The sequence below is a fragment of the Paenibacillus alginolyticus DSM 5050 = NBRC 15375 genome (assembly GCF_000422905.1).
GTDB classification, from domain to species: domain Bacteria; phylum Bacillota; class Bacilli; order Paenibacillales; family NBRC-103111; genus Paenibacillus_E; species Paenibacillus_E alginolyticus.
Genome location: NZ_AUGY01000068.1, coordinates 1 through 46,933, shown reverse-complemented (window position 1 = coordinate 46,933; position 46,933 = coordinate 1). Strand labels below are relative to the sequence as shown.

At 44.9% G+C, this 46,933-nt stretch carries 42 protein-coding genes and 2 pseudogenes; 4 read left to right on the top strand and 40 right to left on the bottom strand.

The window, feature by feature from the left end:
* Positions 1–540, top strand: a pseudogene (locus tag G519_RS44625) (transposase); the annotation flags it as partial.
* A gap of 495 nt (positions 541–1,035) precedes the next feature.
* On the opposite strand, the gene G519_RS0126415 reads toward G519_RS44625, so the two are convergent.
* The 21 genes and pseudogenes from G519_RS0126415 to tdh all read right to left on the bottom strand — a co-directional run bounded on the left by G519_RS0126415 (position 1,036) and on the right by tdh (position 26,838).
* On the bottom strand, positions 1,036–1,974 hold the full coding sequence (locus G519_RS0126415; protein WP_029197258.1) for an ROK family protein: 939 nt from the start codon (positions 1,972–1,974) through the stop codon (positions 1,036–1,038).
* A 3-nt stretch (positions 1,975–1,977) separates the two neighbouring features.
* Positions 1,978–2,658 (bottom strand): N-acetylmannosamine-6-phosphate 2-epimerase, encoded by a 681-nt coding sequence (locus G519_RS0126410; protein ID WP_036633782.1) that lies wholly within the window; start codon positions 2,656–2,658, stop codon positions 1,978–1,980.
* A gap of 20 nt (positions 2,659–2,678) precedes the next feature.
* Complete coding sequence (locus G519_RS0126405) at positions 2,679–4,544, bottom strand: hypothetical protein (protein ID WP_029197256.1); 1,866 nt, start codon at positions 4,542–4,544, stop codon at positions 2,679–2,681.
* Between the two features lie 69 nt (positions 4,545–4,613).
* On the bottom strand, positions 4,614–6,188 hold the full coding sequence (locus tag G519_RS0126400) for an FAD-dependent oxidoreductase (protein ID WP_029197255.1): 1,575 nt from the start codon (positions 6,186–6,188) through the stop codon (positions 4,614–4,616).
* Positions 6,185–7,723: a glycoside hydrolase family 3 protein gene (locus G519_RS44620; RefSeq protein ID WP_051253705.1), complete on the bottom strand. Its 1,539-nt coding sequence runs from the start codon at positions 7,721–7,723 to the stop codon at positions 6,185–6,187. Before G519_RS44620 ends, G519_RS0126400 begins: the two co-directional genes overlap by 4 nt.
* A 48-nt stretch (positions 7,724–7,771) precedes the next feature.
* A complete protein-coding gene (locus tag G519_RS44615) occupies positions 7,772–10,840 on the bottom strand; it encodes an FIMAH domain-containing protein (RefSeq protein ID WP_051253704.1) in 3,069 nt (1,022 codons plus the stop codon).
* A 43-nt stretch (positions 10,841–10,883) separates the two neighbouring features.
* Complete coding sequence (locus G519_RS44610) at positions 10,884–11,897, bottom strand: hydroxyacid dehydrogenase (protein ID WP_051253703.1); 1,014 nt, start codon at positions 11,895–11,897, stop codon at positions 10,884–10,886.
* A gap of 43 nt (positions 11,898–11,940) precedes the next feature.
* Positions 11,941–12,873 carry an AraC family transcriptional regulator gene (locus G519_RS0126380; RefSeq protein WP_029197254.1) on the bottom strand — a complete coding sequence of 311 codons (933 nt, stop codon included), beginning with the start codon at positions 12,871–12,873 and terminating at the stop codon, positions 11,941–11,943.
* A gap of 248 nt (positions 12,874–13,121) precedes the next feature.
* Entirely contained in the window at positions 13,122–14,624 is a 1,503-nt protein-coding gene (locus G519_RS0126375; RefSeq protein WP_029197253.1) for an extracellular solute-binding protein, read from the bottom strand.
* Between the two features lie 104 nt (positions 14,625–14,728).
* Positions 14,729–16,537, bottom strand: coding sequence for a cache domain-containing sensor histidine kinase (locus G519_RS0126370; protein WP_029197252.1), 1,809 nt, complete (start codon positions 16,535–16,537; stop codon positions 14,729–14,731).
* Positions 16,534–18,087, bottom strand: a complete 1,554-nt coding sequence (locus G519_RS0126365; protein ID WP_029197251.1) for a response regulator — start codon at positions 18,085–18,087, stop codon at positions 16,534–16,536. Before G519_RS0126365 ends, G519_RS0126370 begins: the two co-directional genes overlap by 4 nt.
* Positions 18,088–18,218: 131 nt before the next feature.
* Complete coding sequence (locus tag G519_RS0126360; RefSeq protein WP_036633780.1) at positions 18,219–19,115, bottom strand: carbohydrate ABC transporter permease; 897 nt, start codon at positions 19,113–19,115, stop codon at positions 18,219–18,221.
* Positions 19,115–20,068 carry an ABC transporter permease gene (locus G519_RS0126355; protein ID WP_036633778.1) on the bottom strand — a complete coding sequence of 318 codons (954 nt, stop codon included), beginning with the start codon at positions 20,066–20,068 and terminating at the stop codon, positions 19,115–19,117. The genes G519_RS0126360 and G519_RS0126355 overlap by 1 nt, the downstream gene beginning before the upstream one ends.
* A gap of 267 nt (positions 20,069–20,335) precedes the next feature.
* The gene (locus tag G519_RS44605; RefSeq protein ID WP_036633777.1) at positions 20,336–21,766 is read right to left on the bottom strand and encodes a serine hydrolase domain-containing protein; all 1,431 of its coding nucleotides are present in this window, start codon (positions 21,764–21,766) and stop codon (positions 20,336–20,338) included.
* Positions 21,767–21,962: 196 nt separating this feature from the next.
* Positions 21,963–22,262 (bottom strand): GH36 C-terminal domain-containing protein, encoded by a 300-nt coding sequence (locus G519_RS53705; RefSeq protein WP_369073740.1) that lies wholly within the window; start codon positions 22,260–22,262, stop codon positions 21,963–21,965.
* Positions 22,258–22,389, bottom strand: a pseudogene (locus G519_RS53700) (alpha-galactosidase); the annotation flags it as partial. The pseudogene G519_RS53700 and the gene G519_RS53705, both read right to left, overlap by 5 nt.
* Positions 22,390–22,460: 71 nt before the next feature.
* A complete protein-coding gene (gene wrbA / locus G519_RS0126340; RefSeq protein ID WP_064743536.1) occupies positions 22,461–23,129 on the bottom strand; it encodes an NAD(P)H:quinone oxidoreductase in 669 nt (222 codons plus the stop codon).
* A gap of 57 nt (positions 23,130–23,186) precedes the next feature.
* On the bottom strand, positions 23,187–23,606 hold the full coding sequence (locus tag G519_RS0126335; protein ID WP_029197246.1) for a DoxX family protein: 420 nt from the start codon (positions 23,604–23,606) through the stop codon (positions 23,187–23,189).
* Positions 23,607–24,212: 606 nt separating this feature from the next.
* A complete protein-coding gene (locus G519_RS51345) occupies positions 24,213–24,386 on the bottom strand; it encodes a hypothetical protein (protein ID WP_164826767.1) in 174 nt (57 codons plus the stop codon).
* A gap of 145 nt (positions 24,387–24,531) precedes the next feature.
* Complete coding sequence (locus G519_RS0126320) at positions 24,532–25,707, bottom strand: glycine C-acetyltransferase (protein WP_029197245.1); 1,176 nt, start codon at positions 25,705–25,707, stop codon at positions 24,532–24,534.
* Positions 25,708–25,797: 90 nt separating this feature from the next.
* Positions 25,798–26,838, bottom strand: a complete 1,041-nt coding sequence (gene tdh, locus G519_RS0126315; protein ID WP_029197244.1) for an L-threonine 3-dehydrogenase — start codon at positions 26,836–26,838, stop codon at positions 25,798–25,800.
* 136 nt (positions 26,839–26,974) lie between these two features.
* On the opposite strand from tdh, the gene G519_RS0126310 reads away from it, so the two are divergent.
* On the top strand, positions 26,975–27,535 hold the full coding sequence (locus G519_RS0126310; RefSeq protein ID WP_029197243.1) for a helix-turn-helix domain-containing protein: 561 nt from the start codon (positions 26,975–26,977) through the stop codon (positions 27,533–27,535).
* Between the two features lie 74 nt (positions 27,536–27,609).
* Here G519_RS0126310 and G519_RS0126305 read toward each other — a convergent pair whose 3' ends face one another.
* From G519_RS0126305 to G519_RS0126255, 11 genes are all read right to left on the bottom strand, one after another.
* Positions 27,610–28,872, bottom strand: coding sequence for a Gfo/Idh/MocA family protein (locus G519_RS0126305; protein ID WP_029197242.1), 1,263 nt, complete (start codon positions 28,870–28,872; stop codon positions 27,610–27,612).
* A gap of 27 nt (positions 28,873–28,899) precedes the next feature.
* Positions 28,900–29,739: a carbohydrate ABC transporter permease gene (locus G519_RS0126300; protein WP_029197241.1), complete on the bottom strand. Its 840-nt coding sequence runs from the start codon at positions 29,737–29,739 to the stop codon at positions 28,900–28,902.
* A 13-nt stretch (positions 29,740–29,752) separates the two neighbouring features.
* Positions 29,753–30,637, bottom strand: a complete 885-nt coding sequence (locus G519_RS0126295; RefSeq protein WP_029197240.1) for a carbohydrate ABC transporter permease — start codon at positions 30,635–30,637, stop codon at positions 29,753–29,755.
* A gap of 81 nt (positions 30,638–30,718) precedes the next feature.
* A complete protein-coding gene (locus G519_RS0126290) occupies positions 30,719–32,032 on the bottom strand; it encodes an ABC transporter substrate-binding protein (protein WP_051253700.1) in 1,314 nt (437 codons plus the stop codon).
* A 142-nt stretch (positions 32,033–32,174) separates the two neighbouring features.
* The gene (locus G519_RS0126285) at positions 32,175–33,221 is read right to left on the bottom strand and encodes a LacI family DNA-binding transcriptional regulator (protein ID WP_029197238.1); all 1,047 of its coding nucleotides are present in this window, start codon (positions 33,219–33,221) and stop codon (positions 32,175–32,177) included.
* A 191-nt stretch (positions 33,222–33,412) separates the two neighbouring features.
* Positions 33,413–34,318, bottom strand: a complete 906-nt coding sequence (locus G519_RS0126280; protein ID WP_029197237.1) for an S-layer homology domain-containing protein — start codon at positions 34,316–34,318, stop codon at positions 33,413–33,415.
* A gap of 145 nt (positions 34,319–34,463) precedes the next feature.
* Positions 34,464–34,763, bottom strand: coding sequence for a spore coat protein (locus tag G519_RS0126275; protein ID WP_029197236.1), 300 nt, complete (start codon positions 34,761–34,763; stop codon positions 34,464–34,466).
* Positions 34,764–34,774: 11 nt separating this feature from the next.
* Positions 34,775–34,969 (bottom strand): hypothetical protein, encoded by a 195-nt coding sequence (locus tag G519_RS0126270; RefSeq protein WP_029197235.1) that lies wholly within the window; start codon positions 34,967–34,969, stop codon positions 34,775–34,777.
* Between the two features lie 32 nt (positions 34,970–35,001).
* Positions 35,002–36,138, bottom strand: coding sequence for a zinc-dependent alcohol dehydrogenase (locus G519_RS0126265; RefSeq protein ID WP_029197234.1), 1,137 nt, complete (start codon positions 36,136–36,138; stop codon positions 35,002–35,004).
* A gap of 21 nt (positions 36,139–36,159) precedes the next feature.
* On the bottom strand, positions 36,160–36,531 hold the full coding sequence (locus G519_RS0126260; RefSeq protein WP_029197233.1) for a spore coat protein: 372 nt from the start codon (positions 36,529–36,531) through the stop codon (positions 36,160–36,162).
* A 12-nt stretch (positions 36,532–36,543) separates the two neighbouring features.
* Positions 36,544–36,789, bottom strand: coding sequence for a hypothetical protein (locus G519_RS0126255; RefSeq protein WP_029197232.1), 246 nt, complete (start codon positions 36,787–36,789; stop codon positions 36,544–36,546).
* Positions 36,790–37,082: 293 nt separating this feature from the next.
* Between G519_RS0126255 and G519_RS47825 the strand changes: the two genes are divergently transcribed.
* Positions 37,083–37,823 carry a C40 family peptidase gene (locus tag G519_RS47825; protein ID WP_051253699.1) on the top strand — a complete coding sequence of 247 codons (741 nt, stop codon included), beginning with the start codon at positions 37,083–37,085 and terminating at the stop codon, positions 37,821–37,823.
* A 987-nt stretch (positions 37,824–38,810) separates the two neighbouring features.
* Here the strand turns inward: G519_RS47825 and G519_RS0126245 are convergent.
* The 8 genes from G519_RS0126245 to G519_RS44595 form a co-directional block, all read right to left on the bottom strand.
* Positions 38,811–40,109, bottom strand: a complete 1,299-nt coding sequence (locus G519_RS0126245) for a peptidase G2 autoproteolytic cleavage domain-containing protein (RefSeq protein WP_036633776.1) — start codon at positions 40,107–40,109, stop codon at positions 38,811–38,813.
* A gap of 160 nt (positions 40,110–40,269) precedes the next feature.
* Positions 40,270–40,800, bottom strand: a complete 531-nt coding sequence (locus tag G519_RS0126235; protein ID WP_029197230.1) for a hypothetical protein — start codon at positions 40,798–40,800, stop codon at positions 40,270–40,272.
* Positions 40,801–40,836: 36 nt separating this feature from the next.
* Entirely contained in the window at positions 40,837–42,387 is a 1,551-nt protein-coding gene (locus G519_RS0126230; RefSeq protein ID WP_029197229.1) for a class I SAM-dependent methyltransferase, read from the bottom strand.
* 136 nt (positions 42,388–42,523) lie between these two features.
* Positions 42,524–43,201, bottom strand: coding sequence for a hypothetical protein (locus G519_RS0126225; RefSeq protein WP_029197228.1), 678 nt, complete (start codon positions 43,199–43,201; stop codon positions 42,524–42,526).
* Positions 43,202–43,229: 28 nt separating this feature from the next.
* A complete protein-coding gene (locus G519_RS0126220; protein WP_029197227.1) occupies positions 43,230–44,573 on the bottom strand; it encodes an arsenic transporter in 1,344 nt (447 codons plus the stop codon).
* 57 nt (positions 44,574–44,630) lie between these two features.
* Positions 44,631–44,786 (bottom strand): hypothetical protein, encoded by a 156-nt coding sequence (locus tag G519_RS50510; RefSeq protein WP_154669615.1) that lies wholly within the window; start codon positions 44,784–44,786, stop codon positions 44,631–44,633.
* A 185-nt stretch (positions 44,787–44,971) separates the two neighbouring features.
* Positions 44,972–46,024: a CotH kinase family protein gene (locus G519_RS0126210; RefSeq protein WP_036633775.1), complete on the bottom strand. Its 1,053-nt coding sequence runs from the start codon at positions 46,022–46,024 to the stop codon at positions 44,972–44,974.
* Between the two features lie 67 nt (positions 46,025–46,091).
* Positions 46,092–46,448: a hypothetical protein gene (locus G519_RS44595; protein ID WP_208860913.1), complete on the bottom strand. Its 357-nt coding sequence runs from the start codon at positions 46,446–46,448 to the stop codon at positions 46,092–46,094.
* A gap of 309 nt (positions 46,449–46,757) precedes the next feature.
* Between G519_RS44595 and G519_RS53695 the strand changes: the two genes are divergently transcribed.
* On the top strand, positions 46,758–46,933 hold a 176-nt coding region (locus G519_RS53695; protein ID WP_409372025.1), incomplete at its 3' end, for a DUF6431 domain-containing protein.

Genomic DNA, 46,933 nt, shown 5'->3' with positions numbered 1-46,933 from the left:
GCATCACGCCATGACGCCGTTAGCTTTGTCGTCAGTTCGGTAGAATTTGCGCAACGTTTCACCTTGGGCATGGTCGATAAGATGTTGCTTGATGCTGCCCATGACGCTGGAGCTATTTACGACTTGCTCAAGCACCAGGGCGTAAAACCATTCATCGATTTAAACAAACGGGCAACCAAGTACCTCGACACGGACAGCGACATGAAAATTTCTCCAACTGGGATTCCCATCTGTCCGGCAGGTAAAGAAATGAAGACTTATGGATACGACAACACGCGAGACCGCCAGAAATGGATATGTCTTATGATGAAAGACCGAACCACCAACACGTGCCCCACTCCATGCTCCGTTGCCAAGTATGGACGAATCTACCATACGTGTAGCAAGGACAATTCTCGCTTATTTTCTGGTGTCGTCAGAGGCTCTGAAGAGTGGAAGCTTGTTTACAAACGCCGAACCACCGTTGAACGTTCCAACAAACGCGAGAAGATTGACTACAAGCTAGAGGCCGGTCGCCATCGCTCTACAATGATGTGGTAAATGCGCATTTACGGCATTACGATGTGCCAGCACATTGATGCTTGGTACTCGGAGAATCGCCAAACCCTTGAGGCCATGAGGGATGATATTTTGCCTCAAACCGCTTAATTTTTTTGACGACCTCTTAAAAGGTCTCTTTGTCGTTCACATTTTTGGAAACAGGATGAAAATACCCTCATGGTTATTTTTCAATCCAAATTTCCAGTTATTTCACCGCGGTTCCGCCCATTCCCCCCTCTGAATTCCGAGAGTCTATTTTCTTGAGCCTAACAGCAAACAGCTTACTTGCCAATTCATAAACCAATGTAAAACCGTGCTGTGTAAAATTAACATAAAAGCGCTTTCATTCATCGTAAACAAAGCGTTTTCAGATGCCTTTTATTTTTCATAGGCATTCACCCCTATTTTCAAAAAAGACTTATACATCGCGGGTTTGCACCGTGTGGAAAATCATAATACTGTAGAAAATGATAAGATTCGCCTTCATTCCATTATTTACTTCCAACTCCCGCTTATCCTTGCTATTCCATCCATCGCAAGTTTGGCAGCTCCGATTAATCCGGCCCGATTACCCAACTGGGCCACCTCCAGCATCGTCTGCTGCCCCGATAGGGCATCCAGTTTTGACCTCAGATAGCCCCACCAAACATCATGGGAATCGACCAGCCCACCCCCAATAATAAACTTGTGGGGATCCAGCATATTGCGAATACTAATGATACCGGCAGCTAGATCAGCAGCAAAGCCTTCAACTGCTCGGACTGCCCGTGGTTCTCCTTCCGTACACTGCTTTAGAAGAATGTGGCTATTCCATTCGGGTTCGATATTCCTTGCTATCCGGTTGAGAGCTGTTCCGGAACCATACTGCTCTAGACAGCCATTCTGACCGCAATTGCAAGGATGTCCTCCAGGAACCAGTAGGATATGGCCGACCTCGCCCGCTCCTCCGTTTGCTCCATGAATAATTCCCCCCTTATGAACGATAGCACCGCCGACACCGGTCCCAAGGGAAATAAACATAATGGAGCTTGTAAAGACAGTGTCTCTCAAACCCATCCAAGTCTCTCCTATTGCTGCAGCATTCACATCATTATCGACAAAAGCAGGGAGTCCAAAGCGTCCTTCTACCAATTCGCTCAAGGGGGTTCCCGTCCATCCTGGCAGATTGTCTGTCGCATATAGAACGGTTCCTGTCACTGGATCAATTCTACCTGCAGAACCGATCCCAATAGCCCTCACATGGTCGTCGACAGAGATTTCCAACAGCTCTTCGATTAGTGTAAACAGTTCTCGAAGAATGCCTTCCCTGCCTTCCTCCACCGGCGTGCGTTTGACGAGTTCGGATTTCACTGTTCCGTCTAAGGACAACAGACCTCCCTTTAGAGAGGTCCCCCCCAAATCAACACCTATAAAATGAGATGAATGCTCCGTCATACGTCAACTGCCTTCCTGCATCGCGGAAAAATATTGCGCAGTAATCCACTGAGGACGTGTAATGGCTGACCCTACAACTACGAAATAGGCACCATTATCCAGCGCTGATTTGGCTTCTTGCGGTGTCGATATCCCCCCCTCAGCCACTGTAGGGACATCCAGCGTCTGCGTCAATCGTTTCACTAAATCTAAATTCGGAAGAGCGGTCTTACTGTAAGGGGTATAGCCTGAAAGAGTCGTTGACACGTAATCCGCTCCCCATTTGGCTGCATTCACTCCTTCTTCATAGGTAGAAATATCCGCCATAACAGGGATTCCCAACTGCTTCAGCTCTTGGATCACTTGGGACAGTTCAAGTCCATCTGGTCTGGGACGGGAGGTCGCGTCCAAGGCTACAATATTTGCACCTGCCTGATAGACGGCGACAGCATCGGCAACAGTCGGTGTAATGTAGATGTCGAAGCCTTCGTAATCTTTCTTCCAAAGTCCGATGATAGGCAGGTCTACAGCCTGACGGATTGCTCGTATATCTTCAGGACTGTTGGCTCGGATTCCCTGAGCTCCTCCTTCAAGAGCAGCCTTCGCCATAACCGCCATATGCTGAGAACCATAAAGCGGTTCGTGCTGTAAGGCTTGGCAGGAAACCACAAGTCCGCCTTTTGTAATCATACTGGTCATATTCATTCTCTTCTCTCCCTTAGTCATCAATCAAAGAGTGATTCATTCAAAAGTCCTAGTAGTAATCCACACGAGGTGATAGCCTGGGTCCAGCCGCTTTCCATACAATAGGGTCCCCAACCCGTATCTCCATTGTTGCCGAAGTATTCCTCGGTTTTAAAATCATATGCGCGCATCCACCCTCCATGATAACGGGCGTCCGCACTGTTGATTTGGATGCGGCATATATAAGCAGACAAATCGTCATATAGAGTCTTATATCGGGTATGCCCAGTCGCCTTCCATGCCTCCCAAATGTTCATCAAGAGAAAATTATTCGTGTACAGCTGGTCGGCAATACCTTCTCCATTATGAATGAATACGCCGGCATCTTCCTTCCCGAATCTGTCCGGATCCGGGTTGTCTGCTTCTTCGATCCCTCCGAGGCTGCTCTGATGAGAAAGTAGATATTCAACGATCCGCTCCAGTGTGGAAAGAGTCTCCCCGCTCTCATCGAATTGTCCTAGAAACCCTAGAGGCAGCACAAACCGGCTGTATCCCGAGGTTCGGCTGTACATGAAAGAGAGATCATCGATTCGAGAGGCCAGGTACAAGCTTCCTTTTAACGCTGTATCTACGTATTCCTGTTTTCCGGTCACCAAGTAAGCTTGGATGAAAGCAGCATGTGCGATGCTCTCAAAATGAGGATTTAAGCTGGGAGGCAGTTCCCCGGCTCCTGCTAGACCCAGCTTCTCGAGTTGGCTGCGGAATAATACGATAGGCCTGACTCCATTCCCGTTCTGAGTGGAAAGAAGCGCTTCAGCAAGAGGCAGCCCCCGCTCCAGATACTCAGACCGTCCGGTTTTTCTATATAAATAGAGAAGGACCAAGCAAACCCAGGCGTTGTCGTCTGTGAACATTTGATCCGGGTAACGGCCTGGATAATCGTACCACTTAAACAAACCATAGGAAGGTGAATCCTTCTCCATATCCTGAAACCCGTTTTCAAACAAAAACGTCAATAGCTGATGAGACTTATCCTGATAGCGGGGATCCTTCCTCCATGTACCATACAAATAGAAGAGCAGAGCCGTATGCGCCGTACAGTCAGGCCTGTGATCCGAAGAAAGGGCGCCGGTGACGGAATGAATGTTCTCGAATACACCAGCGCTTCCGTCCATGGCTGGGAGAATGCCGGAAGCTTCAAACCAACGGATACAAGCTTCCACAGCTTCTTCCGGAGAAGTTCCATTCGAAGTCTTTATAACTTCTGGCCAAACGATCAAAGGAAGCTTAGTTTCTGCCGCTAATGTCTCTATGGCCCTTTTCCAACGGGAATAAGGCCTAAACGCTTCTTTCATTTCGCTAGAATAGAGGGAAAAGGAGCAGTGCACCACCAGGCCTGCACCCAAACGTCTTATTGATAAACCGGGATGTACAGGAGATGACGTTAGTTCTTCCGCAAAGTGAGTCCCGTGAAACGTGCTAAATTCCAGCCAGGATTTGTTCGGTTCGTCTGGCATAGGGAAGCCCAAAGCATAGGCTCCACTCCACTCCATTAGCGCACCTTGTTCGAGCCCGGACTCCTCGTTTGCTCGTACTACCCTTAATTTTTCAAGAGTTCTGCGAGTCTTGGGGAAATCTTGCTTCCAACCAAACAGTCTGGAACTAGAAAAATCAAAAGCTTCTAAAAGCTCCGCGTAGAGCAAACCTCCTGCCTCCACAAACCACCATAAACGGGACACCATGGATGCGGGAATAATCGCAGGCTCGTCTATGCGGGATGATCCGATAAGCATTAGGGCACCGTATTCCTTGAAGTTTATGGTTTCTAGTTCCGTCCACGGGAACCATTCAGAACCTTGACACGGGATATGATCGAGAGGATGTTTGGAACAAATTGCTATTTTCATGTTAAGCCTCCATCCATTTGAAATAAATTACTATATGCCCTCCAAGACGGTAATTTGAACCTGACTAGATCACACAGCATGGATGGAAGGCCAAGCCAACTCTACTCCCGCTTTCTTCAGCATCTCTTGGAAAGCGGCCAGTTCATTCTCTTGGCTGCGAACTTGATGAGGTTCTAGACCCCGGTCTAAAGCATACGCCGCCAACCACCCTGCGGCCTCTCCGATATTCCATTCTACGGGATGCAGTCTGTAGCAGCCATTCGTTATATGAGTCGTCCCTATATTTTTGCCGGCCGCCAGCAGGTTTCGCATACGAATCGGCAGCAGAGCTCCCAACGGAATTTGGAAAGGATAGCTGGAAACATCGATATAAGAGCGCAGACCCGTACTCGGATGAAGATCGATTCGGTAACAGCCAACTCCGACAGAATCCTTGTAGATCTCCGCTCCCCCTGTTCCTCTGAAAGCTGGGCTAAGATGTTGCTCTAGAACAGTCGTCACAGCTCGAACCCGTCTGGATTCTCTGATATATGGGGCTTTGGCCAAACCATCCTCAGTTCCCACCACATCTTTACGAAGTCTAAGCCCAGGATATCCCTGCCCGCCGTCCGGGCGCGGAGCCTCCGTCTGCATCCAATAGAGTAAAGAAAGGCTGAGCTGCTTGGCGCCGTGAAGATGCTTCGCCCGTTCCTCTTCAGAAACATCAATGATCGAACCTAGCCAATAGTCATTCTGCGGCCAATTGACCAACGTCACATCACTATCGAAAGTGCCTTTGGCGAAGTTTCGTTTGTCGATGATTCTTCTATACTTCCATAATGAGAACGACTTTCCATCGGGAAAGAAGCTGTATGGGACAGGCTCCAAGGTATGAGGCACGAGCCCCATCCAGCTTAACTGGCGATCCGGCCAGAAATCAGCTTGATAGCCTCGCCAAAAGTCGTACTGCTCTGGCTTGGCAATGGTAAAGTCCTGACCTTCTATATGGTCAACTGCATAGCAATAAGTGAAAGCTTGCATATCCATAGGATCAGGTGCCCCTAATAAAGCATGTGGCTCTCCCGTCTGGTCAACGGATTCAGCCCCTGTTATATATTCTGTTCCACTTAAGGGCAGGAGCTCTCCAGTTTCTGTCGCGTCCAAGAAATAAGGAGCTTGAAGCACAATCTCTCCACCTTTGATCAGCTCCTTCACATGGATCGCTATAATTCTGTCTCCTTCCGTTTCCACATGAATCGGGACATAACCCATGAGAATTTCCAGCCGCCCACTATGCACATAAGGGGCCAACATATCCCTAAGAACTGCCAATGCTGCTCTAGGTTCATGAGCGATGGTGCTGACTATAGCATTCCCTGGATTGAAGAGCACTGCTGAGGACGAACCCGCTGCCAAAGGGAAATTGCGCTTATAATAATCACGGATTCGGTTCCTAAACTCCCTATAAGTTGCCGTACTGCCAAATTGTTCCACCCACGGATGCTCATCCGGAGGCACTGCCTGATTCGTCAGTTGACCGCCTATCCAGTCCGTCTCCTCCGTCATAATGACCTTCCTGCCGGCACGTGCTGCCGCAAGTGCCGCTGCGCAGCCACCCGTTCCCCCACCAATAATGACAATGTCTGCCTTAAGTTCATTCCTCATATCCCTAGCTCCTTACCCATTAAGTAGTCAACTGCAGCTTGCTGTAAAGAAGGCGCTCGATCGTACATCAAGAGCGCAGGTACATCTGGAAGGTGCCGCAGGTCATAGTTAGAACCGAAGTGAACGAGAATCACGTTCTTCCTCTCTCTAGCCATTCGATTGACCTCGGATAACACCTCAGGATTCATTAATTTATTGTAAGTGAGGGAGATAAGTAATGGTGCCGAGCCACAGGAATTCATCGCTTCCACGACTTCCTTGTAGCTCTCCAATCTCTTTTCCTTAGCAAAGCCCGCATCCATACACAGTTGGTTACGAAAAAGTTCAGTCTGCCGATCCCACAATAAACACCACTCCTTCGTATGGTCTCTATCGACAGTGAAGATAGGTTTCATTCCGTGAATAGGTGTAACCGCCTTCTTGGCCAACTTAAGACTGACTTCTTCATGGTGGGGATTCGCCTCATAACGCCCACGATCTGTTAGCAGCTTTGACTCCATCTTCTCTCTATTCAGGCCATATTTCTGTTTGGCTTCCAAAATGCGGGTAACGGATTCCTCGATTCTCTCTATCGAGATGCGCCCTGTTTTAACAGCTTTAATCACGGCTTCCACCATAGCGTCCTCCTCTTCAGGGGTCTTCCCTGTCGCGAGCAGAATATCAGCTCCCGCTTCAAGAGCAAGGATACAGGCATCTGGCAAGGAATAGCGGGCCGTTACCCCTTTCATCGAAAGGCCGTCCGTTACGATTAGTCCCGGGAAACCTAGCTTATTTCGCAACCACCCCGTTGTAATCTCCTTCGACAGAGATGCAGGACGGAGGGAGGAATCCCAAGCAGGAACAGCGATATGGCCGACCATGACGGCTTCTACTCCAGCGCTAATGGCCTTCCGGAAGGGAGCAAGCTCGAAGTTTTCCAGTCTTTCCGACTGGAAAGAAAGCACCGGCAACGCCAAGTGCGAGTCTACGTTCGTGTCTCCATGCCCTGGGAAATGCTTGGCCGTCGCAATCAAACCGTGGTCTTGGTACCCACTTATAACAGAACAAGCCAGTTCAGCAACAAGCTCCGGATCTTCCCCGAAGGAGTGGGTCCCGATGACCGGGTTATCCGGATTGATATTGATGTCCACTACCGGACTATAGTTGAAGTTGACTCCCATAGCTAATGATTCCTCGGCCGTTATTCGCCCTGATTCATAAGCCAGATTTACATCTCCCGACACCCCAAGCGCTTTATTTTTGGGAAAATGAACGGCTCCGCCTTGAAGCTTGCAGCCTGCTCCTGCTACATAATCCGCGGAGATGAAGAGGGGAATTCCCCTCCCTGCCCCTATAGCCGCTTGTTGAAGCTCATCTGTCAGGGTTCGAACCTGTTCAGGATCAACCAAGCTGTCCATATCCAGAAAAATTCCCCCAACCTTGCGTTCCACAACCAATCGCCTTGTCCGCTCAGAAAGCTCAGTCCCTCGGTTGGTCAGTGTGAACAACTGTCCTACCTTCTCCTCCAAGCTCATTGCTGCCAGTATTCCTAACATCTTTGTTTCCCTCCACATTCCCTCGGTATCCTTCTGTTCTTACTTGTTTTACATACTTATCATATGGCTAATTAACCACGCTATATCCGTTTTTAAATTCTCGTAAATCCCCGTTTCTATCGCACCATCTTTCACTCGTACATGCTCCAAATGCTTGAGCATATCCTGCAAATGCTTGATAGACTTGGATGCATCTCCTTTATCCCGCTGATGTTCAGCTTGCGCTAAAGCATTTGACAGCTGCATGAAAACAGAGGTCATAATGTTGCCTTCTGCTTTACCTTCCTCCAGAAGCCCTCTTACGGATTCCATGCTGCTTACTACTCGGATCGTTACCGGTACCGTCTTGAGGGTTACCCCATGAAAACTGACAGTTGCTTGCACTTCTGCTATTCCCGGATTTTTCCCAATTAAAGCTCCATCTCGGACATCTGCCACCGCTGGATCCGTTACTGTGATTTGAACCTCACTTTCCGATAAGCGAGCTTCATGACCATTAGCTAGAACACCCTTTACCGTAATCAGTGAGTCCTCGCCGCGCGTAAACTCGTTACTTCCAACCTCAAGCGTTACCTCCTTGAGCGGAACCGGAAGCCTGTACAGCTTCGCACCTAACGTATAATAGACACTTCCGTCACCGCCTAGTGCTAGCAGATTTACCGTGCCCTCTATGAGTTGCTTCGTCTGAAGCGTTGCAGGATCCACTACCGTCAACTTACGACCTAGCGTTGTGTACAGCAATCCATCCTGTCCCCATTTCAGGTAGAACGGTCGATATTTGCTGCTGTTATAAATCGTAGGATAGACGACCTTGCTTTTCACGATTTCATAAGTATCCGGATTCATCGCGAATATGGTTCCATCCACCGCACCCCAAAGTAAACCGTCTGGCCCGAAGGTCAGTTCCCCGATCAGCTTTGGTGGCCCATCCAAGCCGGGAATGACCGGTGTGAACTCGGCAATCTTTTCCCGTCTGGCGACATCGAATACGAACATCTTCGCTACCGTCTCAGTCGGTGTAATGCCCAGTCCCCCAACCGGGGAGGTTCCTCCGTACACCTTACCGTCCTTGTATGCCAATCCGAATATGCTTTGATTTGGCACAATATCCCGGTATACGTCATACACGGTGCTTGTCACCGTTCCGTCGTCTCCTGACACCTTCTCCATAATCGTCAGGGCACCTCCAAGCTTGCCATAGGAAGGGAACGTCCCGATGAACAGCTTGCCCTCACCCTCCGTCATGGTAAAAGGCCGGTCCTGATCTTCTTCAATATCCAGCACCAAACCCGGATTGCCAGCTCCATACTCGCTGTAATCCAGCGGCTGCCCGGGGTCGTAGGCGTACATTTTGGCACCGCTATAAGTGCCGAATATCACTTTGCCTCCATAGCTTCCAATCCCCTCGGATTGATGAAACCCTTTATTCGTGTACGTATATTGTTGGGTTTTCAAGTCAAAAATGCTTAGCCCCCGCTGATAACCGCCTAAGAAGAGCTGGTCCCCGTAGGCTTCCATCGCGTTAACCGCTACCCCTTGGGATTCCACCTTTGGATAGATCAAACGATACCAATTATCTGTTGGGTCGAAAAAGAAGGAATCGGTGAAAGCGGCCATTCCAACTAGGACCGTTCTACCTACCTTCTCACCCTGGGTGAGCGTCATCCAAGCATGATTTTTAACCGCCGTATCCCCTGGCAGCGGTGGAGCGCCTTCCACTTTATCCGTCTCGTTGGTGTCCATGTTATAGGTATATAAGGTGTCAGCTAGCTTATAATAAATCAGATTGGGCTGATACGGAGAAGGCTCCGAAATCTTGCTCTGATACGTGATCGTATTCAATAGCTGCTCCGTCGCCACATCGATAACATAGAGCTTGCTGCCTGCATTGACAAACAGCTTTCCTCTATATACTTGAATTTCTGAGATCGTTCCGCTCTCTCCTTGAGTCGGAATCGCGATATCCTTCTTCTCTCCCGTTCTTCTGTCATAACGAACGACATAAGCTTTGGTCCCTATTCCCACATACACATAATCGTCAGTGACTCCCAACCCTCTGGCATACTGTTGGCCCGGCTTCATGGATCCAAGATCTTTGAAGACTGCGGTCGCAATGTCGTATTCGAATACCTTGCTGTTTGGATAAGTCGCTCCATAGATTTTGCCATCGTAGCTAGCTTTCAAGTCCCATACGAATTTGTCTGAAGGATTCACGCCCAGACTTTCCAGCCTGCGTTCATCAGGCAGATAACGATATAAGATGCCGTTAGTCGTTCCGCTAACATAGACATTGCCGTCGGATCCGATTGTCATGGCCCATACGACATCAGAGCCTGGAAGCTGCTGCTTGAACCGCTGTTCGCCAGTTTCCGCGTTAACCGCGTAAAAGACAGCAGGCGATCCAACTACAGCTATGTACTGCTCGTTTTCTCCCGAGGCGTTCTTTCCATAAACCGCAGATTGGGACAGCGGAATTTTCACAGCATCCCCCAAATCAATGGGCTCTCCGAAGGAAACGGGCAGCTCGGGTTCCGGCTCCAAAGTCTTCAAAGATAAACTCACATCATCTATATATGATTTGCTCATCCCCGAAGCTCCCATATAGAACCAAATTTCAGCTTTCGTTGCTGTGGCGGGTACACTACCCTCTACTTCCAGCAAGCTCCATTGATTCAAGGTATTGGCCAAGGCCGTTGCATTAGGCAGCTGTTCCTTGCCCGCATCATTAAAAAATTTAATGTAAGCTCTCACACTTGATTGCGCCACTAAGATTTCGGCGGTCAGTCGGTATGTCTCCCCAGCAACCACCGGTATTGGATTACTGATTAGTCCCAGTGGTAAAGTCGTGCTTCCATCTGTCATCATTGCGCTTTGGCTGCCACTCTTGTGGAGTGTATCTGTAGCGACAACTGAAGTGCCCTTTGCAGCATCCGCTGAAAACGTCCTCCAACCAGGAATGGAGCTGCTGCCTGCTGATTCTTCAAAGCCTGAATTTTGAACCTCCATAGGAATATAACGGGCATCTCCTGCGGATGTCGCGACCGTCCCTAACGGAAAAATACCCACCGCAACTAGCACTGCCAACACAAGCATGAACCATTTTCGACGAATAACCATTCTTCAGCCTCCTATCAATTAGTAGTGCCGTAGTGCCGCATCTTCATGCCAAAAAGGAGAGCTTCACCGGATCGATGCGACCTTCCATCGGGACACCTTGAACCCATCTTTCCCATTCGTCTGTTATGAATTTACCGATCTGCAGCAAGCCATTATTGACCGCACCTGCAATATGACCGGTTAGCACCACATTTGGCAGCGTGCGAAAAGGGTGATCTGAAGCCGGCGGCTCAGGTTCCGTCACATCCAGGCAAGCAAAGAAACGGCCCAGCTTCAGATGTCGGATAAGTGCTTCCTCGTGAATGATGGAGCCCCTCGCTGGATTGATCAGAATGGCATCATCCTTCATTAAACCGAGTCTGTCCTCATTAAGTAGCTGATAGGTCTCCGGTATCTCGGGTGCCATGACCGCTACCACATCTGCTGCGGCTAGCAGCTCCTCCAATGGAACTAGCTTAGCCCCCAGCTCCGCTGCTTGAACTTCCGTATAGGTAGGATCACTTAGGTGAATCTTCACATCGAAGCCTTGCAGAAGCTTGATATAATGCCGTCCTGCATGACCAGCTCCTATTACGCCTATCGTTATCCCGTACATTTCCCTTATTCGGCTTCTTACCGAATCTTGCTGAAAACCCCACCAGTCTTTATTTCGCGTATAATCGATGATCTGCCACATATTTTTCAAAGAAGCGATCGTAAGCCCTAGCGTTGTTTCCGCCACCCCCCTGCTGAGCACCGAAGCGGCGCCCGTCACCTGGATTCCCCGCTCCCAAAGCGCTGGAGTAACTACAGTTTTTACAGATCCGGCAGCATGAAGCAGTGCCCGAAGGTCAGGTGCTTCTGCAAGAAGTTCACTGTCCAGAGGGGGACAACCCCAAGAAGTAATCACAGCGTCAGCCCCTTGGATCAACCGTTTCACCGTTTCGGGGGATGGGTTTCCTTCTTCCTGATTCAGGGTCACTTTTCGGGAGAGTCTGCCCAGCTCTTCTAATTGAGAGGGTGTGAATACTCGTCGGGTTATGCGCATGCCCGGAATAATTGCAAGATGTAAAGTCATAAGCTCTTCTCCTTTTCACACGACTGAAGGTAAACGGTTTCATTTAGTAACTTGCTTTTTTCTCATTCGCATATCGAAACTGATATTCAGAAGGCGATTGCCCCGTCTGCTTCTTGAAAGCCTTACTGAACGAGTGAATCGATTGATAGCTAAGTAACTCAGCCACGCGGGTTACTGTGTTATCCTCATCATGGAGAAACTGCATAGCCGTTAATATCCGTCTCTTCGAGAAGTAAGCTTGTAGACTGGTGCCCATCTCTTCTCTAAATACATGAGATAAATACGAATAGCTATAGCCAAGAACATCCGCAACACTACTAAGTTCCTTCAACTCCAAAACTCGTTCATTCATATATTGAACCGCACGCTCAGCAATCTCCCTTTTGCCTCCAATGGATGGAACCATATGGTCAGATGTATCGATATTACGCTCCACTTGTCCCAAGTAATTGCGATATGCCGCAACCAATATCTGATTTACATAGCTTCCAGCCATCAATAGCAGGTGACGATTTTCGTACCGAATCTCTCTAAGCAATTGATCGAATAAGTCCGCTAACCCCCAGTGGTCCCTGCGGACCGGATCTTTCTTCTCCAAAAGCATGCTATTCATACAAGCGAAGGGATGCTCACCTCTCTCCGAATCATGAAGCTCAAACCGGATGTAACAGATCTGCAGCTCGTCGGTATCTTTTGAGGAGATCATGCAAGTATGACCCGGCATTCTAACCAGGCAGTCACCCTTCCGAATCTGGTATACGCTACCATGAATAGATACGACACCAGATCCCTCTGTCACATACCCTATATCCCAAAACCGATCCTCATGAGGTCCTTTAAACCCGATTGTATCCCGAAACAACCGACGTTCTCCAACCTGCCAAAGGGTGAAAAAATCATAAACAAAAGGTTCCTTCAACCATGCAACTTCCGGTAAGGTCTTATTATGCCGATATGTAAACAACTGGTAGGCCATTCCGTTCCCTCCCCCATGACTTTACTTAGGTGATGGCTCACCTGTTCTAACTCTTATTTTCGTAAAAACTGGGCATTATTGAAATGATGCAATCTTATGATAAACAAGAAAATCTTACGGTTTTGTGAAAACGGTTTCTCTAGTTCCATACAACCGACTCTTAACCTCCCTGATTCCTATTGCAAAAAGGGGCAGTTCCCGAACCGCAAATACATGCGTTTCGGGGACTGCCCCTTTACCGAACTTATTTATTTTTTAGATTTTGCGTACCAATCTGTTACTTCTTTAATCACGTCGCTGCCGCCATCAGCCTTCCACTGCTTCACGAAGTTATCGTAGCCGTCTAGCTTTTCAGCTCCTGCGAATACCTTGATAATGTAATCATTCTCGGATTTAGTGAGCTTCTGGATATTAGTTCCAAGCATAGGAAGCGGTGGCGCGAAGATCAAAGGATCTTTCTTGCCAAAGGACATCTGCTTCTGAATTTCCTCGAAGGTTGCATACAGCACCGGGTCCTTGCGGACCCTCAGCAGCCAAAGTTCTTGGAACGCTTCCGGATTCGTAGAGGTCAGGAACCAATCCGCATTGCCGCGCTCATCATTAAATTTCGGAAGAATAGGGAACATCTTTCCGTTCTCTTTCTTGAAATGAACGCCTTCCTCACCGACAGATAAATTTTGGAACAGCTCAGGCTGAACCTTTAAATCTAGGTATTTCATTGCCTCTTGCTTGTTTTTAGAAACCTTAGGAATGGCAATATACCAGCTGATTCCTCCACCTTGAATCATTTGAGCTTGCGTTCCGTCCTTACCCTTAAGCCCCGGTATTAGCGTGATCTTAGCGGTAGGGAAATTTTTCACCATCGCTGTTGTTACTGCTGGGGCCATCCCCCAGCCGTAAGGAATGACGGCTGCTTTGCCGCTGGAGAATTTCTGTTGAACTGTAGCCGCCTTGTTCACGGGCCATTCCGGATCCAAAAGACCCTCGCTGTAAAGCTTACTCATAAACGCCAGGTATTCCTTCATTCCCGGATCGTCAAGGCGGTTAACCAGCTTTCCATCCTTCTCTAACCACTGAGTCGCAATGCCAAAGGCACCGGAGATTTCTGTGATCACACTCTCAAATCCCGCAAACGGAATCATGTCCTTCTTCTTTTCTTTAATGGTCTTCAACAGCTGATAAAATTCATCAAGGCTAGTCGGCACCTTCATACCTAACTCATCAAGGACATCTTGGCGTATAGCCAAAGAGCTGCCGACAAAGCCTCTTGGATGTCGTTCTGGAATCCCGTATATCTTACCGTCAACCTTGGCCGCTTCGAAGGACTCCGGCGTATTTATCTTCGCAAGTGTCTGTCCATAATTCTTCAGGAGATCGTCTAATGGTTCAAGTGCCCCTTGAGAGGCCAGCTTCCGATATTGGGAACCTGATAGCTTAAGAATATCGTAAGGCTCCTTATTTGCCATTAACAGGTTCAGCTTGTCGTCAGGATTTTCCAAGGGCAGCGTTTCATATTTTACCTTGTAGCCCGTCTTTTCCTCCAACATCTTCGCAACCGGATCTTGATTCGTGTCAAAGTTTCGTTGGAAACCAAGCTGCCTGAGCTCGGGTTTAGGAGCATCCACCTTGGCAGATGCGCTTGGGCTTGTCCCAGTTGTCCCGGTACCAGAGCCTCCATTATTAGCACCGCAGCCAGTTAGGGCTGCAACAGCTAATGAAACACATATTGACATGGAAATAAGTTTCTTCATCTAATCTCCCCCGTATACTTATACTTGAGAGGATCTAACCTCTCTTCGTTCACTATACCATGGGTCCGTTCATTGGTATTTGTCAGAAGATGCTCTCTATGTTGTCAGGATACGCCTTCTGACGGATGTTTCATGGCAGGGAAACGAATCGTCACCTTAGTACCTAGACCCTCTTCGCTTTCATAAGACAATCCAAACGAATCCCCGAAATAAAGCTTGAGCTTTTCATTGACGTTCTTGATTCCATACCCTGCTCCTTGGTCACCTGTCAGCAGTCTCTTCATCTTTTCCTCCGTCATGCCAACCCCGTCATCTTCCACGATAAATAGCACCAGACCGTCGCAAATTTGGCCTGATATTCGAATCAGACCCCTTTTGTTTTCCTTCTCCCGAATCCCATGTAGAATAGCATTTTCCACAATGGGCTGAAGTACAAGCTTCACTGTCGTCATCTCCAGGATCTGTTGCTCCACCTCTATGGACACTTTAATACTTCCAGAAAACCTTTTGTTTTGAATATCTAGGTAAATCTGAACATGAGCGAGCTCATCATCAATCGAAATAACATCTTTTCCCTTACTCAAACTTAACCGGAAGAACTTTGCTAATCCCCCTACAAGGTAGCTGATGTCCTGGGCCTTATGCTTCATGGCCAACCAATGAATCATATCCAGTGTATTGTATAAGAAGTGAGGGTTAATCTGGGCTTGCAGAGCTTTAAGCTCGGCATTCTTCTTTCGGACCTCTTCCTCATATTTCTCCATGATGAGACGCTTGATGTTGTCCGTCATCCGGTTGAAGTTAACCTGTAGAATACCTATTTCATCCTTACTATCCACGGAAATACGTACGTCCCACTTTTCCTCTTCGAACCTCTTCATCTGCTGGATGAGTAGACTGATTCTTCTTGTGATCCCTCCAGACATGAAGAAGGCCATTATTGCCGCGCTAACCGTAGCTAAGATGAACAGCAGCAGCATATAGCTGGCTATTTGGTCGCTGTACTGCATCATTTCCTCATGTGGAATGATGGCTATTAGCCGCCAATCCGTCCCTTCCACCTTCTTATAAGTAACGAGGGATGCTTTGCCATTAACCTCTAGGTTCTGATAGCCACTATCTCCGCTTCCCTTAATAATCTCCTGGAAATATATCGTTGAAGACAAACTTTGACCGATCGTTTTTCTGTCCAAGCCCGAAATGACATTTCCTTCACGATCAACCAAGTAAACCTCTCCACCATCCGTGATTTCCGTTTGCTTGATGATCCGGTAGATACTATCCTCCAGAACATCCATAGAAACGAGGCCAAGAACGTCCCCAAAGAAGCCCTGAGTTTGCAGGGTGCGCATACAAGAGATAATCTGTTGAGAACCCCTCTGATCCTGATAGTCATGGCTATACGTGGAACGGCAGTACAAACCACCATTCTGCTCAAGTACCAGCTTAAACCACCAAGTGTCCTTGAAATTCTTCATATTAAAAATCGTGCTATTTTCCTTGGCGAATATCCCGGAATCGTTAACAAACAAACGGATGCTGAAAATTTCTCTGCTGTTTTGAGCTGAACGTACCATATCCAGGAGCCGGTTGTAATCGTCTATCTGTTCGGCTAATGGATAATTAACAGGGGACTTCAGCAAAATTTGCTCCAGCTCCTTATTCATAAACAGCATGCTGGAGACGTCCTTCACATTGTTAAGCTTATATGTAATGAATTCGTTAGCTTGCTCGAAAGCACGATCCGTGGATTCTGCGACTTGCCTCTCTATCATCTTAGTCGTCTTATTATAGGAGAACCATGTAACGGCTGCTATGGTTATAGATATCAGCAGCATGTAAGAGAGAAGGAGCTTATATTTAATTCTCAGGTTCCGTAAATATCCGGTCGCAAGCCATTTATTGAGTTTCATGGCGCAACTTCCCTATATTCAGATGGCTTGAAGCCCGTAAGCTTGCGGAATACCTTGGCAAAATAATTCGGATCTGTATATCCGACCTTCAGCGCAATCTCATATAGCTTTAGGCTTCTGTCCTTAACCAAATGCTTGGCCTTCTCAATCCTGACTTGCGTGATGTACTCATTAACAGCAATCCCAAGCTCTTTCTTGAATATCAGACAAAAGTAGGTCGGTGTTAAAAAAACCTGCTTGGCTATCATATCGATGGATATTTCTTCATGATAATGATTATGAATAAAAGCAACAGCTTCGCGTATGACTGCCTTGTCTGGCTGAGTCCCGAGATGAGCTAACCCATCCCGAATCGCTTCTAACTGGCTTTGTAGAAAATGGGCAATCGAGTCGAGCTGTCCATTTGCAAATAATCTCCATAATTCGTCGTTATCCAGCTCTGTGATTGCTTCCAAAAACACTTTGGTTAAGATGATATACAACTTAAAGAGTCGCTTGCGAATCCACTCAATGGAAGATGATTCCAACTTTCTCAGCTCGAATACGACTTCCTGTAGCAGTAAGGACGCCTCTTCGAATTCCTGACGTTGTAGATGCTTCTCGAATCGGAGAAAGGTATACTTCTCATGAATCAGTTTCGGCTTCGCTCCCCGACCTGTGTGCTCATGAAGAATTGTCGTATTCCATCCCCTATAGAAGCTAAACTGAAGCGCTTCCGAAGCTTGCTGTACCGAGCCAATTATAGCTTCAAGGCTCCCTACCGTTCCTCCTACACCTGCGGAAAGACGGGTATGAAGCACATTCCGCGCATAGGTCGATAGCGAATTCATCATCAGAACGATGGTTTCATTTTCCTTCCCATCCGCCAATTTAAATACGGCAGAAAGTACATGATCATATTCGCAACACAAACCTTCTAAGCCGTAAGAACGAAACATTTCCTCGAGTTTCTCTATGAGCGTCATGTTTAATCTACGGTCTTCACCCATAATCATGCAGCATACATAGCGGGCATCGCCGGAACTGATAGAGTGGACGGTAAGCCATTCCTTCTCCAACTCATTAACCGAACCGGTGCCTGCAAGCAAGGCTTGTAAGGCCTTCCCTGATAAGAAAGGTCTGGACTTGATCATTTGCCGTTCCATGTCCTCCAGCCGCTCTCGATTCTCCCGCTCTTGTCTGCAAGCCTCCGCTGCTTTAACCAAAACCTCTTGAAGCTTCTCCAGGTCAACAGGTTTTTCTACATAATCAACGGCTTGAAGTTGAATCGCAGATCTTAGATATTCTACGTCCGAATAGCCGCTTAGAAAAATGATCTTGCAGCCAGGCACCTTGTCTTTAATCCCTTTAGCCAATCCAATCCCATCCAGATGGGGCATTCTTACGTCGCATAAGGCGATATCCGGCTGAAGCTTAACAGCCGCCTCAAGCCCTTCCGCGCCATCCTCTGCTTCCGCTACAACTTTCATCCCCAGCTCTTCCCAGGGGATACAAGATCTAAGACCTTCCCGGGTAATCTCTTCGTCGTCTACAATCAGCACTTTTAGCATAACTGGCCTCTTTCCTTTCCTGCTATGTCTTCGGATGATGTCTGCGGAACAGGCAAAGGGGGTGCCCCCATAAGGCACTCCCTCTTATCCATCTATTCTATCAAATTAGATAATGATTGACACTTACAAAATCAACCTTTTACTGATCCTACAAGTACTCCCTTTACGAAATACTTTTGCAGGAATGGGTATACACACAAGATTGGAACGGTAGCTGTAATGATAGAGGCAGCTTGAACAGCCTCCGGACTTCGGTTAAGGTCCTTGCTGATGTCGATCATTCCCGACTGGCCAAGCACATCATTGGTAGCTGCGATCAATTCCTTGAGATATAGCTGCATTGGCTTTAAGTCCGGACGGCTAATGTAAACCATGGCGTTAAAGTAACTGTTCCAGATCAGAACCGCATAGAAGAGAGCAACCGTCGCTAACACTGGCATCGACAACGGAAGCACAATGCTCCAAAGAATTCTCATGTTGGAAGCTCCATCCAATTTGGCCGATTCCTCTAGACTATCCGGCAACCCTTCAAAGTAATTTTTGATCAGCAGCATATAAAAAACTTGGATCATACCCGGTAAAATCAGTGACCATAAGGAGTTGATCAGACCCAAATTTTGCATAAGCAGATAATTGGGAATCAAACCGCCATGGAACAGCATAGTGAACACATACAGCAGCAGGATAGCCTTTCTTCCTTTAAGACCGGGCTTAGAGAGCGGATAAGCTGCCATCGTGGTCATAATGAGCGAGAGTGCCGTATAGGTTACTGTAATAAATATGGTTATCCGGAAGCTGTTCATAAATTGACTGTTCCCAAGGACCAATTCGTACGTTCCGATTTGGAAATCTACGGGGAAAATCGTGACCAGTCCAGAGATGACAGCCGCTTCGCTGCTGAAGGACTTAGCGAGCACGTTTAGGAATGGGAACAGCGTGGCCATGCCTAATAGGATGAAGAACAGGTAGTTGCTGATATAGAATATACGCTCACCTGTAGATGCTTTGATCGAAGTCGCTTTTGCCATCACCAGATGCTCCTTCCCAAATATTTTTTGCATAAGAAGTTACCAAGAATGACAAGGAGGAAGGCAGTCACCGATTCGAAAAAACCGACCGCAGTCGAGAAGCTGTAGTCCGATGTTCCTATCCCTACACGGTAAACATACGTCCCAATCGTATCTGCAACACTATATACCACGGGATTGTACATAACTAAAATTTGCTCTGTACCTGCTTCCAGTAGTTGACCCATTTTAAGGATAAACATTAACGTGATAGTGGGGATCAGGCCTGGCAGAGTCACATGGAGCATCTGCTTGAGTTTATTAGCTCCGTCCATTTTTGCAGCTTCATATAGCTGCGGATCAACCCCGGCAATTGCGGCGAGATAGATAATAGTTCCCCAACCCACCTCTCTCCAACCCTCCGACAGTACTAGCAGTGGCCTGAAGTATCCGGCGTGCATGAAGAACGGTATGGGATCACCGCCGAGCTTAACGATAACAGCATTAATGATACCACCATTGACTGAGAACATATTGATGAACAAACCACCAACAATGACCCAAGAGATAAAATGCGGAAGGTAAATGACAGATTGTACGACTCTTTTGAAAGCCATCTTCCGAACCTCGTTTAAAAGAATGGCCAAGATGATAGGCGCCGGGAACAGAAAGATCAGCTTCATTACACTAATAATCAAGGTATTCGATAATACACTGAGGAACTGATCATTGACGAACAGCCGTTTAAAGTGCTTAAGACCGACCCATGGACTCTCGGATATCCCACTGAAAATATTGAAATCCTTGAAGGATATGATCAACCCAGACATGGGGGTGTACTTAAATATGGCCAGAAACAACAGTCCCGGCACGAGCAGCAGGTACAAATCCCAATCCTTTATGATATCTACAAAAGCCCTATTCCTTTTTTTGACGGGCCGTGATTTCGGTGCCACCTCTACTGGTATTTGCATACGCTCCATCCTTTCCTGAACAAGTAGTATTTCGTATACACCTATTATAAAGAGAATGGAAACGCTTTTTTAATATCTCAATCTTATGATTATGAAGAAAATCTTATGGTGTTAATCCGTCGGTTATGTTCTTACCCATTACTTGGAGCAGTTCAGAGCACACGCCGGCTGCTCTCCCCGAGACTATCGAATCAGTATCATCTGGTGCCTTAAGGATAAAAGGTCGATCTGCTGCGGCAGACCGACCTTTTATCATTCAACAATCCTTTATCTAACTTTTCCTAGAATCCACTTAGGTTCCACATTGCCGAACGAGACGTTCTGTCGAAATTGCATTTGCAAGCTTCCATCATAGAACTTACATATTAAAGTCACGCAAAATGGCGCTTCCACGTATCTTAACGTTAATAAGAGCGTATTCGAATCCTGCCATGTTGCTGAGCCGAATGCCACATTTTCCTGTCTCATATGCAGCGTGTATGTTCCCTCATACCATTCGTTTCTACCAAAGTAAACCGTATGTTTTCCGGTGTTAATTTGAATCGTAACGTTGGTGGAATCCTCTGTAAAATCAATAGATAATGTTTGAATTTGTTCCTCATTTTCTTCTAACTCAAACTCTATTCCCGATATGCTGGTCTCCAGCGTTGAGTTTGAAAGTACTCGTGGCGGCTCCAATCTCAGTCCATGCAATACTTGGGTTAGCGACTCAGAGGCTTCCTTGTCCACAGGCAGCTCTTCGGATTTCATGGCAGGCAGCAGATGCTCCCAAATTGCATCAAGAACGTCCTGCATGTTATTCACTCCGGACGTTATCGCAATGACGGCATCCTGCTCCGGGAGAACGATGCAGAACTGCCCGAAAGCTCCGTCGCCTCGATATGCGCCGTGACGGCATCTCCAGAATTGATACCCATACCCTTGAGCCCAGTCATTATTAGTGCTGGAGTCATTGGAAATTTGCTTCGTTGTCGCTTCTTCTACCCAAATCTCAGGAATGAGCTGGTTCCCATCCCATTGACCTTTTTGTAAATATAGCTGTCCAAACTTGGCAATATCCTCGGTTTTGATCTTCATTCCCCAGCCGCCAATGTGGATGCCGCGAGGGCAGCTTTCCGAAGTGGCACCTTGGATATCCAGCGGTTCCAACAGTCGCGGCTGCAAATAGTCCAGTAACGTTTGACCGGTTACCTTCTGCAAAATGGCCGAAAGCATATAAGTCGCCCCGCTGTTATACACGAAATGCGTACCTGGCTCATGTTCCACGGGAATGTTTAAGAAATTGTTGACCCAGTTATCGGTTGACTGCATCTTTCCACTCGTATCTTGCGCATGACCTGTACCCATCATGAGTAAGTGTCGGATGGTCATAGCAGCTAGATTAGGTGTAACTTCTGGCGGCAAATCCTCAGGAAAAAAGGAGACAATCCGGTCATCGAGCGAGACTCGCCCTTCTCCCACTAACAATCCGATGGCTGTTGAAGCAAAGCTTTTAGTTAAGGAAAACAGCATATGCGGACGTTCAGGCAAATAAGGTGTCCACCATCCTTCCGAAACAACGTGCCCATGTCGGAGGAGCATGAAGCTGTGAAGCTCTAGACTGCGGTCTTGAACTTCTTTTAGAAAGCTCGTAATCGAGGAAGACGCAATACCTTGACGCTCAGGCTGACTTCTTGGTAGGGATCGAATAGCACTCATTCATGTCTCTCCTTCTACACACCAGAATTTGTAAATCTACAAGACTATTATATCAATTCAACCGCTTAGAGTCATTCGGCTTTTGTGATGGCAGAGCAGAATTGGACGAAGTACTCGACGTTCTCCTACGAACAACCTTATGCCGAAAAAAAACCGCATCTTCCCTCTCTAAGGAAATGATCCGGCTCTACTAACTTCAAAGTCTTTTCAGTCGAATCAATTTACTGTCAAAATCACCTGTTAGCCTAACCTTCAAGCCAACATGCATTAAATTTTTACCCTTAAAATATAGGGGTTCGTTTTCAATCCCAATCACTTGATAGATTACCTCATGTTCTAGGCCTTGAAGATGTACTCGCGGTAATTCAGATGCAAATTTCTGCGTATGCAAAAAGACAAACACAACGGCTTCGCTGCCATCCATACTTATATACTGGGCTGCTGCGTAATTGGATTCTCGAAATGAGTTTAAGCGATATAAATTTCCCGCGCTAATAATCGGCCTGACTCGTTCCCGGTTCTGTAATGGTACGGTTCATGTCCCATTTGATAAAAGAGATCTGATAGGTACTTAATAAGTCCGTCATGAAATCCAAAATAAATTCCTTAACTTCCGGTTTACCTACATCCTTATACAATAAAAAAAGTGACAGCAGTCAATATCTGACTAACTGTCACTTCTTATTTACAGAAATTAATTAGCTAAGCCTGCTTTAATCGCGCGAGCTACAGTCACCGTACGCTTCGCTTGATGCATAACCGACTTCTCTACATCTTCAACCATCTTGCCGGATTGATCAACAGTCACACTCGTACCGTAAGGATTACCTCCGGAAGAGAAAATGACAGGATCTGTATAACCAGGCGCGGCAACAATTGCACCCCAATGATACATACTTGTGTATAAAGATAGAATCGTTTGCTCTTGTCCACCATGTGAATTTTGAGCTGATGTCATTGCACTTACAACTTTATTAGCGAGTTTCCCTTGGAACCATAGACCGCCTGTTGTATCCAAAAATTGTTTCACTTGACCTGGCATATTGCCAAAACGTGTTGGGATACTGAAAATAATCGCATCAGCCCAATCTAAATCATCTAAAGTGACAGTAGGGATATGCTTAGTTGCTTCAACATGCGCCTTCCAAACTGGATTGGAATCAATGGCTGATTGTGGAGCAAGTTCAGGAATCTTTAAGACTCTAACTTCCGCGCCTTCTTCTCTTCCGCCATCAGCTGCCCAATTGGCAAGTGTGTGGTTCGTTCCTGTTGAACTGTAGTATATAACTGCAAGTTTTACATTCGTCATCTCAATTCGCTCCGTTTTCGCTGTATTTCCAAAAATTTTATCGAGAAAGCCCATATCAAAACACCACCATCATTTTATTTACTGGAATGAACCTCTTACTCCATAAAAACATTACATATGTTGTGTTGGTTTTTGACTCTTTTTGAATAAAGAATCAATGGAAATGACATAACTGCCATTTAGGAGAAGATAGATAGCGGCCCCAATCATGGAAAGATCCAGTTCGTATCCGGCCATTTGACCATTCCCGAGGAATCCGACGGCTAATTTCACTTTAAAAGTAGCGACTAAAAGGAGTATTACCATTAGTGCGGATACAATACGTGTACCGAAACCTAAAATCAGTGCAAGGCCCCCTATCAGTTCAATCGTAGCCACGACGTAAGCCATAAAGCCTGGAATACCGATACTGTCAAACCAGCCTGCTATATTGCCAATACCTCCTTGATACTTAGAAACACCATGAGCAAAGAAGGTAATTCCTAGCAGCACTCTTAGTATCAATGCGCCAATCTGATAATTATTTTTCACTCTATTAAGTCTCCCTTTTTTCACTAACTTTTTTAAAGCCATAAACTTTATGTTCGTATAATAACGTATATCGCTTACTAATGTCAAGCAACTATAAATTATTTATTATTATACTTATTATGTATTAACGTAAATAATCACGCCTGCACTGGCAGCCGTGATTATCAATTAAACAATGATCCTATGATAAAACCTTGCTAATCAAGCTTTATTTGTGAACATTTCATCCACTACTTTGATTTTTTCTTGGCTGCGGATCTTCCTTGTTTTTCCGGATCGTTTGAAGGTTTCTCGGCATGCTGAGACCCGTTTGGTTTGACTGGTCCGTTGTCACCCATGTTCATTGCTCCTTTCCTAAGCATCTTGTTTAATTATTTACAAACAGATAACGAAATATTATCAATCGCTTCGATTTATTGGGCAGAATTCCCGAAATAGCGACCGTACGTTCCATAAGCTAGTGTTCGAGTGAACTTTCCCTTGCAATTTTATCGACAGAAAACAAAAAAAATGAGAAGGCAAAAAGATTGCCACCCCATTTATTTTCATGTGCCCCTAAGTGAATCTAATTTCTGAGCCTTTTAACCCTTGCAATTCCTGCTGAAATTAAACAGGTTTTTGATGGTTGGTGTAAACCCCGATTATAGATAGGACAGCTGCTACGCCATTAGCAATAGCATTCATTTGATCATCTTGAATAATATCTAATCCGTAAGCGTTCAATATCAACTTGGCTGCTCCTAGTAAACCCAAAGTTAACGTAAAATAGTTCACTTTCATTTCTCTCACCTCCTATAAAAATAGGATGCTATATCCTATGTGAGAGATTAAGAGTTGGACATATCCATATGGCATGGTTCTAAAAGCACAAAAAAGTGCTGCAAACCTTGTTTAAAGGTTGGCAGCACTTTTACTTTTACTTTTACTAAATCAGTCCGAACTCCTGACCGACCTTCTGCAATTTATCTAAGGCAAAAGATAAGTCTTCCTTTGTATGCTGAGCCGTAACAATTAGCCGCACTCGGCCTTTATCCATGGCAACCGTCGGATAGATAATCCCTTGGGCAAACACGCCTTCTTCCAGCAAACGATCCGAAAAGCGCATGGTTTGTGCAGGATCGCCTATGATAATCGGTATGATAGGTGTCTCACTTGCACCCGTGTCAAAGCCTAATTGCTGTAAAGATGCTCGAAATCCATTCGCGTTATCCCAGAGCTTTGTTACTAAATCCGAGCTTTCCTTAAGCACTTGAATAGCGGCTAAACATGTAGCTGCAACGGCAGGTGTTTGCGAAGTGCTGAACAGAAACGGCCTTGCCGTATGAATCAAATGCTCTTTTAAGAGCTGAGCACCGGCAACATAGCCACCGACGGCTCCGATTGCTTTGGATAGGGTGCCTATTTGGATATGCACTCTGCCATGAAGACCAAAATGGTCCGTCGAACCTTTACCGTTTGTGCCAAGCACTCCGCTCGCGTGGGCATCATCCACGTACACAATGGCGTCGTAAGCTTCTGCTAGTTGAACTATGTCAGGAAGCGGCGCGATATCGCCATCCATACTGAAGACGCCATCTGTCACAACGACACGTTTACGATGTTTTTGCGTTTCTTTCAAAATGGATTCAAGCTGATTCATGTCCTTGTGAGCAAAAATTTTGCGGCTCGCCTTCGTCAAGCGAATGCCATCAATGATACTCGCGTGATTCAACTCATCGCTAATCACCACATCGTCGGCTCCCAGAACTGCTGACAAAGCACCTTGGTTCGTTGTAAAACCAGACTGGAACACAAGGGCAGCCTCCGTGCCTTTAAACTTAGCAAGCTCGATCTCCAGTTCATCGTGAATATCGAGAGTTCCCGTAATCGTTCGCACCGAACCGCTGCCAACCCCGTACTTCTCGATTGCTGCGATCGCAGCTTCCTTAAGCTTCGGATGATGGGTCAAGCCCAAATAATTATTGGAAGACATTTGAAGAACTTTCTTCCCATTGAGGTACATCCAGGAGTCGGAACCACTCTCCCATACTTTAATGGAGCGGTATCTTCCTTCTCGCTTCCACCCTTCGATATCCGCTGCCAAATCGTTCAAATAGTTCATGTGAACCTCCTCAAAGTTTTACGGAGCAAAACTTGCATCGTAAGCATCCGCTTTAGAGTTTTGCGAAAAACTTACTTCGTAAGCATCCGCCTAATGTGTAAATACGATTTTGCCGCATTGACCTTGATTCATTAACCGGAAAGCTTCCTCATACTGATCTAATGTAAATCTATGCGTAATAACCGGTGCCAGATCAATTCGCTTCTGATTCAGCAATCCCTTCATTTGATACCAAGTTTGGTACATCTTTCGCCCCGTAATCCCTTCAACGCGCAGCCCCTTGAAAATAATTTGATTCGTTAGGTCCAAGCTCACCTCTTTGGTTGGAATACCGAGCAAGGACACTCTGCCCGCATTGGCAGCAGCTTCAAAGCCGTCTACGATGGCCTGCGGATTTCCGGACATTTCAAGAACAACCTCAACACCTTCACCATCCGTCAATTCTCGGAGAGCCTTGGATATACGCGTTTCCATGGCGTTAATCGTGTAATCCGCGCCCATTTTTTTGGCGAGCTCCAAGCGGTTAGGGTTAATATCCGCGGCATATATAGCTCCTGCTCCGCAAGCCTTTGCTACTTGAATGGCCAGTAAGCCAATCGGGCCCACACCAATAATGGCAACCGACTTTCCTACAATGTCGCCGGAGAGTACTGTTTGTACAGCGTTACCGAGCGGGTCCTGCAAGCAAGCGATTTCATAAGGCAGATCAGGTGCATTACGAATAATGTTGGTTGCCTTAACAACGGCATATTCCGCAAAGCAGCCTGGTGCCGTAATCCCGAAACTTTTGGTGTTCGGGCACACATGCGCATTCCCCGTTCGACATGCTTTACAAGAACCGCATACCATGTGACCCTCCGCAGAAACATAATCACCGATGGCAACATTTGTGACCCGTTCTCCGACTTCCACAACAATGCCTGCGAATTCATGGCCAAAAACATTCGGCGTGACTACAGTTTTGTCTGACCAGGCATCCCAATTGTAAATATGTAAATCTGTTCCGCAAATCGATGTTGCTTTAATGCGGACAAGAACTTCATCGGCTCCGCAAGTCGGAATAGGAACTTCTTTCAGTATGGCACCAGGTCCCCTGTGCTCTTTAACCAGTCCAATCATGGTAGTGCTCATTATCGTTCCCCCAATTTATGTTTACTATAATGTACAAACGTGCGTTTTATCATCTATATACCATATTATACATTTGTATGTTATATTGTAAATAGGCAATTTGACAATACGGAAAATAAATATTGGAGGACCTGAAATGAACGAACCAATTCATAAAATGGTGGGTCGAAAACTTTTAAATATTCGCAAAACAAGAGGATTAAGCTTAGATCAAGTCGCTGAATTGACTGGTGTGAGTAAAGCGATGTTGGGGCAAATTGAACGGGGAGATTCGAATCCGACGATTTCCGTACTTTGGAAAATTGTGAGCGGCTTACAAATTTCATTTACAAGTCTAATCGAAGATACCGAACCAAAGATTACAGTTGTCCGCGCAGCCGGTCTTTCGCCTTTCGAGGAGGAAGATGGCCAGTATCGCGCGTTCCCGCTCTTCCCTTTTCACCCTCAAAAGAGCTTTGAAATTTATACCGTCGAAATGGATCGTGATTGCAGCCATGCCTCGGAACCTCATAATGAGGGCGTTGAAGAATACATTCTCATGGTAGAAGGAAAACTCGATCTAACCATCTCCCAGGAAAGCTACACGCTCAAAGCTGGCGATGCCATTCACTTCACAGCAGATCGGCCTCATACGTATTCAAATACATCAGACGCTAAAGCCGTCTATAAAACCTTAATTTATTATCCACCTTCTTAATTTTAAGTTTAAGTTACTTGTCGCCTATAAAAGAACGCAAGCTGCCGAATACCAAGGCCGCTTGCGTTTTTTTACTATACCTTGACTAGAGTTTTGTAAAATTGCTCAATTTCAACCGGTTTTCCGCCGTTCAAACGTGATTCCTCAGCGGCAAACGCCATCAGATGGCTTCGCACAGAAGCAGCAGCGGATGATTCGCTTTCCCCTCCTGCATATGCACGAACCTCGCGAAGAAAACTGCGTACGATGCCCACATCGCCGCCGCTGTGCCCTTCTTCGGATGCATGGACATGAATCGCATTCTGCTCATTCGTCACAAAATCATGCACAGTGAATGTATGCTCTTCCATGTTTCCTCGAATTTCACCCTTCGTTCCCATGACCTGCACAATGCGCGTATTATCCCGCGTAAACCCACACATGCTGAACATCGCAGTAGCCCCGCTAACAAATTCCATATTGACGACCTGATGATCAACGACATTGTTATCGCTGCGATACACACATTTGCCGTATGGCGTTGTGCGCAGTGCCTCCAGAATGCCTTCTAAACTCGTATCCGTTGTGAACTTTGCTGCCCAGTTCTTTCCGGTCCCCAAATAATATTTGGGCGCATAGTATTGGCAGCTGGCTTCCGCCGGACAACCGTCAAGACAGCGTGCTGGAGCTCCTTCTGGCGCGTTCTCCTCATTAAAATGCATAAGTGAACCAAATGAACTCACACGCTCGCAAGGCTCGCCCATGATATACGATAAAATATCCATATCGTGGCACGATTTGGCCAAAATCATCGGACTCGAAGTATCCGAGTTATTCCAGTTGCCGCGCACAAAGCTGTGCGCCATATGCATATTGCCGACATTTTCATTGAGTTGAATGGAGACGATTTGTCCAATCTTCCCTTCATCGATGACACGTTTCATCGCCGTCCAGAACGCCGTATAACGCAGTACATGGCATATCGTCAGCAAGCGATTATGCTTTTTAGCCATACGCTCCATTTCAACGCATTCTTCTGGACTTGGAGACATCGGTTTTTCAAGAAGGACGTGATAACCAAGCTCAAGCGCCTTCAATGTCGGTTCGTAATGCATCTGATCCTGCGTACAAATGATAGCGATATCCGCCTGCTTCGGCTGCGCCAGAAGCTCTTCCCAATCCGCATGGGCATGCTCCTGTGGAATTCGGTGAGCAGCAATAAAAGCTGCCCTCCTATCCTGATCCGGCTCCGCTACTGCGACAATATCAAGTTCATGAGGATAATTAAGAGCGTAAGGCGCATAAGCTTGGGCACCGCGATTGCCGGCTCCCAGCAGAATGGCTGTAACTTTTTGCATAGTTGGTCTCTCTCCTTATGTTGTCTGTTAGGACTTGCTGCCTGTAAAAGCAATCCCTTGAATAAATGAACGTTGGAAAATAAAGAAGATAATAATCATAGGCAAAATAGCCATCATAGAGCCTGCCATAATAATCGTATAATTCGTTTTATGCTCACCTTGGAGGAACGCAATGCCCGCTGAGAGCACCATTTTGTCTGGTGAGCTGTTGACGATGAGCGGCCACATCAGATCGTTCCATGACCACAGCATGGTGAAAATGGCGAGAGCAACCATCCCCGATTTGGCTAAAGGAAGCATGATCTGCCAATAAATACGAAATTGATTACAGCCATCAAGCTTAGCGGCTTCTTCCAGCTCGTGAGGCAGCGTCATGAAAAATTGGCGCAGCAAAAATGTGCCGAAAGCGCTGAATAAACCTGGCACGATGAGTGCTGTAAGCGAGTTAAGCCACCCTAAGTCTTTCATAATCATATACTGCGGAATAAGGAATACTTGACCCGGCACCATAAGCACGGACAGCATTAAAATGAAGAAGAAATGACGACCCGGAAAGTTAATTCGCGCAAAAGCATAAGCAGCTAGCGAGCAAATGATTAATTGACCGATTACTTTTATCACCGTTGTAATAAATGTATTCCAATAAAAAGTGAAAAATGGCAAGTTCACAAATACCTTGGTGTAATTGCTCCATTGAAACGTTTTAGGAAGTAAAACCGGAGGTATCGCCGTTGACTCTCCTAACGTTTTCACCGATGTAAGAAACATCCAGATGAAGGGAGTTACCATGATGACAGCACCTAGGATAAGAATAAGATGAATAACCCCGGTCTGAACCGATTTTCGTTGATGGATTCTGGTGTTCATTCAGGCGCCCTCCTCATTCGTAGTGAACCCATTTCTTCTGAATTTTCATTTGTATATACGTAATAATCATAATAATGGTAAACAGCAGGACTGCGATTGAGGACGCATAGCCCTTGTTATTTTGCAAGAAGCCATATTTGTAGTATAAGAACACAACTGACTGCGTGGATTCCATGACGATATCGCCTACCATCATATATATGAAGTCGAATACCTGAAAGGCGCCAATCAATGAAGTAACCAGAACGAAAAAAATGGTTGGCGTCAAGAGAGGTATCGTAATACGCATAAATTTGGTTACAGGCCCCGCACCGTCAATAGATGCGGCTTCATAGTAGGAAGATGAGATACCTTGGAGTCCGGACAGAAAAATGATCATGTGGCTGCCGATGGAACACCATATGGCAACAATAATAATCGATAATAACGCCGTGCGATTATCCGTCAACCAGTGAGGACCGGGAATTGACAATAAACCAAGTAAGTAATTGATCAAACCAATATCAGAGTTGTACAGCCATTTCCAGACCATTGCAATCGCGGCCGGCATGGTTACGACCGGAAGAAAATACATTGTACGGTAAATGGACAATCCTTTGACCTGCTGGTTCAGAAGAACAGCCAACAGAATAGCCAGGATGATCCCGATCGGCACAGCTAGAACGATATAAATGCTAGTATTCCGGATCGCGTGAAGCAGCTCTTTATCCGTAAACAGCATCTTGTAATTCGATAAGCCTGTCCAGGTGTATTTGCCGAAAGCCCCCCAATCCGTAAAGGAAAAATAAAAGGTTTGGAATACAGGCCAAATATAAAACACCAGCAAGCCAAGCATTAGTGGCATAATCATGATATATGCCCACTTCCAATCGGATAGTCGCTTCGAGCTGAATCGCATGTTTACTCACTCTCCTATGAGTGGAATTGGGGAAGGAGATCCGCTTTCGAACGTCGCTTTCCAAAACGGATCTCCTGAGCCTTATTTTTCTGCTGCTAATGCTTGGTTCATCTTAGCTCCGAGCTCTTTGGCCGCATCAGCTACCGGTTTATCTCCCGTCCATGCATTTTTCAAAATATCTGTTTCATAAGTATTCCAAACTGAAGTATTTTTGGACACAGGGTATGGCGTTGCATACTCTGCCATGTCAATGAAAGCTTTTGCTTTGTATTGCGGGAATGTTGCTAACCAGGAAGTCTCGCTGCCCTTGTAAGCCGGAATCGCTCCGCCTTGCTTCGCAGCAATTTCAGTTGCTTCCTTAGAGCCAAGGAATTTAACGAATTCCCATGCTTCTTTCGGATGTTTGGTATTCGCGGATATGACATTACCCAGACCGTGAATGACAACACCTTGCTTTTTCCCTTTTGGCAGCACAGCAACATCTGCCTTGTTTTTCATATCGGCGTTTTGATTGATCGTAAACGCTGCCCATGAGCCGTCAAAATACATAGCGAGCTTGCCTGATGTGAACATATCGGCTGGTGCAGTTTCCGTCATCTGAGCTAGCGTCGGAGATACTTTATGCACTTGAATCAGATCCGTCAAAAACTTCAGACCTTCAATTGCTTCTGGTTGATCAAAGCCTGATTTCTTATGATCATCGGAAATGACATAACTGCCAGCCTGAAGAATTGTGTTGTAGAAATCCTCCTGGTTCATCATTGGAGCAGCGAATCCATAGATGCCCTTGGCAGGGTCCGTTAATTTCTTAGCCGCTTCCGTCAGCTTGCTCCAATCCCATGTGCCGTCCGGATATGGAATTCCTTTATCATCGAACAGCTTTTTGTTGTACCATAAGCCAATCGTGTCAAAGTCTTTAGGAATTCCATAATTTTTACCGCCAAGACTATAGAGCGAAACCAGCGAGGTTGGATATTTGGTGAGATCTAACTGATCGGTCTTGATCGTCTCTGTCAAATCCTTCAACATGCCGTTACCTGCATACTTGACGAAATTAGGACCATTCATCCAAAGTACGTCAGGCATTGTTCCGCCTTGCGCGGCTGTTTCTAATTTGGTGAAATATTGTTTGTACGGCGTATTCTCCGCTTTTACTTCAATATTCGGGTGACTCGCTTGGAACGCTTTGATGACATCGGTCATCGTGTCCATGCTCCAGCCGCCATAAGTAATTGTTACTTTTTCAGCAGATGCTGCAGCCGTCGGCTTCGTATCGGATTTGGGCGCTGTTGTAGATGTAGAGTTAGATGAACCAGAATTACCGCAAGCGCTTACAACAACCATTGCCGACATGAGCGTTGTGACGAGAACAACCTTTTTTGTATTGTTGACCATTTCGTTATCACCCTTTTTTCATTTTTTTATGATCGAACATGCCAATCGTACATACGCCGGAAACCTATTTCACCCCCCTTCATTTCTCTGAATTAATTGGCGCCAAATTCTGGACAACGTTATCCAAAGAACTAAAAAAAATTTAGTTTCTCGTAAATACAGAAGATTGTCTGACAATAAGTCGATGTGGAAGCAGCACTTTGGAAAGCTGCGGGTGCTCTCCATTCAGCATATCCAGCAAGGTTGAAGCTGCTGATGTGCCTATTTCGACCTTTGGTACATGAACTGACGATAACGGCGGTGTGGTATATTGGGCAAAATCGATATTATCCATCGAGATGAAGGCAATATCCTCTGGAATACGCAATTGGTTCTCAATGACAGCTCGCATAGCAGGAATCGCTAATTGGTCGCTTGCCGAAAATATCGCCGTAGGCCGCTCCAGGTCTGTACGCTTCAAACGCTCCATGATACTCTCATAACTGCGGTCGATTTCCCATCGGGTGTCTATCACCCAGTCTTTATTTAAGGGAATACCCGCATCGTACATCGCAAATTTATAGCCCTGAAATCTCTCTTCACTATTTAATTCGCTTGTATGCCCCGGTCCTCCGACAAAACCAATGGATTGGTGCCCCTGCGAAATGAGGTGATCGACAGCAGACTTCGCGGCGTGAATCCGGTCGTAATCGACCATGGTAATTTCCGTACCGTTCGTACAAATGCCAATCAGTGCTAGCTCTTCTACTTTTAGCAAATAATCAACGATTTCGGAACCTACTTCGCCAACGATAATAATGCCATCAACTTGAATGTCATGTATGCATCGATGCAGCAGCGCTTCGTCTTTGAGCTCATCAGAAGTATGCATGAAACCCAGAGAATATCCGGATTCCAAAATTTTCTTGGTAAATGCCGTAATAATCGGAGAGTAATAAGGGTGATCGTCGTTCAGACGAGCCGTTTGAATGATGCAGCCAATTTGCTTGGTCTGCCTTTTCTCTGTCTTTTGTTTGTTGACAAGGTGACGCGCCGATTCATTAGGTGTGTAATTTAATTGACGCACAGCCTCCCAAACCTTGGCCTTTGTCTCCGGGTTGATATGTCGGCTAGTGTCATTTCTCACCACACGTGAGGCTGTTGAAATGGAGACTCCGACTAAATCTGCAATATCTTTGAGAGTAGGCAATTCATACAGCTCCTTCTATCTAAACCTATATCCAACCTTTGCCCAAACGTTATCCTGAAGTTTGGGGCAAGCGCTTTCTTACAGAATAATTCATCTCTTAATAAGTTGTCAATACGTTTGACACCTTAAATCACAAAAAAGTGCTGACACCGTTTAAAAAGGTTAGCAGCACTTTTTTACATGCTAGATTTTTATTTCGAAGGAGCAGGTTCCGCTGTAACCTTATACTTAGATGAAATATACGTGACAGTTTTCGCTTCGGTTATCACCTGAGCATACATCATATCTGGTTTCGGCTCGAGCAGTGTATACGTAATGACAGCCTGACCATCTTGGTTAAACTGGATTGTATTAATTTCAATGCCATAGCCAAGGTTTGGTTTATCCCTTCTGGACAGTGTTACCTTGTTAACTTCATCATTTACTTTCTCAACCTTTACCGCTACTTCTTCGGTAGGAGCCGGTTTTTGAATATTAGCTTCCAATACGCGGATAGCGTTATAAAGCCAACTTGCTGCTTCACCACGCGTGAGCTCACTTTTAGGATTAAACTTACCGTCCTTATCAAGGGTAGTAATTTTATAAAGCAAAAGTCTCTGTAAAGTGCCTTGATAATCAATCGTAATTTGATCCTCATCCTTGATCAAGATGAACATTTTGACCAGCGGAAAGTTGCCCTTCTTCTCTAAGGCACGAACTAATAAGTCCCCAAATTGTTCACGAGTAATTGTCGCATTCGGGTTCACATCCTTAGGGATCTGCAATCCGTGATAATGAGCAATGATAAAAGCATCCGCATACCAGGCATCATTCTGGATATTCGAATACATATCGGTTGCTACCGGCTGTATTTTAAACTTCATTAAGTCTAAGTTGAAGTCCAAGCCTTTTACAATCATTTGCACACTCTGTGCATAGCTAATTTTACCTCTAGGAACAAAGTGATCCTGATCGACTCCACTTACTACGCCGCGGTCTTTTAAGGCCAGAATGGATTCTGATTGTCCTTCATCTAAATCCGAAAAAGCAAAAGCTGAACCGAAAGTCAAACTACTGCACAATAAAGTTGTTAACGTTAAAGCGGCTATTTTTTTCATCAGCTCTATTCTCCTTTGGGCATGTTATAATATAACCCGTTTCTGAGTTACTTACATAACGTAGAGTCGACAAGTTATGTTGCAGCTGATTAGCCAACACAAATAACCAGCAGCCACTGGCTACTGGTTTAATGGAATCGAGTCTTTATAGCGTTGGAGCATTCAAAGCAGTCTCAATACTTTTCAAGTCTAATTGAATCTGCTCTTTAATGTTCCAAGGATGATACCAACCTTGTTCCATCATGTACTTCGTTATTTTCTCATGCGTATCAATCGCTTCATCTAAATGCCTGGAGAGCGTCGCCTTGATCTCTGGAGTACCTGCCTCCGTTACAGCCATCGCGTAATTTCTTACCCCGCTCTTCGCCGTTACCAAAAAATCCATGGCAATTACTTGATCGGTCATCGTATGCATACCTGTCAAATGCTCAAGAATGGTGTTCATGCTTTCACCTCCTATACGGTCGCTTCGGTTAGAATCGTCTCAAGCTCCTGCAACTGCCGCGTCGATAGATATACGTCTTGCTGTAAAATTTCATTCAAAGCAGGATCCGAAACTAAGAGCTTCATCGTCTTCGCCTTGGTTAAACAAACGGTTTTAAAAGCTGCTATTTCATGGACCTCAAGGGTTTCATGCAGCGCATATGTCATCTTCTAACTCGCACCTCCGAATAGTTTCACCATTACGGTTTAAGAATGACTTTAATACAATTCTCTTGTCTGGTATCAAATACTTCATAGCCATGTTTTGCTTCGCTCAGTGGCAGGACGTGTGTAATAACATCACCTGGATCTACTTTGCCACTATCGATCAGCTCATACATATATGGCATATAGTGAATGACGGGTGCTTGTCCCGTACGGATATTGACATTTCTTTGGAAAATATCTCCAAGCGGGAAAGCGTTATATCTGCCTCCATACACGCCAGTTATTTGAATGGTTCCACATTTACGTACTGCCTGTGAAGCAATAACGATACCACCCATCGCACCGCCATGGAGTTTTAGTCCAGAGGCAATGGATTCGAGTGGGGTCATTTTTCCGCTCATCCCCGAGCAATCGATGACAACATCTGCTCCACCTTTTGTGATTTCCTTCAAATAATTCCCGATATTCTCCCCATGCTCAAAATTGACGGTTTCGACCTTATTCGTTCGTTTCGCATGTTCCAAGCGGTAATCTAGATAATCCACTGCGATTACCCGCTTTGCTCCTTTGAGCCAACAGAATTTCTGTGTTAGCAGCCCAACAGGTCCGCATCCAAGAACGATAACCGTGTCCCCTTCCTTCACACCAGCGTTATCTACACTCCAGAAGGCAGTTGTCATAGCATCCGCAATCAAGCAAAGTTTCTCATCCGGATGCTCGCAGCTTTCTGGGATTTTGAAGTGAGTGAAATTCGCGAAGGGTACCCGCAAATATTCAGCCTGGCCACCCGGATAACCGCCTGTTGTGCCGGAATACCCAAAGTAAGCACCCATATCCCCATTTTCATTCGAGTTATCGCACTGGCTTTCGAGTTGATTTTTACAGAAAAAACATTCCCCGCAGCTAATATTGAAAGGAATAATGACACGATCGCCTTTCTTTAACTTCGTAACGCCAGAACCGACCTCTTCTACGATGCCCATAGGCTCGTGTCCGATTACATAATCTTCCTGTAAATTGGGGATCATTCCGTGAATCAAATGCAAGTCGGAACCACAGATTGCCGTAGTCGTCATTCGGACGATCATATCGTCGGGTTTTTCAATCTTCGGATCGGGTACCTCTTTCACAACGACATTCTTGAGGCCTTGGTACGTAACAGCTTTCATGCTTCATTTCCTCCAATAATGTTATTGATCTGGTGTCCGATCAAACATGCCTTTACGCGAGGTATCCACTGGGAACAGTTTCATTTGAGCCATTTGAACAGCATTAATAGCCCCTAGTTGATCTAATTTGAATTGTTCGTTGAGTTCATATGGATGGAACCATTTCTTCCTCATCATAAGCTCGGTTACTTCTTGATGCAGCGCAATACCTTGATGAAGCTGGTTGCGGAGGATCGCTCTTGCGCCTTCAGTCGCCGTTTCTGTTAAGGCAATTGCCGTATTCCTAACGCCTTCTTTGACTCTGATGAGAAAATCCATAGCGAATGTCATGTCGGCCATCTCTGGCATGTTGAGCGCATTACTTGGGTCTAAGTAGTCATAGTCTTCATTCATCTATTATCACCTTCAATTTATAATGGGTGTCGGGCGTTTCGGGACAGGGGCTTGGAATGGCGCTTTCGCATAAACGGACTGCAGATCAGCTATGGCTTGCATGGACTGCTCCACATCCTTCTGCATTAAAGCTTTTAGTTCTTGGTCGAAAACTAAGCCTTGCATCATCTTGGATTTTAATACGCAAAGTGTTTTGAAATTAAGGGCTTCATGCAATTCCAGGGACTCGTGCGCAGCTAATGTTGATTGATTTACCATGGGGTCACCTCCAATGGTATCTTGTCCTTGAAAATGTAGGGTTATTCATCAAATCGCCTCCCACATTAATCAAATGGCGCGAAAGTGCTTTCACTGTTAAGAAGAGATAAATTTACCTGTCAAGGAATTATTACTCATCAAATTCTAACGAAATTCTAATAATGGCAAATTTGGCTAGGACTGCTATGGGTTTGGGCACTATTCGGTAAATTTTAGGGTTTTTCAACTATGATAAAGTGTTTATAGGTGCCAGACTCACCTCAGCTTTTATACCAGAAGGAGGAAGTTAATTCATGCAAATAAAGATTAAGAACTACCTTGGAAAAAAGACCCTATTAACTTTAGGTTTAGCGCTCTCCATGTTTAGTGGCTTTTCCACTAGTGCTTTTGCTGCCCCTGTAGCAACAGCAACTGTGAATAAGGGTGTTAACTTCCGAGCCGATCAAAGTACGAGTGCACCCGTTTGGGGATTTATTAAACAAGGCACTGTACTGCCTGTAGAAGCTGCCAATGACTATTGGGTTTTGGTCGATTACAATGGCAAGCAGGGCTATGTTTCACGCTCTTATGTAACCGTAAATGAAAATAAACCTGCGCCTGCGCCTGCACCCTCCAATCCTGCTCCCACTCCTGCACCTTCTAATCCTGCTGGTGGCGGCAGTTTAGCAAATAAAATTGTCAACACAGCTGCCTCATTTCAAGGCCGAGTTACCTATGTATTCGGTTCGAGGGATCTTCAGCATTTGCGTTTAGATTGTTCTTCCTTCACGCAACATGTATTTCAACTAAATGGCGTTCAAATTCCTTGGGGATCTAAAGCTCAAGCCAAATTGGGCACCTACATTCCACGCAATCAGCTCCAACCGGGTGATTTGGTATTTTTCAGTGTAAGTACACCAGGTCAAATTAACCATGTAGGCATCTACATAGGTAATGGTCAATTCATAAACAATTTACCGAACAAAGGTGTAGTCATCGGTGACTTTAATAGTTCGTATTGGACAAGCCATTACATTACAGGCCGTAGAATCTAAGCAATTAGATCTCTAATATGTTAAAAAGAAGAACCCTTCCTTTTCTTAAAGGTGGGTTCTTTGTCATTTCATCTGATTTTATAATATTAACGCATACTGAGATCACTTTCGTCTATCGCATGTTTTTGTTTCCTTGAGCCTTGGGGAGAGAACCCCTGAGGGTTCGCCCGCACGCACGTAACAAAGTGAAGGTTCCGCAGGATACCTTCATTTGTAGGAGCACGGCGTCTGAATCTACCGCTAAGCTATCTTCGTCGACTTCGCATTTAAATCATGATTCATACATCCCCCTAGACTCCATAGAAATAAACGGACATCCATATGGGTGTCCGTTTTATTTTGGAGCTAATTTGTGAGAACCCCGAGAGGGTTCCCCCGCGCGGACGGAACGAATGAATCAACTTCAAAAAAATAGCTTCATGTAGTAGCGCGGCTTCTGAATCTATCGCTAAGGTTGTCTGCGTCGAGTTTTCTTCGTCAGCCCCACCGGTAATGTCATTGCTAACGAACCGTATTGTACTTATACATGAGAATACGCCTTCTAGATGATTTAACGAACACCAGTGACGTTATGGAGTAGAGTATAGGCTGAATGCTAATCTTTTGCTTAAAATAGCGCATCTTGAATTCGTAGCAACTTCAGATCTATGCTCTTTGATCAAATAAGAATTATTGAGTTCGTAAGGCGTAAGAACGATAACGTTGCCTACCGCTGGCTACAAACAGAAGTTGGTGCTCAACTAACTTGTGAAGAATCTGCCTCGCATGCTGGTCTGTAATTCGTAAATGGGAGGACAACTCTGATGGCGTAAATGGACGAGGTATCCGTCTCGCGTAACGGAATTTCAGCTTCAAGCCAGGTCAAATTTTTAGGCACATCCATCGCAATGAACTTCTCAATAAAGGAAAGAACAAACTGCTGGCAACATTTGGGTTCATGGAAAGATAGGCAATCGGCATAAAGATCCAATCGTCAAATGCTAAGTTTTAATACGATTTCCCCACTAGTACTAGAATCTGATTAGGACGGATTCTTTTTAATACATAAAAACCTTTATCAGATGCTGTAGCCACCCCATTCTCGTTTGGTCCGCAAAGTCCGCCCGCTTGGCAGGAACCATCATCTCGTACAAGAAGTTTACCAAGCATCCCTACGGCTACCCATTCGGGCCTCTCTGCCCTAGGAATATAGACTTGTGTAGGGTTCCATTCCGGGTTTAACATAGGTTGTTCTTCCTTTCGTTCAGGTATAACAATTTCCCGTTGAGCATCAGTCAATGTCGGTACTTTCACTTCATGGTAAAGGGTTCTTCCCCACTCATCCGTCACATACTTCTGATTCCAACGCATTTCCCCGCTGTTCGAGAGAAAAGCTGGCTTCGCACTTATAATCCCTATGATATAGCGATCCGTGGGATCAGCTATGCGAACTTTGTCCTCTTCCAAAGCGACGAAAAGACCAGGTTCAATGGGGTTGCCGTCTGTAGTCTCGAACATCTCCGCGTAATCTGCTGCTGGACTGCTTACCGTTCCGTCTATTTTAACATTGCCATTGCTTAATATTTTCGCAGCTAATCCAGGTGCCCCGCTGCTTGTCCCGTTGGCTAGGTACCAGGAATAGGTCAGCTCATTCGCGGCACCAAATTGCCCCATGATGTGAACACCTTCCAAATTGTTCGTTGAAGTTTCTTGTCCTTCTGCATGTGAAAAAAAACTATTCGCCAATGTGTTTACACCCTCAGTATGCGAAGTGAAGCCGCTCGCGGTTGTCAATGCACCTTCCGCATGGGCGTTTTGACCACTAGCTATGGTCTGATTCCCTTCGGCATGTGATAAATCTCCCGAAGCCGTTGTTCTCTGCCCCTCCGCGTGGGCAAACAGCCCACTTGCCACGTTTAAGTTGCCTTCAGCATGAGAGGCTCTGCCGCTAGCTGTGTTGCTCTCGCCTTCCGCATGGGCATTTATGCCATCGGCACTAGTTTGCTGCCCTTCGGCATGAGAAGCAAAACTCTGCGCTCGCGTCAAAAACCCTTCCGCATGAGCCCCTAAATCTTCGGCGCTAGTTTGCTGTCCTTCGGCATGCGCGTATACGCCAATGGCCAGAGAACCGCCGCCTTCCGCGTGAGATGCAGGTCCCGTTGCTTGAGTAAAATATCCCTCCGCATGAGAAGCAATGGAACTCGCCAATGTATTGATGCCTTCCGCGTGAGAATAATCTCCGCTCGCCACGGTGTTATTTCCTTCTGCTACAGAGCAAACCCCCAAAGCTTGCGCCCCACAAGCCATATCTACCCTCTCCTTTATAGCGATTATGAACATATGATTCAGCATATGAAATTTTTACCAGTTTGCTTGTACAATTGACAGTATGCAAACAAACACAAAAAGCAGAACCGAAGGTTCTGCCCGCTCTGCCTGCTCTGCCAAAATCGCTTTAAAATAAAGGTCAATCCCGAACATTTCTTATCTCGTCCATACTTTTTTTAGCTCTGCTGTTGAGGGACTTCTTGTCTTTTAAATGATATTGATCCAGCTCATGGCCTGGGTCAATAATCAATGGTTTTAAAATAATATCTTCTAGCATCTTATAGGTTAGTTGATACGCCGCATGCCTTTTTTCTCTAGAAACTACCTTTTTTAAGGATTTGATTAGATCCATAAGCTTTTCCGCATACATAAGTTTTACAATACTATCGGCTCCCATAATATGGCGCGAAGCAAAAGCAATCACGTTATCAAGTATACGAGAATCTTGATAATATTTGGCTAGTAACTCTAAGCTTGTGATCGCATCCCAGTCTCTTATCGAGAGATGATTCGTGCAGGTATCAATCCATTCGTTGTACCAGTCAATTTCGATTTGACTTTCTATTTCGTATGTCTTATATTCTTCGAAAACGCCATCACGATGCATTTGAAAAAAATGCCCTCGATACAAATCGAATAATTCTTTTGCTCTCAGCCGTTGCTCCTCCAAGAATCTCACCACTTTTATTGTATATTCTTTGCTAACTCACAATGATGGAAACAGTTTCATAAGCGCTAAAGCACCCTCATGTTCAGGTGCTAATTCTAGTGTGTTAAGAGCAAATTCCCTAGCAGAAGCATCTTCACCGACCTCGTAATAGCAAATGGCCATCTCATAAAGCACAGAAGCGTCGTTCCTGTACTCATTGTTGGTCCGTTCAAAGAATACCAAAGCATCCTGGAACATATCCATTTGATACAATAACATAGCGCAGTCCAAAGCTAAGTCACGATTTAATTCCATCGGATAATATCCTTGCCACATCAGAAGTATACCTTGTCGTATGTCCGATAATTCTTCTTCATCACAGGCGGGAATTAGATTCGATAGGCGCTTCGCGCTTTGTAGGAACAATTGGGCATCATACCCGCCCAAACGCCAAAAAGCTAGAAGTTGGTTAATTTCCATCAGATCCAAATGCGAATCAAACCATTCTTTGATACTGAAAAAATCATCTGGACCAAAACGTTCGACAAACCGTCGGTAGGCTAAGCGTGTGAGACCATAACTGTGAGGATTGGTCAGCATAAGCATACATCCTATGTTCAAATGGTTATAGGGATGTGATGTGAATAAGCTCATGGCACCCTTTTGCTCAAAGACATACCCAATGGCATGATAATTGGCTGTCAGGGAAAAGCTTCCATGATGAATCAGCTTGGGAGGCTCGTTATATTCCCAGTTCTCTATTCGGTGATCTCCTTTATCCGCAGTGAGCAGGAGAAATCCTGCTTGTGAGAGCATTCCAAGACGTTCCAAACATTGCAGTCCAACTGCCGGGAAGAGGATATGGGAATCCTCCAGCTTCTGTGAATACAATCCTACAACATCGCGATAAGGGTATGATTCCTTTTCATATTCATCAGCTCTTCGATAATGATACTCGGGAATGACGTTCTTCAGCATATCCGAAACACTTCGTTCGGCGGCACCTTCCGGAAAACGCAAAGAAACCATGCATTCATAAATTTTGTTTTCGTCTACATAGATCAGTTCTTGTGGAATACTATCAAAAAAGTAATTCGCAATGACCAGCAGCGGCTGCTGCAAGTCACCCCTTCTAATTCGATCACCAGATTGCGTCAAATGAAGTTCAGTACCCTGCACAGCGTCAAATTGTGCAAAGTCCAGAACCCCTTGCTCCACAAAGGGAAGTAAACTGCGGTGCTGCTGCCAAAAAGTGATATTTTTGAATGCTAGATCACTCATGACATATCGAAAAGGTGGAAGAGTGATACCTGAATAATCCCTCAGCTCACATAGTTCTTTTACAATATGATAGGCTAATCTGCCAGAACCCGCTCCAAGCTCTAGTATCGTCACCGGTTCCAATGAGAAACCAAGATTTTCTCTATCTTGAAGAAACCCAAATATGATCTCGGCATAGGCTACCGCTATACTTGGATTACTAGTTATGTATTGTGGAACCTCTTCACTCTGCCATGCACCAATTCCCTGCTCTTCATAATATGTTCGCTGAAGATCCCAAATGGGTGCTTCACTGAAACGATAAATCTTCTGATCCTTATGTGTCATCGGCTTGAACCTACTTTACTCCATTTTATGAAAAAACAACTCCCATCTTACCATAAAGTACCTCCTAAACAAAAAAAAGAAAGACAGTTACCCATTTCTGGCTAACTATCCTTCTACCAGAAATGGAAAACTGCTTTCACTTATTAAAGGGAATGCAATTCTTAATATGTTGAATGTTGTAATGCAGCTTTTTCTCATCGGCCGTGATTAGTTCAACAAAAGGAAGGTTTAATTTCTGCAGCAAGCCGATCTTGTTTGCATGTATGCCAGAGTCAAAACAGACGATTTCTCCTTCCAAATCTTTGAGCAGCTGTTCAAAGGTATTGGGGAGCATAGCAAAAGTTGGATCGGTTGGATTAGCTGCCAATTGATCTTGCGCTTGCGAATAGGGCGTCTGGTGGGTTTGGTAAGGACTGATCCATTTTAGATGAAACAAAGGAATGTACATAACTTGATAAAGAGGCGAATAAAACACCATGTAGTCTTGAGCAATATGTTTTACATAACCGTGGATTGTCTGATTATTGGCAATATAAATTTCTACGAATCGATCGATCGCATTGGCTAAGATCTGGTCATAAGTGATCTCTCCGGTTTGCTTAACGGGGGCAGGTGAAGATTCCGTGTTCATTTTGTCATCGGCCGCCTGTAAAGTGATATTTCTAATATGAGTGATAGGCATATATAAGTACTTCTTTTCCGTGTAAATGACAATGATATCTGGTCCCAAATCGATTAGGTAGCCAATTCTATCACGATCTCCAATTAACTCAATTTGTACCATCTTTCCGATATACGTGTTGAAATACATCATAGTTGATAACCTCCTTAACTATCCATTTTTAAAAAATCCACTTTACCCAAAAGGAAAGACAAACCAGTGTGAATATTAAAGCAGGGGGAATCGTTACAAATGTGACCTTGCAATAATCCTTCCAGCTTATTTTAACTTTATGCTGCCTAAGGATATGAAGCCATATCAACGAAGCCAGTGTCCCAATTGGCAAAAGTAAAGACCCTAAATCACTACCAACGACACTAGCTAAGTAGGTAACCTTCAAAGTCAGAGGGTCTAACCCTATACCAGTTAACGTGAGTGTTCCGATCATTAAGGCAGGGTGATTATTTACTAACGTAGACAAGACAGTGACTAGTCCGCCCATTAACAAACTACCATTTAATAAGTCCCCAGAAGCTAGCGGCTTCAAGAAATTGACTAGCATATGCGTAAGTCCAATATTATTTAATCCATAAATAATAACGTACATCCCAAAGGCAAACACGAGGATATGCCAGGGTGTCTTCTTTACCATATCGATAGGAGATATTTTGAGATAAATCCAACGCCAAGTCAGAAGAATAATGGAACCAATAACAGCCATCAGACTTACAGGTATATTCATATACGAAGCTGCAAATAGACTTACACGAACCATAAATACAAACAATAATATATTTCTCATAAATTTTGCTCGATTTTTAATGACTGGCATTGATTTTGGAAGATCAACGTGTAAGGGATGTTTTCCAGATACAATCGCGTTTAATGGCAATTTCTTAGGAAGTATGCGATAAAAACAGAGAAATAATAGCAATAAGAATACGATCAAACCTAACGTAGAGGGGATAAACATCATTAATGTGTGCATATATAAATTCATTCCTACAATTTTTAGTGCAATGAGATTAACGATATTACTAACACCAATTGGAGCACTAGAAGCCGTTGCGATTAAGGCGCCTGAGAGCAAATATGGAATTTTTTGATGATTTTTTAAACCTAGATTCTGAAGAACAATGATTAATATTGGCGTTGTTATCATAATGCTGCCATCATTGTTGAAGAAAAGAGTCATCAGGAAACAAAGTAGATTTACGTACCAGAATAGTCGGATCCCTGATCCTTTGGCTCTAGCCATTAAACCTTCAGCCGCCCATTGGAAGAATCCAAAGCTCTCTAATACGATGGCCATCACGATGGTAGCCATAATCGTGATGGCAGCATCACTGATCGTATTTGTTATTTTCAGCAAATCAGCGAACGAAACACTCCCACTTAGAATGACGAGGATAGCTCCTCCTATAGCAGGTATTGCTTCATTCAACTCCTTAGGACGCCATAGAATGAGAATAACTGTCATTAGAAATGCAGCTATTGTAAGGGTTACCATTGAGGAACCGATCATAAATTTTCACCCCGCTTTTTGAAAAAGTGATGTTATTACCTATCTGAGTAGATGTTGTCATACGTCTATTCTCTTGATGAATGCCATATCCGGCATATCCAAATCTACGGAATTTACATTTTCATAAACGGTTTCTATTTCGGTCTGTATTGGCGGTTTAAGTAAAAAGTATAGTAGAACCCCTGCAAGCATAATGATAAACATGACGACCATTGTCATTCCCTCCCTTCTACCATCTACCACCATCTATCATTAGTAGATACTGATACAGTATGTATACGGGACCTGTATTCATCTTGATATAAACACTTAACCCCATCTCTCAAATATTCCACTCTTGTCTAGTAAAAGAGAAATGAAACAACAAAAAAACCAAATGCTATGATGCATTTGGTTGGCTAAAGCTTTTCCATTTCTTTCTTAATAATTTCCCGCCTTTCCTTAATATAGTTCATAATTAATTCCGGCTCACCTCTGAATTCCGAATAAGGCCACTTCCGATTATGATCATACAGTATATAAGGGGCTATCGTACCGTGTAATTGTTCAATCATTGGAGCTATCTGTTTCCTTGTAAATGATGAACGAAGAATAGAAGTAAGAATTTGTTTATACCGCAGCCTAACACTCTTGAAACTCATCAGTTTATTAGTCAAGCCATTGTAGCCTTTAAGGCGTACCAAGTTACTCCCGCATACTTTCCCATAGCAATTTCTCCCCCAAGTGCCTTCGTAGTCCCAGGGTATGATGCGGTATAATTTGCTTGGCTTATGACGATAGATCGCATAATTTTGATCAAACCCATCGAAGTTTCCGGTGAAAACAGCTCCGGCTAACCATCGCAAGTAATTATCAATATCCAAATGGGATTGCAAGTATTGAGCTAATGGCTTCCCGGACAGTTTATTTATCTTGGAAATGAATGCGCTCAGTTCTTTTTTTTCGGTGCTTAAGCCTATGATTTGCTCGTATCCTTCAAACATCGTCCTCTTATTCCTTTTTGTTTCCGGGTGAAACAGCTCAAAGTTGGCATCATCATCCACAGCATAGAAAAGGGATTGCGCACTAATTCTCCTTTGCCTGAAAAAGTTTTTATCAACCGCTTCTATTTCTAAATAAACCCCCAGACCTTCTCCATTTAGAATCAATTCAAAATGTTTGGTTTGTGGACTCGGTACACCAATACGTTGGAAAAATCGAAATGAGAGCGCATTCCGTATCATCGAAGGATCGTCATACTCTGCATTCAGATGGTAAGTCTTACCCTTGCAAACAATTTCATAAGATTTCTTCGCATATTCTCGGGTGTGGCCACCACGATAACGAACCTTAATAGGAACACGTTTACCATTACTAATAAGTATCCCGTTTACGAATTGATTACTCCAAACATCTTCATTCAACTTTCTAAGCTGCTGATCTTGGATTACGATATGTCGAGTCGGTATCATGGCACACCGCCTTTTTTACATAATAAAAAGCCTATCTAAAGTAGATAGACTTTCATTCTAGATTAATTTATTCGTGATTATTTACGATTGCCACGGCTCTTGTTCCCTCTTGTTTTGTTTCCGCCAGTCTTGTTCCCTCTTGTTTTGTTTCCACCCGATTTGTTGCCTTTTGTTTTGTTTCCACTCGATTTGTTGCCCTTTGTTTTGTTTCCACCTGATTTGTTGCCTCTTGTTTTGTTTCCACCTGATTTGATGCCTCTTGTTTTGTTTCCACCTGATTTGTTGCCTTTTGTTTTGTTTCCGTCAGATTTGTTGCCTCTTGTTTTGTTTCCACAATTTTTGCTGCCTCTTGTTTTGTCATTTTTTTGCGCTTGTGTTTTCTCATTTTTGTTGCCGCTTGCTTTGTCACCTTTGTTAGATACACTAACCTCCATCTTTTAAAACCTCCTTATAGTTGATAGTGCAGTCTATGATAGAAGATTTGAATTGGATAGAGATATTGGTTGATATAGATAAATTAATTATTAATAGATTTGTATTCTAATTGTGGAATTATTGTTGCCGCTGAATCATAATGCCCAAAAGCTGACGGAATTGCCTGTCCAGGGATTGACGAATATAATGACCGTATCACAGTAAAGGAAAAGGACGCCTCCATAAAACGTGTACCTGTTAGCGCAGGTACACCGGAGACATCCTCTCACAAAAAATAACATGGTCATTGTATCAAATTATGAGCTGGTTGAGAAGGTCACCGGCGTTTTTTGTTAGGTGTGTGGAAATCGTGCCTTGCCCCTGTTGTGGCGAAGGACTTAAGGTTATTGGTAGTCGAAGGCGAATCTGTAGGAATGCGACTGGAGAAGTTAAGGTATTCATCCTCCGAAGATTGCGCTGTTCCAGTTGTCGTAA

Excerpts from the sequence above, each read along its gene's own strand:
- G519_RS0126295 (WP_029197240.1), bottom strand. The coding sequence starts at position 30,637 with ATGCGATTCAGCTCGAAGCGACTATCCGATTGGAAGTGGGCATATATC.
- G519_RS0126280 (WP_029197237.1), bottom strand. The coding sequence starts at position 34,318 with ATGAAAAAAATAGCCGCTTTAACGTTAACAACTTTATTGTGCAGTAGT.
- wrbA (WP_064743536.1), bottom strand. The coding sequence starts at position 23,129 with ATGGGCTTTCTCGATAAAATTTTTGGAAATACAGCGAAAACGGAGCGA.
- tdh (WP_029197244.1), bottom strand. The coding sequence starts at position 26,838 with ATGAGCACTACCATGATTGGACTGGTTAAAGAGCACAGGGGACCTGGT.
- G519_RS0126260 (WP_029197233.1), bottom strand. The coding sequence starts at position 36,531 with ATGAATGAAGACTATGACTACTTAGACCCAAGTAATGCGCTCAACATG.
- G519_RS0126320 (WP_029197245.1), bottom strand. The coding sequence starts at position 25,707 with ATGAACTATTTGAACGATTTGGCAGCGGATATCGAAGGGTGGAAGCGA.
- G519_RS0126370 (WP_029197252.1), bottom strand. The coding sequence starts at position 16,537 with ATGAAACTCAATAAATGGCTTGCGACCGGATATTTACGGAACCTGAGA.
- G519_RS50510 (WP_154669615.1), bottom strand. The coding sequence starts at position 44,786 with ATGGTCGTCATGTTTATCATTATGCTTGCAGGGGTTCTACTATACTTT.
- G519_RS0126355 (WP_036633778.1), bottom strand. The coding sequence starts at position 20,068 with ATGCAAATACCAGTAGAGGTGGCACCGAAATCACGGCCCGTCAAAAAA.
- G519_RS0126415 (WP_029197258.1), bottom strand. The coding sequence starts at position 1,974 with ATGACGGAGCATTCATCTCATTTTATAGGTGTTGATTTGGGGGGGACC.
- G519_RS44620 (WP_051253705.1), bottom strand. The coding sequence starts at position 7,723 with ATGTTAGGAATACTGGCAGCAATGAGCTTGGAGGAGAAGGTAGGACAG.
- G519_RS0126410 (WP_036633782.1), bottom strand. The coding sequence starts at position 2,658 with ATGAATATGACCAGTATGATTACAAAAGGCGGACTTGTGGTTTCCTGC.
- G519_RS44615 (WP_051253704.1), bottom strand. The coding sequence starts at position 10,840 with ATGGTTATTCGTCGAAAATGGTTCATGCTTGTGTTGGCAGTGCTAGTT.
- G519_RS0126290 (WP_051253700.1), bottom strand. The coding sequence starts at position 32,032 with ATGGTCAACAATACAAAAAAGGTTGTTCTCGTCACAACGCTCATGTCG.
- G519_RS0126300 (WP_029197241.1), bottom strand. The coding sequence starts at position 29,739 with ATGAACACCAGAATCCATCAACGAAAATCGGTTCAGACCGGGGTTATT.
- G519_RS0126380 (WP_029197254.1), bottom strand. The coding sequence starts at position 12,873 with ATGGCCTACCAGTTGTTTACATATCGGCATAATAAGACCTTACCGGAA.
- G519_RS0126210 (WP_036633775.1), bottom strand. The coding sequence starts at position 46,024 with ATGATACCGACTCGACATATCGTAATCCAAGATCAGCAGCTTAGAAAG.
- G519_RS0126365 (WP_029197251.1), bottom strand. The coding sequence starts at position 18,087 with ATGCTAAAAGTGCTGATTGTAGACGACGAAGAGATTACCCGGGAAGGT.
- G519_RS0126220 (WP_029197227.1), bottom strand. The coding sequence starts at position 44,573 with ATGATCGGTTCCTCAATGGTAACCCTTACAATAGCTGCATTTCTAATG.
- G519_RS0126275 (WP_029197236.1), bottom strand. The coding sequence starts at position 34,763 with ATGAACACCATTCTTGAGCATTTGACAGGTATGCATACGATGACCGAT.
- G519_RS0126310 (WP_029197243.1), top strand. The coding sequence starts at position 26,975 with ATGAACGAACCAATTCATAAAATGGTGGGTCGAAAACTTTTAAATATT.
- G519_RS0126360 (WP_036633780.1), bottom strand. The coding sequence starts at position 19,115 with ATGGCAAAAGCGACTTCGATCAAAGCATCTACAGGTGAGCGTATATTC.
- G519_RS0126375 (WP_029197253.1), bottom strand. The coding sequence starts at position 14,624 with ATGAAGAAACTTATTTCCATGTCAATATGTGTTTCATTAGCTGTTGCA.
- G519_RS0126230 (WP_029197229.1), bottom strand. The coding sequence starts at position 42,387 with ATGACACATAAGGATCAGAAGATTTATCGTTTCAGTGAAGCACCCATT.
- G519_RS0126255 (WP_029197232.1), bottom strand. The coding sequence starts at position 36,789 with ATGGTAAATCAATCAACATTAGCTGCGCACGAGTCCCTGGAATTGCAT.
- G519_RS51345 (WP_164826767.1), bottom strand. The coding sequence starts at position 24,386 with ATGAAAGTGAACTATTTTACGTTAACTTTGGGTTTACTAGGAGCAGCC.
- G519_RS0126305 (WP_029197242.1), bottom strand. The coding sequence starts at position 28,872 with ATGCAAAAAGTTACAGCCATTCTGCTGGGAGCCGGCAATCGCGGTGCC.
- G519_RS0126400 (WP_029197255.1), bottom strand. The coding sequence starts at position 6,188 with ATGAGGAATGAACTTAAGGCAGACATTGTCATTATTGGTGGGGGAACG.
- G519_RS0126225 (WP_029197228.1), bottom strand. The coding sequence starts at position 43,201 with ATGATGTATTTCAACACGTATATCGGAAAGATGGTACAAATTGAGTTA.
- G519_RS44605 (WP_036633777.1), bottom strand. The coding sequence starts at position 21,766 with ATGAGTGCTATTCGATCCCTACCAAGAAGTCAGCCTGAGCGTCAAGGT.
- G519_RS47825 (WP_051253699.1), top strand. The coding sequence starts at position 37,083 with ATGCAAATAAAGATTAAGAACTACCTTGGAAAAAAGACCCTATTAACT.
- G519_RS44610 (WP_051253703.1), bottom strand. The coding sequence starts at position 11,897 with ATGACTTTACATCTTGCAATTATTCCGGGCATGCGCATAACCCGACGA.
- G519_RS0126245 (WP_036633776.1), bottom strand. The coding sequence starts at position 40,109 with ATGGCTTGTGGGGCGCAAGCTTTGGGGGTTTGCTCTGTAGCAGAAGGA.
- G519_RS0126265 (WP_029197234.1), bottom strand. The coding sequence starts at position 36,138 with ATGAAAGCTGTTACGTACCAAGGCCTCAAGAATGTCGTTGTGAAAGAG.
- G519_RS0126405 (WP_029197256.1), bottom strand. The coding sequence starts at position 4,544 with ATGAAAATAGCAATTTGTTCCAAACATCCTCTCGATCATATCCCGTGT.
- G519_RS0126270 (WP_029197235.1), bottom strand. The coding sequence starts at position 34,969 with ATGACATATGCGCTGCATGAAACCCTTGAGGTCCATGAAATAGCAGCT.